The organism is Rhodobacter sp. SY28-1, from assembly GCF_005222785.1.
In the GTDB taxonomy this organism is placed as follows: Bacteria; Pseudomonadota; Alphaproteobacteria; order Rhodobacterales; family Rhodobacteraceae; genus Tabrizicola.
The window spans coordinates 55,081-98,487 of record NZ_STGH01000006.1 but is presented as its reverse complement, the minus strand read 5'-3'; the positions used below and the strand labels follow the sequence as shown (position 1 = coordinate 98,487).

The 43,407-nt window shown below is 64.6% G+C and carries 33 protein-coding genes and 2 pseudogenes; 21 read left to right on the top strand and 14 right to left on the bottom strand.

Going from position 1 to position 43,407, the window contains the following annotated elements; all coding sequences use genetic code 11:
* Both E8M84_RS21010 and E8M84_RS21005 read right to left on the bottom strand, forming a co-directional pair.
* Positions 1–341, bottom strand: a pseudogene (locus tag E8M84_RS21010) (sugar phosphate isomerase/epimerase); the annotation flags it as partial.
* Between the two features lie 22 nt (positions 342–363).
* Positions 364–1,398 carry a LacI family transcriptional regulator gene (locus tag E8M84_RS21005; protein WP_137113214.1) on the bottom strand — a complete coding sequence of 345 codons (1,035 nt, stop codon included), beginning with the start codon at positions 1,396–1,398 and terminating at the stop codon, positions 364–366.
* Between the two features lie 322 nt (positions 1,399–1,720).
* Between E8M84_RS21005 and E8M84_RS21000 the strand changes: the two genes are divergently transcribed.
* From E8M84_RS21000 to E8M84_RS20955, 10 genes are all read left to right on the top strand, one after another.
* On the top strand, positions 1,721–2,944 hold the full coding sequence (locus E8M84_RS21000) for an ABC transporter substrate-binding protein (protein ID WP_137113213.1): 1,224 nt from the start codon (positions 1,721–1,723) through the stop codon (positions 2,942–2,944).
* Between the two features lie 80 nt (positions 2,945–3,024).
* A complete protein-coding gene (locus E8M84_RS20995; protein ID WP_137113212.1) occupies positions 3,025–3,957 on the top strand; it encodes a carbohydrate ABC transporter permease in 933 nt (310 codons plus the stop codon).
* On the top strand, positions 3,950–4,858 hold the full coding sequence (locus E8M84_RS20990; RefSeq protein WP_137113211.1) for a carbohydrate ABC transporter permease: 909 nt from the start codon (positions 3,950–3,952) through the stop codon (positions 4,856–4,858). The genes E8M84_RS20995 and E8M84_RS20990 overlap by 8 nt, the downstream gene beginning before the upstream one ends.
* A gap of 3 nt (positions 4,859–4,861) precedes the next feature.
* Positions 4,862–5,941, top strand: a complete 1,080-nt coding sequence (locus tag E8M84_RS20985) for an ABC transporter ATP-binding protein (protein WP_137113210.1) — start codon at positions 4,862–4,864, stop codon at positions 5,939–5,941.
* A gap of 2 nt (positions 5,942–5,943) precedes the next feature.
* The gene (locus tag E8M84_RS20980; protein ID WP_137113209.1) at positions 5,944–8,319 is read left to right on the top strand and encodes a glycoside hydrolase family 2 protein; all 2,376 of its coding nucleotides are present in this window, start codon (positions 5,944–5,946) and stop codon (positions 8,317–8,319) included.
* Positions 8,320–8,333: 14 nt separating this feature from the next.
* The gene (locus E8M84_RS20975) at positions 8,334–9,083 is read left to right on the top strand and encodes a sugar phosphate isomerase/epimerase (protein WP_137113208.1); all 750 of its coding nucleotides are present in this window, start codon (positions 8,334–8,336) and stop codon (positions 9,081–9,083) included.
* A 12-nt stretch (positions 9,084–9,095) separates the two neighbouring features.
* The gene (locus E8M84_RS20970) at positions 9,096–10,229 is read left to right on the top strand and encodes a Gfo/Idh/MocA family protein (RefSeq protein WP_137113207.1); all 1,134 of its coding nucleotides are present in this window, start codon (positions 9,096–9,098) and stop codon (positions 10,227–10,229) included.
* Between the two features lie 95 nt (positions 10,230–10,324).
* Positions 10,325–11,899 (top strand): glycoside hydrolase family 43 protein, encoded by a 1,575-nt coding sequence (locus tag E8M84_RS20965; protein WP_137113206.1) that lies wholly within the window; start codon positions 10,325–10,327, stop codon positions 11,897–11,899.
* Positions 11,900–11,980: 81 nt separating this feature from the next.
* The gene (locus tag E8M84_RS20960) at positions 11,981–12,637 is read left to right on the top strand and encodes a GntR family transcriptional regulator (RefSeq protein WP_137113205.1); all 657 of its coding nucleotides are present in this window, start codon (positions 11,981–11,983) and stop codon (positions 12,635–12,637) included.
* Positions 12,638–12,866: 229 nt separating this feature from the next.
* Positions 12,867–14,261, top strand: coding sequence for an aspartate aminotransferase family protein (locus E8M84_RS20955; RefSeq protein ID WP_137113204.1), 1,395 nt, complete (start codon positions 12,867–12,869; stop codon positions 14,259–14,261).
* Positions 14,262–14,428: 167 nt separating this feature from the next.
* Here the strand turns inward: E8M84_RS20955 and E8M84_RS20950 are convergent, their stop codons facing one another.
* The 7 genes from E8M84_RS20950 to E8M84_RS20920 form a co-directional block, all read right to left on the bottom strand.
* A complete protein-coding gene (locus E8M84_RS20950) occupies positions 14,429–14,842 on the bottom strand; it encodes a DUF1127 domain-containing protein (RefSeq protein ID WP_137113203.1) in 414 nt (137 codons plus the stop codon).
* A 110-nt stretch (positions 14,843–14,952) separates the two neighbouring features.
* Positions 14,953–15,669 (bottom strand): Crp/Fnr family transcriptional regulator, encoded by a 717-nt coding sequence (locus tag E8M84_RS20945; protein WP_137113202.1) that lies wholly within the window; start codon positions 15,667–15,669, stop codon positions 14,953–14,955.
* 88 nt (positions 15,670–15,757) lie between these two features.
* A complete protein-coding gene (locus E8M84_RS20940) occupies positions 15,758–19,138 on the bottom strand; it encodes an adenylate/guanylate cyclase domain-containing protein (RefSeq protein WP_137113201.1) in 3,381 nt (1,126 codons plus the stop codon).
* A 12-nt stretch (positions 19,139–19,150) separates the two neighbouring features.
* A complete protein-coding gene (locus E8M84_RS20935; RefSeq protein WP_170972025.1) occupies positions 19,151–20,734 on the bottom strand; it encodes an FAD-binding oxidoreductase in 1,584 nt (527 codons plus the stop codon).
* An 871-nt stretch (positions 20,735–21,605) separates the two neighbouring features.
* Positions 21,606–23,483 (bottom strand): bifunctional sugar phosphate isomerase/epimerase/4-hydroxyphenylpyruvate dioxygenase family protein, encoded by a 1,878-nt coding sequence (locus tag E8M84_RS20930; RefSeq protein WP_137113199.1) that lies wholly within the window; start codon positions 23,481–23,483, stop codon positions 21,606–21,608.
* 18 nt (positions 23,484–23,501) lie between these two features.
* Complete coding sequence (locus E8M84_RS20925; RefSeq protein ID WP_170972024.1) at positions 23,502–24,416, bottom strand: AEC family transporter; 915 nt, start codon at positions 24,414–24,416, stop codon at positions 23,502–23,504.
* A gap of 13 nt (positions 24,417–24,429) precedes the next feature.
* Positions 24,430–25,194 (bottom strand): aldolase/citrate lyase family protein, encoded by a 765-nt coding sequence (locus tag E8M84_RS20920; protein WP_137113197.1) that lies wholly within the window; start codon positions 25,192–25,194, stop codon positions 24,430–24,432.
* 222 nt (positions 25,195–25,416) lie between these two features.
* Here E8M84_RS20920 and dctP (E8M84_RS20915) point away from each other — a divergent pair, with 222 nt between their 5' ends.
* Genes dctP (E8M84_RS20915) through E8M84_RS20900 form a run of 4 tightly spaced genes read left to right on the top strand, consistent with a single transcriptional unit; the run spans position 25,417 to position 29,103 of the window.
* On the top strand, positions 25,417–26,415 hold the full coding sequence (gene dctP / locus E8M84_RS20915; protein ID WP_137113196.1) for a TRAP transporter substrate-binding protein DctP: 999 nt from the start codon (positions 25,417–25,419) through the stop codon (positions 26,413–26,415).
* Positions 26,416–26,424: 9 nt separating this feature from the next.
* Entirely contained in the window at positions 26,425–26,946 is a 522-nt protein-coding gene (locus E8M84_RS20910) for a TRAP transporter small permease (RefSeq protein WP_137113195.1), read from the top strand.
* Positions 26,943–28,238, top strand: coding sequence for a TRAP transporter large permease (locus E8M84_RS20905; protein ID WP_137113194.1), 1,296 nt, complete (start codon positions 26,943–26,945; stop codon positions 28,236–28,238). The genes E8M84_RS20910 and E8M84_RS20905 overlap by 4 nt, the downstream gene beginning before the upstream one ends.
* On the top strand, positions 28,228–29,103 hold the full coding sequence (locus E8M84_RS20900; RefSeq protein ID WP_137113193.1) for a shikimate dehydrogenase: 876 nt from the start codon (positions 28,228–28,230) through the stop codon (positions 29,101–29,103). Before E8M84_RS20905 ends, E8M84_RS20900 begins: the two co-directional genes overlap by 11 nt.
* Here the strand turns inward: E8M84_RS20900 and E8M84_RS20895 are convergent.
* Positions 29,100–29,765, bottom strand: coding sequence for a GntR family transcriptional regulator (locus tag E8M84_RS20895; RefSeq protein ID WP_137113192.1), 666 nt, complete (start codon positions 29,763–29,765; stop codon positions 29,100–29,102). The two genes, E8M84_RS20900 and E8M84_RS20895, sit on opposite strands and share 4 nt — an antisense overlap.
* A gap of 145 nt (positions 29,766–29,910) precedes the next feature.
* Here E8M84_RS20895 and E8M84_RS20890 point away from each other — a divergent pair, with 145 nt between their 5' ends.
* Together E8M84_RS20890 and E8M84_RS21985 are read left to right on the top strand one after the other, a co-directional pair.
* Complete coding sequence (locus E8M84_RS20890) at positions 29,911–30,576, top strand: GntR family transcriptional regulator (protein WP_137113191.1); 666 nt, start codon at positions 29,911–29,913, stop codon at positions 30,574–30,576.
* Between the two features lie 147 nt (positions 30,577–30,723).
* A complete protein-coding gene (locus E8M84_RS21985) occupies positions 30,724–31,155 on the top strand; it encodes a transposase (protein WP_137113190.1) in 432 nt (143 codons plus the stop codon).
* Between the two features lie 270 nt (positions 31,156–31,425).
* On the opposite strand, the gene E8M84_RS20880 is transcribed toward E8M84_RS21985, so the two are convergent.
* From E8M84_RS20880 to E8M84_RS20865, 4 genes are all read right to left on the bottom strand, one after another.
* Entirely contained in the window at positions 31,426–33,921 is a 2,496-nt protein-coding gene (locus E8M84_RS20880; RefSeq protein WP_137113189.1) for a cation:proton antiporter, read from the bottom strand.
* A gap of 115 nt (positions 33,922–34,036) precedes the next feature.
* Positions 34,037–35,506, bottom strand: a complete 1,470-nt coding sequence (locus E8M84_RS20875; RefSeq protein WP_137113188.1) for an FGGY family carbohydrate kinase — start codon at positions 35,504–35,506, stop codon at positions 34,037–34,039.
* Positions 35,503–36,711 (bottom strand): NAD(P)/FAD-dependent oxidoreductase, encoded by a 1,209-nt coding sequence (locus E8M84_RS20870; RefSeq protein ID WP_137113187.1) that lies wholly within the window; start codon positions 36,709–36,711, stop codon positions 35,503–35,505. Before E8M84_RS20870 ends, E8M84_RS20875 begins: the two co-directional genes overlap by 4 nt.
* Entirely contained in the window at positions 36,704–38,104 is a 1,401-nt protein-coding gene (locus tag E8M84_RS20865; RefSeq protein WP_240790480.1) for an NAD(P)/FAD-dependent oxidoreductase, read from the bottom strand. Before E8M84_RS20865 ends, E8M84_RS20870 begins: the two co-directional genes overlap by 8 nt.
* 142 nt (positions 38,105–38,246) lie before the next feature.
* Between E8M84_RS20865 and E8M84_RS20860 the strand changes: the two genes are divergently transcribed.
* The 5 genes and pseudogenes from E8M84_RS20860 to E8M84_RS20840 form a co-directional block, all read left to right on the top strand.
* The gene (locus E8M84_RS20860) at positions 38,247–39,005 is read left to right on the top strand and encodes a DeoR/GlpR family DNA-binding transcription regulator (RefSeq protein WP_137113186.1); all 759 of its coding nucleotides are present in this window, start codon (positions 38,247–38,249) and stop codon (positions 39,003–39,005) included.
* A 19-nt stretch (positions 39,006–39,024) separates the two neighbouring features.
* Positions 39,025–39,534: a TRAP transporter small permease subunit gene (locus E8M84_RS20855; RefSeq protein WP_170972023.1), complete on the top strand. Its 510-nt coding sequence runs from the start codon at positions 39,025–39,027 to the stop codon at positions 39,532–39,534.
* The gene (locus tag E8M84_RS20850) at positions 39,535–40,872 is read left to right on the top strand and encodes a TRAP transporter large permease subunit (RefSeq protein ID WP_137113184.1); all 1,338 of its coding nucleotides are present in this window, start codon (positions 39,535–39,537) and stop codon (positions 40,870–40,872) included.
* Positions 40,873–40,923: 51 nt separating this feature from the next.
* Positions 40,924–42,012 (top strand): TRAP transporter substrate-binding protein DctP, encoded by a 1,089-nt coding sequence (dctP, locus tag E8M84_RS20845; RefSeq protein ID WP_137113183.1) that lies wholly within the window; start codon positions 40,924–40,926, stop codon positions 42,010–42,012.
* A gap of 324 nt (positions 42,013–42,336) precedes the next feature.
* Positions 42,337–42,603, top strand: a pseudogene (locus E8M84_RS20840) (transposase); the annotation flags it as partial.
* Between the last annotated feature and the right edge of the window lie 804 nt (positions 42,604–43,407).

The following is a 43,407-nucleotide window of genomic DNA, read 5'->3' as shown; positions in this document are numbered from 1 at the left end:
TCGGCGCGGGCCTTCGGATTGCCGCGCACGGCAGGGGCCGCGAAGCCGTCAAACGCCGTGTCATAGGCCGGATGGACCGCGACCAACTGGCCCTGCAGGTGGGTCGACAGCTCCGTCACCTCGATCCCGTTCTCGGCCGCCTGCCCCTTGAACTCATCGCACCAGGTCTTTGAGGACGCGGCCTTGTCCAGGTCAAACAGCCGCCCGTCCCAGGACGGCACCTGCACCCCGACATAGCCGCAATCCGCCGCCCACTTGGTGATCGACCCCCACGAGTTGAACGGCGCCGCATCCCCCGCAAACTGCGCCAGAAACAACGCAGGACCCTTCATCGTCTTCATCTCAATCCCTCCCCTTCGGGCCCTAGCCGCCCGTTTCAACCCTGACCGGGACTTCCAATCCCTGCCGTTCGGCCCAGTCGCGTTTGTCGATCGCGGCCACCAGCGCCCGTGCGAGGAATTCCCCTGCGCGGCCAACATCTTCCCGGATGATCAGGATTTCCTGCCGGAAGCGCCGCAGCATCGGGACGGCCTCTTTCGCGACGACGTCGAAGTCGCGACCGAGGACAAGGTGCGAGCGTTCCGCCCCGGCGATGGCGGCCATCGCGGCGGTCGTCGACCCGAGGAGCAGACCGTCGGGCGGATCGGGCGCAGCAAAGCGGGCGGCGATGGCGGCCTCGATCGGATCGCCCCCGGCGTCCGAGGTGACGCGGTCGGAAATCTCGAAGCGGACACCGAGCAGGGCTGCCTCATCGGAGAAGCCGGTGATCATGTGGCGGGCGTACATATGGGCGCGGGGCGGGGCGACGAGGAAAAGCCGCTTCCGGCCACGCTCGACCAGCGCGCGGGCGGCAAGGCGGCCGAAGCTTTCATTGTCGAAGTCGAAATAGAGGTGATCGATCCCCATGTTGCTGCGGCCGTGTGCGGCGAAGGGGAAGCCGTGGTCGTGCATGTAGCGGATGCGGGGGTCGTCTTCCTTGGTCTGGTTCAGGATGATGCCGTCGGCACTTTCGGTCTCAACCAGGTAGCGGATCGGCTCCATCGGGTCCTGGTCGGGGAAGAAGGGCATCACGACCAGGTGGTAGGCGGTGCCGCGCAGGGCGGCGGCGATGGAATAGATCAGCCGCGAGGTGTGGTTCATGATGTCGGTTTCGGTCGACAGCACGAGCGCGATCACATTGGTCTTGCCGGTGCGCAGGCGCACACCCGCGCGGTTCGGGCGGTAGCCGAGGAGGGCGGCGGTTTCGCGGACGCGGCGCTTGGTGTCCTCGCCGATGTCGGGGGCATCCTTCAGCGCGCGGGAGACAGTGGCGATGGCAAGGCCGGTGGCGGCGGCGATCGTCTTCAGCGTCGGGCGGACGTCCGAATCAGGGGGCGGCGGATCAGAGAGAGCAGCCATTGCAGCCTCCGTCTCTTCTTCGCCCGGCAGAGCGATCGCGGCGAATCCCGTCAGGTGATTCGCTGCGAAGGGCCCGTTGTGCAGCCGCAGCAGTGACTGCAGGACCGGGGCAAGGAAGCGCCCGTCCGGCAAGGGGTTTCACGCTGTTTCGGCACTGCGGCATTGGCCCTGATCACGCATGGATTTCCGCGCGGATTGGCGCAGATCATCCCTCCATGAAAACTTCTGTGAGGGGCTGCTACAAGCGAAAAGATTAGTTGATTGGCAAAACTATAACGTTATAGGCTATTTCTATAACGTTTTAGAAACCGGGAGGAACGGTATGAAACTTTCGAAGATGACGGCGCTTCTTGCGATGTCCGTGGCGATGCCCGCCATGGCAACCGAGCTGGAGGTCACCCACTGGTGGACCTCGGGCGGGGAAGCCGCAGCGGTCGCTGAACTCGCCAAAGCGTTCGACGCTTCGGGCGACAAATGGGTCGACGGCGCGATCGCTGGCGGCGGTGGCACCGCGCGTCCGATCATGATCAGCCGGATCACCGGCGGCGACCCGATGGGCGCCACCCAGTTCAACCACGGCCAGCAGGCGCTGGAACTGGTCGAGGCTGGCCTCATGCTGGACCTGACCGACGTGGCCGAGGCCAACAACTGGAAAGGGATCGTCAATCCGCCGTCGCTGCTGGACGCCTGCACTGTCGACGGCAAGATCTACTGCGCCCCGGTGAACATCCACTCGCCGGAATGGCTGTGGATCTCGAACAAGGTCTATGAGGACCTGGGCATTCCGGTTCCGACCAACTGGAACGAGTTCGTCGAGTCCGCGCCGAAGGTCCGCGAAGCAGGCAAGCTGCCGCTGGCCTTGGGTGACCAGCCCTGGCAGTCGAACCTGGCCTTCGGCGCGATGCAGATCGCGGTGGCCGGGCTTGATGCCTGGAAGGCCGTGAACGTCGACAAGAACATGGACGTGGCCGCAGGCGAAGAATACGCCAAGGTCTTTGCCGCCGCTGCCGAAGCGCGTGAACTGGCCAAGGGTTCGGCCGTGCAGGACTGGAACCAGGCGACCAACCTTGTCATCACCGACCAGGCCGCGGGCCAGATCATGGGTGACTGGGCGCAGGGTGAATTCCAGGTTGCGGGCGAAGTGGCTGGCAAGGATTACACCTGCCTGCTGGGCCTTGGCCTGAACGAGTACATCTCGACTGGCGGGGACGCGTTCTACTTCCCGAAACTGGATGATCCGGAAAAGGAAGCCGCGCAGAAGCGTCTTGCGGCTCTCCTCGTCAGCCCGGAAGTTCAGGTCGCCTTCAACCTGAAGAAGGGCTCGCTGCCGATCCGTGGCGACATCGACATGGGCGCTGCCAACGACTGCATGAAGAAGGGCCTCGAAGTGCTGGCCGGTGGCAACATCGTTCCCTCGGGCGACATGAACTGGTCGCCGGACGTCCAGAAGCTGAACGAAGACCTGATGGTTGAGTTCTGGAAATCCGACATGCCGGCGGCTGATGCCCATGCCAAGTGGGTGGAAAACCTGAAATCGGGTCTCTGAGACTGTCTTGACGACGGGGGGCTGCCCACACCGGGCGGCCCCTTTTCGCACCTGAAAGTCAACTAGGGGGGCAGGGGCCGATGTCAGTAGCAAGCGAGGCGGACGCAATCCGCACAAGTTCCGTGGCCAAGCCACGACCGCGGTGGAGCCGCAACGTCAGTTCCAAGATCGCGGCAATCCCGATGATCCTGACCGCGCTGGTGGTTTTCCTCGGCGGCACGATCTGGACGGTAGTCTATTCCTTCACCAACTCGAAGCTGCTGCCCAGAGCGAATTTCGTGGGCTTCGACCAGTACGAGCGGCTGTGGTCGCAGAACCGCTGGTTGGTTTCGATCGAGAACCTTCTGTATTACGGCGTGATGTCGCTGGTCTTCACGGTGGTCATGGGCTTCATCCTGGCCGTGCTGATGGACCAGAAGATCCGGTTCGAGGACACGTTCCGGACGATCATGCTGTACCCCTTCGCGCTATCGTTCATCGTGACGGGCCTTGTCTGGCAATGGATCCTGAACCCGGAGTTCGGCATCCAGGGTGTCGTGCGCGACCTGGGCTGGACGAGCTTCACCTTCGACCCGCTGAACAACCCCGACACGGTGCTGTTCGGGCTCTTGATCGCGGGGCTGTGGCAGGGGACTGGCTTTGTGATGTGCCTGATGCTGGCGGGCTTGCGCGGAATCGACGAGGACATCTGGAAGGCCGCGCGCGTTGACGGCATCCCGACCTGGAAGACCTATGTCATGGTCATCATCCCGATGATGCGCCCGGTGTTCATCACCACGCTGGTGATCGTGGCCTCCGGCATCATCCGGCTTTACGACCTGGTCGTCGCCATGACCAGCGGCGGGCCGGGGGGCAACGCATCCCAGGTTCCCGCGATGTATGTCTACGACTACATGTTCCAGGCGCAGAACCTTGGGCAGGGCTTCGCGGCGTCGACCATGATGCTTCTGTCCGTGCTGATCGTGCTGATCCCCTGGGCCTATCTGGAATTCGGAGGGAAGAAGCATGGCTGACCTGTCGATGAGTTCGGCCATGACCGGCCCGCGCGGCGCGAAGCCGAAAAAGGCGATGAGCCCGCGCAACATCATGCTGTACGGCATCCTGATCGTGGTCTGCGTCTATTACCTTCTGCCCCTCTGGGTCATGGTGATGACCAGCCTGAAGGGGATGCCCGAAGTCCGGATCGGAAACATCTTCGCCCCGCCGGTCGAGGTGACCTTCCAACCCTGGGTCAAGGCCTGGGCCGAGGCTTGCACCGGCCTGAACTGCGACGGTCTGAGCCGGGGCTTCTGGAATTCGGTCCTGATCACCGTGCCGTCGGTCATCGTGTCGATCGCGATTGCATCCGTGAACGGCTATGCGTTGATCAACTGGAAGTTCAAGGGATCGGACATCTTCTTCACGATCCTGATCTTCGGATCCTTCATCCCCTATCAGATCATGCTGTATCCCATCGTGATCCTGCTGCGCGAGGCCGGAATCTACGGGACGCTGTGGGGCCTGATCGTCGTGCACACGATCTTTGGCATGCCGATCCTGACGCTTCTGTTCCGAAACTACTTCAGTTCGATCCCGGAGGAGCTGTTCAAGGCCGCGCGCGTCGACGGGGCCGGGTTCTGGGGCATCTACTTCCGCATCATGCTGCCGATGTCGCTGCCGATCTTCGTGGTGGCGTTGATCCTGCAGGTGACAGGGATCTGGAACGACTTCCTGTTCGGGGTCGTCTTCACCAAGCCCGATCTCTACCCGATGACCGTGCAGCTGAACAACATCGTCAACTCGGTCCAGGGGGTGAAGGAGTACAACGTCAACATGGCCGCGACCGTGCTGACGGGCCTTGTGCCGCTGATTGTCTACTTCGTCTCTGGCAAACTCTTCGTGCGCGGTATCGCCGCCGGTGCCGTGAAAGGCTGACACATGGGAAATTCGATTGAAGTCAAGGACCTGACGCTGAACTTCGGCTCGGTTTCGGTTCTGAAGAACATGAACCTTGATGTGGCGGAGGGGGAGTTCGTCGTCCTTCTTGGCCCGTCGGGCTGCGGGAAGTCGACGCTGCTCAACTGCCTTGCAGGCCTGTTGGACATCACCGACGGGCAGATCTGGATCAAGGGGAAGAACGTCACCTGGGCGGAGCCGTCGGACCGGGGCATCGGGATGGTGTTCCAGAGCTATGCTTTGTATCCCCAGATGACGGTGCGGGGGAACCTTTCGTTCGGGCTGAAGAACGCCAAGGTCCCGCAAGCCGAGATCGACAAGCGGATCGCGCGGGCAGCCGAAATCCTGCAGATCCAGCCGTTGCTGGACCGCAAACCGGCGGCCCTGTCGGGCGGGCAGCGGCAGCGGGTGGCCATTGGCCGCGCGCTGGTGCGGGACGTGGACGTGTTCCTGTTCGACGAGCCGCTCTCGAACCTGGACGCCAAGCTGCGGTCCGAACTGCGGGTGGAGATCAAGCGCCTGCACAACCAGCTTGGCAACACGATGGTCTATGTGACCCACGACCAGATCGAGGCGCTGACCCTGGCTGACCGCATCGCGGTGATGAAGGGCGGGGTGATCCAGCAGCTGGCCGCGCCGCTGGAAATCTACAATCGCCCATCGAACCTGTTCGTGGCGGGGTTCCTGGGCAGTCCGTCGATGAACTTCCTGAAGGGACGGACGGTGGACAATGGCCGCGCGTTCCAGTTCGGCGCCACGAAGATCGACCTGACGGGCTATGAGGGCGGGGCGGTGCTGGAGCGCGACGATGCGATCCTGGGCGTCCGGCCGGAGCATATCACCGTCTCGACGACGCCTTTGGCCGGGCCGTCGATCCCGGCGGAGGTGGAGATCGACGAGAACCTGGGGGCCGACAGCCTTTTGTGGCTGAAAGCCGAAGGGACTAACATGAGCGTGCGGGTGCCGGTCGAGGGCCGGGTGCCGGCGGGAACGAAGGTGCATCTGGGGCTTGATATCCCCAAGGCCTCGCTCTTTGACGCGAAGACGGAGCAGAGGATCTAATCATGCTCGATCTGGCGGGGTGCTGGACGCTTTCGGATGAAAGCGGCGCCCATGTCATTGCCTTCGACCTGCCGGGGGATGGTGTCTCGGCGCTGGCGAAGGCGGGGGTGATCCCGGACCCGTACTGGGGCCGGAACGAGTATGACTGCCGCTGGGTGTCCGAGCGCGACTGGGTGGCGCGGCGGGTGTTTTCCCATGACGGATCAGCGGCTTGGCTGGTGGTCGAGGGGCTGGATACGGTCGCCGAAGTGCGGCTGAACGGGGATCTGGTCCTGTCGGCGGCGAACGTCCATCGGCGCTGGCGGGTGGATGTGTCGCAGGCGCTGCGGTCGGGGGAGAATACGGTCGAGATCCTCTTCCGCTCGCCCGTCCGCGAGGCCCTGGCGCGGGCGGCGCGGATGCCGTTTCCGATCCCCTATCAGCAGGTCAACGGGGCGATTGCCTTCAACAACATGCTGCGCAAACAGCAGTGCGATTTCGGCTGGGACTGGAACATCGCCCTTGGCATCTTCGGCGTCTCGGGCGGGGTACGGCTGGAGCCGGTGGGGCCCCGGATCGGCGACATCGTGGTAACGCAGGCGCATCGGCCCGGGGTGGCCGAGGTGTCACTGGCGGTTCATGCCGAGGGTGTGGGCGTGGTCACGGCAAGCCTGTGTGGCGTCTCGGGCACGACCGAAGTGCGGAACGGGGTGGCGCGGCTGACACTGACGATCCCGGACCCTCAGCTCTGGTTGCCAGCGGGGCAGGGCGCGCAGGTGCTGCATGATCTGGTGGTGACCGGCGATGGGGCGCAGGTGCTGAAGCGGATCGGGCTGCGCGAGATGCGGTTGGTCAGCGAGCCGGACGCGGCGGGGCGGTCGTTTGGCGTGCAGGTCAACGGCCGGAAGGTCTTTGCCAAGGGGGCGAACTGGATCCCGGCGGATGCTCTGTTTGGGCGGATCACGGTCGAGGGCGTGCGGGGGCTGCTGCAGTCCGCCGTCGACGCCAACATGAACATGATCCGCATCTGGGGCGGCGGGCGGTACGAGCCGGACTGGTTCTACGACCTTTGCGACGAGATGGGGCTGATGGTCTGGCAGGACTTCATGTTCGCCTGCCATCTGTATCCCTCGACCCCCGAATTCCTGGCCGAAGTCGATGCCGAGGTGCGCGATGTGGTGGGCCGGATCAATCACCACGCCTGCCTCGCGGTCTGGTGTGGCGACAACGAGCTGATCGGGGCGCTGACCTGGTTCCCCGAAAGCCGCAAGGACCGCGACCGCTATCTGGTGAACTACGACCGGCTGAATCGCACGGTGGAGGCGGCGCTGCATTCGGTGCTGCCGGGGGCGAACTGGTGGCCCTCGTCGCCGTCGCCCGGGCCGCTGGCGTTCGGGGATGCGTGGCACGACGATTCCAGTGGCGACATGCACTTCTGGAGCGTGTGGCACGAGGGGAAGGATTTCGATCACTATCGCGATGTAAGCCCCCGGTTCTGTTCTGAATTCGGATTTCAGTCCTATCCTTCGTTGTCGGCGATCCGGGCTTTTGCGGATGAGGCGGACTGGAACATCGCCGCGCCGGTGATGGAGAGCCATCAGAAGAACCCCGGCGGCAACGCGCGGATCGCGGAAACGATGTTCCGCTATTTCCGCTTTCCGGTGGACTTCCCGAACTTCGTCTATGTCAGCCAGGTCCAGCAGGCCTTGGCGATCAAGACGGCGGTCACGCATTGGCGGAGCCTGAAGCCGCATTGTCAGGGGACGCTGTACTGGCAGCTGAACGACACCTGGCCGGTGTGTTCCTGGGCGAGCCTCGATCATGGCGGGAACTGGAAGCTGCTGCATCACATGGCGGCGCGGTTCTATGCGCCGGTGATGGTGACGGCGGTGCCGAAGGACGGGAGCATCGAGCTGCGGGCGGTGAATGACCGGCCCGAAGCGGTGACGATCACGGTCACGGCCAATGCGGCGGCGATGGATGGGACAACGCGGGCAGTGGGTCAGGCGACGGTGACGGTGTTCCCGGACGCGGCGCTGCCAGTGCTGACCGTGGCCGCCGATGCGCTGCGCGCGGATGAGGTTCTGGCCTTCGTCTGGAGCGGCGATGCTCAGGGCGGGGACGTCCATGCACCGAAACCCTGGAAGGCCTATGACCTGCAGCCCTCGGGCCTGACGGCGGACATCAAGCGCGAGGGTGACGTCTGGAAATTGACGTTGCAAGTCAAGGCACTCGCCCCGTTTGTTGCAGTGGAATCTGAAGTTCCGGGGCGCTTTTCGGCGAACGCTGTCACGATGTTCCCGGGCCATCCGGCCACGATCACCTTCACCCCCGAGGACCCCTCGGCGGTGCCGACCTTCACGTTCCGAGATCTCCATTCCGCCACCTACGGCGGCTGACGAAAGGACCCCTCATGTTCAGCTATCAACTCTATTCCTCGCGCAACTTCCCGCCCATGTCGCGGACCTTCGAGATGGTCTCGAAAGCGGGCTACACCGGCGTCGAAGGCTACGGCGCGCTTTATGCCGACGACGCGGCAGTCGCGGCGACCAAGGCCGGGTTGGAAGCCACCGGCCTTGCGATGCCGACCGGGCACTTCGGGCTGGCGCAGCTGGAGAATGACGTCGACAAGGTCCTCGACATCGCCAAGGCGCTGAAGATGGAGCGGCTCTATTGCCCCTATGTCATGCCGGACGACCGCCCGACCGATGCGGCGGGGTGGACGGCGTTTGGCGCGCGGTTGCAGAAGGCGGGTGCGCCCTACAAGGCGGCGGGCTATGGCTTTGGCTGGCACAACCACGATTTCGAGTTCAAGGCGCTGGCCGACGGGTCCATGCCGCAGGACCGCATCTTCGAGGGCGGGCCGGGGCTGGAGTGGGAAATGGACGTGGCCTGGGTGATCCGCGGCGGCGCCGATCCGCTGGCATGGATCGAGAAATACAAGGACCGGATCACGGCGGCGCACGTCAAGGACATCGCCCCTGCCGGGGAGAACAAGGACGAGGACGGCTGGTCGGACGTGGGTCACGGCACGGTGGACTGGAAGTCCATCATGGCCGCGCTGCGCAAGATCGGGGTCAAGCACTTCGTCATGGAACACGACAACCCGAAGGACGATGCGCGGTTCGCAACGCGTTCGATCGCTTCGGCAAAAGCCTTCTGAGGAATAGAGAAAATGGCAAATCTTGGTATCGGGATCATCGGGGCGGGCAACATCTCCAGCGCGTATCTGCGGCTGGCGCCCCTGTTCAAGGGGCTGGAGGTCCGGGCCGTCGCCGACGTGAACATGGAGGCCGCGAAGCTGCGGGCCGAGGAGTTCAACGTCAAGGCGCAGTCGGTGGATGACCTTCTGGCGAACAAGGACGTGGATGTGGTCATCAACCTGACCATCCCGGACGCGCATTACGCGGTGACGAAGCGGATTCTGGAGGCGGGCAAGCACGCCTATTCCGAAAAGCCGCTGGTCCTGACGCTGGACGAGGGCAAGACCCTGCGCGACCTCGCGGCGTCGAAGGGATTGGCCGTGGGTTGTGCGCCCGACACGTTCCTTGGGGGTGCGCACCAGCAGGCGCGGGCGCTGCTGGATGAGGGGCGGATCGGCACGATCACCACGGCGGTCGCTTGCGTGCAGAACCATGGGCCGGAAGGCTGGCACCCGAACCCGGAGTTCTTCTTCCTGCCGGGCGCGGGGCCGATGCTGGATCTGGGGCCGTATTATGTGGCGAATCTGATCAACTTCCTGGGGCCGGTGAAGCGGGTGGGGGCGATCACGTCCTCGGCCACGCCGACGCGGACCATCGGGTCCGGCGCGCGGGCGGGGCAGGAGATCCCGGTCAAGACGCCGACCAACATTCATGCACTGCTGGAGTTCCACAACGGGGCGGTGGTGAACCTGACGACCTCGTGGGACGTCTGGCATCACAAGCGCAACCACTTCGAGTTCTACGGGACCGAGGGGACGATGTATGTGCCGGACCCGAACTTCTTTGGCGGCACGGTCGAGGTGGCGGACAAGGCAGGCACGCTGACCGAGGTCGCCCCGTGGGATCACCCGTTCGGCGTGCCGAACCAGGAGCATCCCAAGCACGGCGCGCTGGCGAACTACCGGACAGCAGGGCTGGCCGACATGGTTGCAGCACTGCAAGGCGGTCGCGATGCGCGCTGTTCGCTGGAGCGGACGCTACATGGGGTCGACGTGATGACCGCCTGCCTGACCTCGGGCGAGACGGGGGGCTTTGTCACGCTGACGACCACCTGCACGCGGCCTGCCGCGCTGTCGCCGGACGAGGCGCGGGCGCTGATGCGCTGAGAATGGCCTGACCTGGCACCTCCCTGTCGGGTCGGCCGCGTGGGCGGAAGGATTGAGGGATCCTTCCGCCCACGATCTGTGAAAAGAGGGCTGACATGCTGGAAAACCCCGTGATCCGTGGCTTCAACGCCGATCCGTCCTTCTGCCGGGTGGGCGAGGATTATTACATCGCGACCTCGACCTTCGAGTGGTATCCGGGGGTGCAGATCCACCACTCGCGCGATCTGGTGAACTGGCGGCTGGTCTCGCGGCCGTTACGGCGGGCCAGTCAGCTGGACATGCGGGGGAACCCGGACAGCTGCGGGATCTGGGCGCCCTGTCTGTCCTGGGCGGACGGGAAGTTCTGGCTGGTCTATACGGACGTGAAGCGGCTGGATGGGGCGTTCAAGGACGCGCACAACTACATTGTCACCTGCGAGACGGTGGATGGGGAGTGGTCGGACCCGACTTATGTGACCTCATCGGGGTTTGACCCGTCCCTGTTCCATGACCGGGACGGGCGGAAGTGGTTCGTCAACATGCGCTGGAACCATCGGGGCAAGGGCACCGGGCTGAACCCGGTCAACGACCGGTTCGACGGGATCGAGTTGCAGGAGTGGCACCCGGAGAAGGGGCTCTTGGGCGATGTGACGACGATCTACCTTGGGACCGACCTTGGGTTGACCGAGGCGCCGCATTTGTTCTGGCATGACGGGTATTATTACCTGACGACGGCCGAAGGGGGCACGGGCTATGACCATGCGGTCACCTTGGCGCGGTCGCGGGACATCCGGGGGCCGTACGAGACGCATCCGGCCAAGCATGTGATTACCGCCCGGTTTTCGCCGGAGAACCCGATCCAGCGGATGGGGCATGGGCAGTATGTCGAGGGGCATGACGGGCGGTTCTGGCACTCGTACCTGTGCGGGCGGCCGCAAAAGGGGCCTCGGGGGCTGTTCTGTGCGACGGGGCGCGAGACCGGGCTGGCCGAGGTCGTCTGGCGCGACGGTTGGTTGTGGCTGAAGGACGGGGGGATGTTGCCGCCCACGACAGTCGATCTGCCGGTGGAGCGGGTGGTGCCGGGGGAGGTGGAGTATGACTTCTCCGGTTCGGAACTGCCGGATGACTTCCAGTGGCTGCGGACGCCGGAGCCGGAGCGGATTTTCCAGATGACCGGGAGTGCGTTGCGGCTGATCGGGCGGGAGAGCCTGGGGTCCTGGTTCGAGCAAAGCCTCGTCGCGCGGCGGCAGGATGAGCCTTCCTATGCGGCGGAGTGTGATGTCGTAGCCGATCCGCCAAACTGGCAGCGGGCGGCGGGGCTGATCACCTATTACAACCGGCACAAGTTCCATGCGGCGCTGGTGACCCGCGAGGGCGGAGAGCGGGTGGTCACGCTGGTGTCGTGCCTTGGCGACTGGCCGGGCGAGGCGCTGACCTTTCACGGGCGGTTCCCGGTGGCCGAGGGCAAGGTGACGCTGGGCGTGACGGTTGACCGGGCGGTGCAGCGGTTCAGCGTGAACGGGGTCGCGGTGGGACCGGAGCTGGATGCCTCGGTCGTGTCGGACGAAGGCGGGCGGGGGGAGCATGCGTCGTTCACCGGGGCCTTCGTCGGTGTCGTGGCGCATGACCTGACGGGGCAGGGCTGGACCGCGGATGTGACAAGGTTCCGCTATACGCCCAAAGCGGATTGAGGATTTGATCAGACGGATTTGATCAACTCTTGATTGCCGGAGAGATGCCGTCATAAAGGGCTTTAGCCGAAGGGAGCCCCGATGGACGCCGACAGCCGCAAGATCCCCAGCCACGAGGTCACCTACGCGCGCCTGCGCGACATGATCCTGTTCGGGCATCTGGCGCCGGGAGCTCCGGTCACGATCCAGGGTCTGATCGCCGATCTGGGCGCGGGCATGACCCCGGTGCGCGAGGCGATCCGGCGGCTGACGGCGGAAGGGGCGTTGTTGCCGCAGGGGAACCGCCGGGTGGCGGTGCCGGAGCTGTCGGCGGACCTTCTGGAGCAGGTGGCCTTTGCGCGCCTTGCGATCGAGCCGAAGCTGGCGGAACTGGCCGCGCCGAAGCTGACGGCGACGCAGATCGACCGGCTGGAGGCGATCGACGGGGCGGTGAACCGAGCCATCGAGGCGGGGAACCTGCCGGATTATCTGGCGGCAAACCATGCGTTTCACTTTGCGCTGTACGAGGCGGCGGAGGCCCCGGTCCTTCTGGACCTCGCCCGGTCCCTTTGGCTGCGGGCGGGGCCAAGCTTGCGGGCGGTGATCGACCGATATGGGCGCGAGGCGGCACCCGACCTGCACCGCGAGGCGCTGGCGGCAATGCGGGCAGGGGATGCCAAGGCGCTGGCGCGGGCCATCGAAGAGGACATCCAGCAGGGTGTGGATCACGTCCGGCAGGCCTTGGCCGAAGGCCACTGACGGTTTTCGAATTGAGCGCTGACGCGCGAGGCTTTTGTCTCGTCGTCGGGCTTCGCCTCCTCCTCGGGTGATTGGGGCGCTGCCTCCAAACCCCCGGAGTATTTGGAAAAAGAGCAAGAGAGCGGGCTGGGAAATAATTTGATCAAATTTCTTGAACGGCGGCGCGTTTGATCATATCCTGTGAGCCAGACGGGGCACGCGGCCCTGCCGATTCCGTGAGGGTACGCCGATGAACATGATCACCAACCACCTGCCAACCGCCGAGCTGCAGCGCCTGGACGCGGCGCACCATTTCCATCCCTTTACCGACAAGGCAGGGCTGGCGGCCAAGGGCGCGCGGGTCATCACCCGGGGTGAGGGCGTCTGGCTGACCGACAGCGAGGGCAACCGGATCATCGACGGGATGGCGGGGCTTTGGTGTGTGAACATCGGCTATGGCCGGAAGGAACTGGCCCAGGTCGCGGCGCGGCAGATGGAGGAACTGGCCTATTACAACACCTTCTTCCAGACGACCCATGTGCCGGCCATCGCGCTGGCGGCGGAGATCGCGAAGCTGGCCCCCGGTGACCTGAACCACGTCTTCTTCGCGGGGTCTGGGTCGGAAGCGAACGATACCAACATCCGTCTGGTGCGGCGGTATTGGGACGTGAAGGGGATGCCCTGGCGCAAGACGATTATCGCGCGGTGGAATGGGTATCACGGCTCGACGATGGGCGGCGGCAGCTTGGGGGGCATGAAGCCGATCCATGCGCATGGCGGCAAGATCGACGGGATCGAGCATATCGACCAGCCCTACTGGTGGGGCGAGGGCGGGGACATGTCCGAGGACGAATTCGGCCTGGCCCGGGCGCGGCAGCTGGAAGCGAAGATCCTGGAACTGGGGCCCGACAACGTGGCGGCCTTCATCGGTGAACCGGTGCAGGGCGCGGGGGGCGTGATCATTCCGCCGAAAACCTACTGGCCGGAAATCCAGCGCATCTGCGACAAGTATGGCATCCTCTTGATCGCCGACGAGGTCATCACCGGCTTTGGCCGCACCGGGAACTGGTTCGGGTCCGAGACCTTTGGCATCAAGCCGCATATCATGACCATCGCGAAGGGCCTGTCCTCGGGCTATCAGCCGATCGGCGGGTCCATCGTCTGTGACGAGGTGGCCGAAGTTGTCGGTGGGGCTGGGGAGTTCTTCCACGGCTACACCTATTCGGGTCATCCGGTTGCGGCGGCTGTGGCGCTGGAGAACCTGCGGATCATGCAGGACGAGCATATCGTCGAACATGTGCGGGACGTGGCCTCTCCCTATCTGCGAGAACGCTGGGAGAAGCTGGCCGACCATCCGATGGTGGGCGAGGCGAAGCTGGTCGGCCTGATGGGGTCCATCGCGCTGACCCCGAACAAGGCGAAGCGGGGGAAGTTTGCCAGCGAGGCCGGGACAGTCGGCTTCAAGACGCGCGAGCGGTGCTTTGCCAACAACCTGATCATGCGGCATGTCGGCGACCGGATGATCATCGCCCCGCCGCTGGTCATTACTCCGGCCGAGATCGACGTGCTGATCGAGCGCGCGAAGACGTCGCTGGACGAGGCCTACAAAATCGTCAAGGACGAAGGCCTCTGGGTCGAGGCCTGAGGACTGCCCACGCGGGTTGGGGGTGCGGTGAAGCGGCCCCTGACCAAAGCTGTGCAGCGCCCGCTGACGCGGGCGCTGGCTGGGCGGATCGCAAGAGATGAAAACCGGACAGCAGCGGGTGCCGAGGGTCCTTAATGAGGAGCCGCGGACACCCGCTGCTGTCCGGCTTATCCTGCCGCGAGTGCAGGGGTCTGCCGGAGGGGAATCGGCGGACGTGCGGGCAGGAGGGGGGAGTTGGCCAGCCGCCAGGCGCGGATGGCCTCAAGGTCGTCGGTGTACACGATGTAATCTGCGGCATCCTCTTTCTCGACGCCGATATCGTCGAGGAGGTGGGGGGAAAGGCTTTCCAGGCGGCTGATCTGGGCCTGAAGGTCGCGGGCCGACTGGTAGGCTGCGGCGCGTGCCAGCACGGGGGCCGGGATCGGCGATTTCAGCCAGGCGGTCAGCCGGCGCTTGTGCCGCTGGCGCAGGGCGCGGGCCCGGGCGCGGAACAGCTCGTCTTCGGTCTGGGCGGTGCCTTCGGTCGAGGCGGAGGTTTCGACGAAGGCCTGGTACAGCGTGACGATCGGCAGAGAGGTCATGGTTCGTCTCCTTGAGTTCGTCGGTGGCCGGGCCGCCGATCTGATGAACCCAATATGACCGATGCGCTGCGTTCCGGATGTGTCGCAGAGCACACCCTGATCCGGGGTGGCTATTCTTCGACCAGCGCGCGAAGGGCGGCGACGTCGCAGCGCCAGACGGGGCCGTCCTGTTCGAGAATCCGGCGTTCCCGGAAGTCCTGCAGGACACGGTTCACCTTGGACCGGGTCGCCCCGATCATCAGTCCGATGTCGGTCTGGCTCAGATTCGGGGTCAGGGTGGCGCTGTTGCCCGGATCGGGGCCATGCAGGCTGTGCAGGGTGAACAGCAGGAAACGCGCGACGCGCACTTCGACCGGATGCAGGGCGACCGCTTCAAGCCGGTCGTTCGTGCTGCGCAAGAGACCTGCCAGATGCGCGATGGCGGCCTCGTGCAGGTCGGGATGTCGCGCGGCGACGTCGCGCAGATCCTCGCGCCGGATGACCAGCGCGTCGACTTCGGTCATCGCGGTGGCGTCGGTGCTGCGCTCGCCCCCGTCCAGACAGGCGATCTCGCCCACCAGATCGCCCGGTTCGGCGACGCGGATCAGCAGTTCGCGCCCGCCGCCCGACAGGATCGACATCTTGATCCGGCCATCGGTCAGGGCGAGGAGCGTGTTGCCGGGGTCGCCCTTGCGGAACAGGGTCTGCCCGGCGGGAAAATGGCGGCGCGTGGCGCGGGTGGCGAGTTCGGCGAGGGTCTCGGGATCGGCGGCGGCGAAGATGGGAAAGGAGCGCCAGACCGCCAGATCCCGGGGGGCGAGAGGGGGAATGGTCGAGGGCTGCGTCATGGATCACCATTGGTCTGGGACGGGGCCGACGGGAAGGCCAACCGGCCGGCTGTCGCGTTTCCGTGATCCCACCCTCCTCGCCGCGGCATCAAGATGCCCCGGCGGTGAGCGTGCCCGGGAAGCCGGGCAGAGGGGCGAGGCGTGTGATCGCCTGTTCCAGGATGTCCTGCCCGCGCAGCCAGTCGGGGCCGGTACGGAACTCTGTGACCTGATCGAGAGCGTTGCGCAGGGCTTCGAGGGCCCCGGTCTGCAACTGGGCCTGGTCGGTCAGGATCCGGACCCGGTCGGTGCAGGCGCGCAGGTGGAACAGCCAGGCGCCCTGACGGCGCGACGTGGCAATGGAGGTCTCCAGCCGGGCCAGGGCCTCGTCCGGCGCGCCGGTCTGTTCATGAATCAGGGCATCGAGGCGCTGGAGTTCGGACAGGACCAGATATTCGCGGTTCATCATGGCATGGGCGATCCCGTCATCGACGACGAGCCGTGCCAGGTCCGTCCTTCCGAAGTGCATCGCGCAGTCGGCAAGGTAGGCCGAGAAGGTCGGGACGTAGAGCGTGGCGCCGGTCGCCTTCCAGTCGTCGATCCCGGTCTTTGCAACGTCGAGACTGTCCATGTCATTGAGGGTGAAGACGCGGCCGATGCCAGTCATCAGCTTGCTGTGTGCGTGCCAGCGGACAAAGCCGTGTTCGTGCGTAACCGAGGCTTCCTCTTCCGCCGCTTGCAGGCTGTTGGTGTAGTCGCGGCGCATGAAGGCGATGATCGAGCGGATGGCTTCGGATTGCGCCACCGAGATCGGGGGATCGCCACTGCGTGCGAGCTCGCCTGCCTTTTGCGAGACGTCCCAGGCGCTTGCAAGCCTGCCCGCGAAGGCGAAGACCTGTGCCAGCATGATCCGCGCCGAAATCGCGGGGTTCTCGCCGTAGATCGCGATGCCGCGTCGTGATTCGATCCGGTCGGCGATCTCGATCGAGCCTTCGTAGGCGCGCTGTGCCTCGGCGAAGCGGTCCATCGACAGGTTGGTCGAGCCATGCGCCCGCAGCGCAATCGACTTGACCAGACCGCCACCAAGTTCGTCGGCAAGGCTCATGAGAGTTGCGGTCAGTTCCAGGCAGGTGTCGAACTTTCCATGATCGTAGTTGTGGCTCCACAGTCCGCGCAGCGCGTCGAACAACTGCGCGCGGGCGCCGATCCGTTCGCAAAGATCGCGCGCCCGGGCATAGGTCTGCCCCACGGCTTCGGCGGCATTGCCGCGACTGGCGATGATCGGGGCGCCCATCGCGATCAGACAGCGGAGCTCAGCGGCGTCGCGCGCCGGGCTTTCGGGCAGGGTCCGGACGCAGCGCAAGGCGTTGCCATAGGCGCTGATCGCTTCGGCGTTGGCCGAGCGGCGGGTGGCGTCGGCACCGGCCTGTTCGTAGTTCGCGATGGCCGTTTCCATCGCGCCCGCAAGTTCGGCGTGCTGGGCGATGAGGTCGGGCAGCGGTTCGGCCCGGGCTTGAAGATGCTGCACGATCCGGCCGTGGATCGTCCGCCGGGAGCTGTGCAGAAGGCTGTCATAGGCGGCGTCGCGGATCAGGGCGTGCTTGAACACCCAAGCGTCGCGGCCCCGGAAGATCAGTTCGGCCGATTCCAGCCGAGCGAGCGCTTGCTGCAGTTCTGGTTCCGGGCGGTCGGCGATGGCCGCGAGGAGGCCGGGTTCGAATTCGCGGCCGATGCAGCTTGCCGTCTGCGCGATGGCCTTGACGTCCCGCATGTGGTCAAGCCGCGCCATCAGCATTTCCTGCAGCGTCTCGGGCACCGTGACCTCGTCGGCGGCGTCGCCGTCCTGGTGCAGGGCGCGCCTTGCGATCACCGCCTTGATCAGTTCCTCGATGAACAGCGGGTTTCCGTCGCTACGCGACAGGATGGCCTGGAAGACGCTGTCGGGCAGGGTCGAGACGTCGATCCCGGCGGCGTCGAACAGTCCGACGGCGATCTGTCGGCTTGCCTCGGATCCCAAGGGGCGCAGGTCGATCCGGGCCGCGCCGTCGGGCAGGGTGAGCGGTGGCGTGGTGGCGGGCCGCGAGGTGAGGACAGTGAGGCTGCGCGAGTCGGGTGCGGCCTTGAGCATCATCTCGACCAGTTGCAGCGTCGTGGGGTCGGCCCAGTGGATGTCCTCGATCTCGAAGAAGATCGGCCGGTCGGCCGAGACTGCGCGCCACCGGGCAACCAGCGCTTCGAGCGTGCGCTGACGCACCTGCTGGGCGCTGAGGGTCGAAAGCAGACGCTCTTGCCCGGCATCGAGGCCAAGGAGCTGGGCGAAGAGGGCCACGGTTTCGGCGTCGCCGCCGTCAGCGCCGCCAAAGCAGGTCGACAGGTAGGCGGCCCGGGCGTCCGGGTCGGTCAATCCGGCGAGGTGCTCGGGGTCAAGCAGCCGACGCAGATACTGGACGACGGGCCAGAGCGCCCGATCCGAAAAGACCGGCGAGCATTGCAGCTGCATCGGCAGAAGCTGGACCCCGGCCAGACGGTCGAGGACAGCGCGGACCAGACGTGACTTGCCGATCCCCGCTTCGGCCACGATCAGGGCGGCGGTGCCGCGCCCGGCCTGGACCTGGGTCCAGCAGTCGAGGAGGGTTGCAATCTCGTCATCGCGGCCGAGGATCGGGCGGATGATCCCCCGGGAACGGGCGTCGTAGCGTGAGCCGTGGTCGCGTTCGCCGACGACCTCCCAGGCGGTTGCGGCATCGTCGAAGCCCTTGAGGCTTGCCTCGCCAAGCTGTTGCAGGTGGAAGGTGTTTGCGACCAGGCGAGCGGTGGCGTCGCTGATCGCCACCCGGTTGCGCCCGGCGGCCTTTTCCAGCCGGGCGGCAAGGTTCGGGGTTTCGCCCGTCGCTGTGCGTTCACGGGCCTCGTCTGATCCGACGATGTCGCCGACGACCACAAGGCCGGTCGCGATGCCGACCCGGCAGGCCATGGCGCCGACGCCACGGGCGGACAGCTTGCCGACCTCCTCGACCGCGGCAAGCCCGGCGCGGATCGCCTGCTGGACATCGTCTTCGCGCGCGATGGGCCAGCCGAAATAGGCCTGCACCCCGTCGCCCATGAACTTGGCCACATAGCCGTTGAAGCGGGCAATCACGCCCGCGACGGCGTTCTGGTAGGCGCGCAGAAGCTCGGCCATCTCTTCGGGGTCGATCTCGCGCGAGATGCGGGTGGAGTCGACCAGATCGACGAACATGATCGACATGTGCCGCCGTTCCGCCAGGCTTTCGGGCGGGGACGGGGCGATAGGTGCCGCACCCAGGGCCCGCCGCAGGCGTTTGCGGTCGCCAAGCGAGATGCCGAGCTCGCGGAAGTCCTCGTCGGAGAGGTCAGCCAGCAGGTCGGTCGAGACGTCGGCAGCGGACAGGGCCTGATGCAGGTGCCCAAGACCGTGGCTGGCAAGCCAGTCGTTCAGGTCCTGAAACCGGCTTTCCCCCTGGCCTGTCATCCCGCGACGCCATCAGCCCCCTGTGGAGCCGAAGATCGACGGCTTTGTCGATACGGTCAGGCCGGTCGTGTCGGTGGGAATGGGTGTGATCGCCTGCGGGAACAGGAAAGCCCCATGCTTGTCCCAGTGCTGCTTGACCTCCAGGAGGGTCGGGAAGGCGTCGCCCCAGTAGTTCCAGCGATAGTCCGCAAGATCGACATGCGGATAGTTCTGGTAGATGTGGCCGTTCCAGAACGGCTGGATGAAGTCGACGAATTTCTGCAGGAAGGCCTCGACCGCAGGGCGCTGGTCGTCGGTCCACCAGAAGCCGTCCATCACAATGTCCATCGCGGGTGTGCGGTGGATGAAGGCGTTGTCCTGCAGCGTGGCCTTGGCGATCTGGCCGCCATAGGGTTCGATCACCAGGCAGTACTGGTCGCCGCCGGGGGCCTCGTTGGCGATGAGTTCGAGAAGCCTGGTCCAGTCCGCAGGTGCCAGGGGTTTTTCAACATAGCGGGCGTGCTTGTCCTCGAACGGCATCGTCGTGCCTGCCGGGAACTGCGGGATGTCCGACGGTTCGGCCAGAAGCTTGTAGTTCAGCCGGTTGTAGGTGTCCCAGAGCGCGTATTGCAGCTCTCCCCCCGTGGCGAGGAAGGGCGCCAGCACATCGGCATCCGGCTGGTCGAGTGGAGGCACGGCCATGCCGCGGAGCAGGAGATAGGGCTTGGAATCGGACAGGTCGGGCTTGTCGGCCTGGTTGCAGCCCACCACCATGTAGCCAACCCGCGGGTTTGTTTGCCCGGCCATGTAGTCACTTTGCATCAGCATCAGAGCCTCGACCGCCTTTGCCCGGCCCGCCGGGGTGTCCAGCGGCCAGCGGATCGCGAAACCGAAGATGAGGGGCAGGCCGGAGTCCTTGGCCTCGATCCGGTGCAGGTTGTAGGTGATTTCGGTCAGGATCCCGAAATTGTTGCCGGTGCCGCCGCGCACGGCCCAGTAGAGCTTCCAATTGGTCTGGGCATCGGCGACGACGACCTTGCCGTCGGCCGTCACCATCCGCACGGCCAGGACGTTGTCGCAGTTCATGCCGAAGATGCGCGAGGTGAATCCGTAGCCGCCGCCCTGCATGTAGCCCGCGGGGCAGACGTCGGGGCAGCCGCCCCCCGGGACGTGCAGGTTGTAAAGGTCGAGCGTGTCGTTCAGCATCCCGAAGGCGCATCCCGGGCCCACTTTCGCAACGGGCGCGGCCGGGTCGGAGGTATCGACATGGCAGCCCTGAAGGCCCGAGGTGTCGATGATGATCCCGGGACCTGCAGAGAACCCCGCCGTCGAATGGCCGCCCGACCGTGTGCGGATGTTCAGCCCCATATCCCGCGCCGCAAGCACGGTGGCCTGCACGTCTGCTTCGGTCTTGCAGTAGACAATCAACTGCGGGTCGCTTTGGAACAGCGGGTTCGACAGCTGGCGGTCGGCGGCATAGTCGGGATAAGAGGGCAGGACGATCCGACCCACCAGCTTGTCCTGCAGAGCGATCAGCTTCGCGCGGTCGATCCCCGCCTCGGCCAACGCGCGATCCGGAAGCGCGGGGGCAGGGACAACCCGAGGCTGTGCGGCCATGCGCTTTCGACTGTAGGACAGTGGCATCCGATTCCCCCCCGGGCTTCATGAAAGACGCGGGTCGACCGCGTGTCAGTCCTGCAGAGGATCACTTTGTTTTTCCTGCATATCAAGTGTTTTGCCGTGTCCCTGCAGCCAAAGCGGGACAAGGCCATCGGACCAGGATGGGAGGTCTGGGCGAGGGGATCGGGCCGAGAGCAGTCTTGTGCCGTGACCCCGGCGGGCAAGGTCCTGAACGGTGGTTGCGGCGTCAACCGCTGCCACGATGTCCTTAGGGATGGTCCGAGCGGGAGTGCAGTCCGGTCCGACCTCACTGGCAGGGATCAGAGGAATATGGCGGAGGGATGGGCCTAACATCCAACCGTCCCCGAGTCCTAAGCCATTGAAATTATGAATTCGACACAGTTTTCGGACTGACATCCGCAACAGGCGCGACTGATGCCTAACCATGCGAATTGAAGCCGGGTCAGCCTTCTCCGGAACAGGTCGGACCCATCCGCCGCCAAACTGTAGACCTCGACCGTTCTTCGCCAGGTCCACGCTGACGATGCTTAACTCTCTCATGGATGCCCTCTCCTGCAGATTGTGCTTCGACATCCCGGGCTTGGCACATCGCGATGCCGTGAGGGGAGAGCGGCATCCACCCATTTCCAACCAAGTTGGACAATAAGCGGCGGAAGAGGTGCACCACGATCACAGGGGTAGCTTGACCACCGGCTTTGCGCCGGATGGGTGCCCTTGGCCAGGCTAGTAATGCAGGGGCCCGTTCCAATGCGCAGCAGGGCGGCAGACCGTCGTGCAGTTTCACCCGGACAGAAGGGCGTTGCATCGAGGCGCGGTCAATGCTCCACCGCAATGCCCGCGTCACCGCCTACATGCTTGGAAGGCCAGCGGGGCGCGTGGTGCGCTTTTGCGCGGCGATGCGGAAGGGAGCGTTGGGGGCGCCGTACCCCTGGTAGTTGCCCTGTCGCTGGACGATCTCGAAGAAGAAGCCACCCGCGCGGGGGGCAGAGTAGAGCTGGAAGAATTGCCCGCCTGCGTCTTCGTCGTAGAGCACATTCGCCACACGCATCCGGTCCACCAGCGCAGGGTCAAGGCCGAAGCGGGCAGCGACATCGTCATAGTAGTTCGCGCCGATCTGCAGCGTCGGGAAGCCGTTCCTATCCAGGGCGGCTGCGGTGGCGAAAATGTCGGCGGTGGCAAAGGCGACGTGCTGGACTGCCGCCCCGAAAGTCTCTTCCACAAAGCGTCCGGCAAGGGTGCGCCGCGCCTCGGCCCCGTTCAGGGTGACCCGCAGACCGCCCGATTGCATCGCCTGGCTGCGGACCAGACCGTCGGGGTCCGCCACATCCACCATCGGCGCTTTGGTTGCGCCGAAGATCGCGCCGTAGAACAGCGCCCAGCTTAGCATCTCGTCATAGGCCATGGTCTGGCCGATGTGGTCGATGCCGGTCAGACCCGCACCAACCGGCGCCGGGGTGCTGCGGAAATCCACGTCCCAGATGCGCGACAGCTGCGGGCCATGGTCCAGCAGGCGGATCAGGCTGCCGCCGACACCCCGGATCGCGGGTATGTTCAGTTCGCCCGATGCTGTGGGCTGGTCATGCGGTTGCGCCAGCAGGGCGGTGGCGCGGGCATAGGAGGCACGGGCGTCGGGCACCAGCAGCGCGACTTCGGACACGGTCGTGCCATGCGCGACATAGGACGTGTTGGAGAACCCGCCCTGATCGAAGTTCACAAGAATGTTCACGCCGCCCTGCCGCCAATGGGTGACGGGCTTTGAAACATGCTCTCCGGCCTTGGCAAAGCCTGCCGCTGCGAGGAAAGCCTGAAGGGCCGTAGCTTCGTCCGGGGCCGTGGCGAATTCCAGATACTCGATCCGGTCCACCGGGGTGGCGGCGGGAAAGGCGGGCAGGTCGACGGTAATCGAGGGTTCGGCGCGGCGGACCTGATCCATCAGAGCGATCAGACTTCGGTGGCCGTCGCCCGCGACCAGGCGGGGCGAGCCCGCGCGGAACTGGTCGTTGAAGATCTCCAGCGACAGGGGCCCGGAATAGCCGGTGGCCATGACCGCGCGCATGAAGCCGGTGACATCCAGATCACCCTCGCCCGGCATGTTGCGGAAGTGGCGCGACCAGTAGAGGAGGTCCATCTGGATGGCCGGGGCATCGGCAAGCTGGACGAAGAAGATCCTGTCACCGGGGATGCGGCGAATGGTGTCGGGGTCGATCTTGCGGCCCAGCGTGTGAAAGCTGTCAAGGATCAGCCCGACCTGCGGGTGATCGGCGCGGCGCACCACTTCCCAGGCGTCACGATGGTCGTTCACATGGCGACCCCAGGCCAGCGCCTCGTATCCCACACGAACCCCATGCGCGCGGGCCAGGTCGCCCAGATCGTGGAAATCCTGCGCCATGCGGTCGATGCCGCCCATTGCCGCCGGATGGACCGAAGAGCAAACCAGAACGAGGTCGGTGCCCAGCTGGTTCATCAGGTCGAACTTGCGCGCCGCGCGGGCAAAGGCGCGGCTGCGGTGTGGTTCCGGTAGGCCCTCGAAGTCGCGGAAGGGCTGGAACAGGGTGATCGACAGGCCTTGATCGGCGACCATTCGCCCCACCTCGGCCGGGGTGAAGTCAGAGGCGAGGAAGTCCTGCTCGAAGATCTCGATCCCGTCGAACCCGGCTGCGGCGATGGCGTCGAGCTTCTCGGCGAAGGTGCCCGAGATCGAGACCGTGGCGATGGATGTCTTCATGCGAACCTCCCATATGGGTCAGGTGGGGTGCAGCCAGAGCAGGGCAGAGACCGAGAAGAAGGACAGCGCGGTGGCCAGAAGCAGGGCCGAGGCAGCCATGCTTTCCGCGCCCCAGCGTTCGCCGAACAGGGCGTAGATCGACATCATCGGTACAGCGGCGAACAGGATGCCTGCCAGCGCAAGATCGGCGGGCAGGCTGCCCGCGACGGCAAAGGCGGCTGCGACGGCCAAGGGATGCAGGATCAACTTGCCCGCGACCACCGCGCCCACATCGGCACGCAGCGGCGCAAAGGACAGGGCGGCGATGCTGCCGCCGACGGCCATCAGGGCCACCGGGGGGCCGACGGGGGCGACCATCTCCAGCGCGCGGAACAGGGGCTGGGGAAGGGGCACGGACATCAGCGACAAGGCCAGCGCCGCTGCAACCGCGATCAAGAGGGGGTTGGTCAGCATCGGGCGCAGCACGCCAGTCCACAACCCGCCTCGACCGCCATCGGCAAGCAGCATGGCCAGCGGGATCATCAGGATGTTCTCGACGATCAGCGCCATGGAAAAGGCCTGCAGCGCGACATCGCCCAGGACGAGGGCGACGATGGGAAAGCCCATGAAGCCGCTGTTCGAGGATGAGGAGCCAAGGCCGGAAAGAACAGAAGCCTGCCGGGTGCGGCCCAGGGCCAGACGGGCAAAGGCGATGCCTGCGGCAAAGACCGACAGCGACCCCAGGGCATAGGCAAGCAGGAAATCCCAGCGGACGGCCTGGCCGGCGGGCACCTTGAGGATGGCCACGAACAGGGTGGCCGGGATGCACAGCCGCAGGACGACCCGGCCCAGGGCGCGCATATCCTCGGTCTTCACATAGCCCGCCTTCACCGCCGCAAAGCCCACAGCGATGATCAGGTAGACGGGCAGCGTGACCCCAAGGAAGGCCCACATCGGCGCGGCCTTTTCAGTGTTTCCAGTCTTGTGCGATGGCCCGGGCGCCGCGCAGAAGGATGGCCTGGTCGACATCCACGGCGGTAAAGAGGGAACCGGCGGCAGCCGCATCCTTCAGAAGGGCGGGATCAAGGCTGAGGATCCCTGCAGGCTTTCCGGCCGCGCGGATGCGGGCGATGGCATCCAGGATCGCCGCCTTGACCTCGGGCGCCGAGGGGTTGCCGGGATAGCCCATGCTGGTGGCAAGGTCGGCCGGGCCGATGAAGATGCCATCGACGCCGTCGACTGCCGCTATGGCCTCGATGTTCTGCAGGGCCTCGGCCGTTTCTACCTGCACCAGAAGACAGATCTCGCTGTCGGCATTGGCGGTGTAACCCTCGACCAGCCCATAGCGCGTGGCACGGGTGATGCCCGCCACGCCGCGCATACCGGCGGGCGGATAGCGGACGGCGGCGACGGCGCGGGCGGCCTCGGCGGCGTTCTGGACGTAGGGCACAAGGATGGTCTGCGCGCCGGCGTCGAGGATGCGCTTGATCTCGACCGCGTCGTTCCAGCCGGGGCGGACGGCGGCGCTGACCGGATAGGGGGCCATCGCCTGCAGCATGGACTTGACCGTATCAAGCCCGACTGTGGAGTGTTCGGTGTCGATCAGAAGCCAGTCGAACCCGCAGCCTGCCAGCGCCTCGGCATTGTCAGAGCCGGGGATCGTGACCCACAGGCCAATCTGCGTCCTTCCTTCGGCCAGCGCGGCCTTGAAGGCGTTCTTCGGCAGTTTCATGGCGTTCTCCCCCCTCGCCGCTGTGTCTTGTCCATATAAGCGCATCACCAGACGAAGGGAAAGAAAAACGATTATTGGAGGATCATAAATTCTGGTAGGAACGCTCGACGATGTGGTGTTAGATAAAAGCAACGACGGTCAGAACGGGTGATTCCCGCATCCGTCGTGGTCGCCCCGGGGAGGGGGCGGAACCCAAGGAACCAAGTCAAACGGGAGGAAGATATGACCTTCACCACCACACGCCGTGCCCTTATGTCCGCTGTTGCGGCAGGCGCGTTGCTGCTGTCAGCCGGAGCCAGCCTTGCTCAGGACAAGATCACCCTGCGCCTGTCCTCGGTCAACACCGAAACGGACAGCCGCGCCATCGGCCTGATCGAGAAGTTCGGCCCCGGTGTTGCCGAGTTCGCCAATTTTGAGCCGCACTGGAACGGAACGCTGTTCAAGCAGGGCACGGAACTGGAAGCCATCGCCCGTGGCAACCTGGAAATGTCGATCGCATCGGCACAGGAGTTTTCCAGCTTTTTCCCGGAATTCACCATTCTGACGGCGGGCTATGTCCACCAGTCGGCCGAGCATCAGATCGCAGTCTTCAATGACCCGATCATGGACCCGTTGAAAGCCAAGGTCGAAGCCGAGCTGGGCGTCAAGCTGCTGACGGTAATGTATCTGGGCAAGCGCCAGATCAACCTGAAGGGCGACAAGGAAATCAAGACCCCCGCCGATATGGCCGGGATCAAGCTGCGGATGCCGGGGACGGATGCGTGGCAATTCCTTGGGTCGGCGCTGGGTGCGTCGCCGGTGCCGGTGGCCTTCCCCGAGCTTTACACCGCGCTTCAGACCGGGGCAGTCGACGGGCAGGACAACCCGCTGCCGTCGGTGATCGACAGCAAGTTCTACGAAGTGACCAACCAGGTCGTGCTGACCTCGCACCTTGTCGACCTGAACTACCTGACGATCTCGAAAGCGGCCTGGGACGCGATGACGCCGGAACAGCAGGCGGCCACGCAGGCGGCGGCCGATGCGGCGGCGGAACATGCGCGGCAGATGCAGCTGCAGAAGGAAGCCGATGCTGTGGCCTTCCTGGAAAGCCAGGGCCTGAAGGTCTATGAGCCCGATGTCGCTGCGTTCCGCGATGCGGTGCAGGCGGCCTATCTGGCATCCGACTATGCCAAGGACTGGCCGGCGGGGATGCTGGAGCGGATCAACGAACTGGCCAAGTAAGGCATCGCGATGGACCGCATCCTGAAGGGGTTGCGGCACGCGGCGGATGCGGTGGCGGCGGGGATGCTCGCCGCCATGTTCGCCATCTTCCTCGTGCAGATCGCAGCACGCTACGTCTTCAGCTTTTCGCTTGGCTGGACCGTCGAACTGAGCCTGTCGCTATGGCTTTGGATCGTGTTCTGGGGCTCGGCCTTTTGCCTGCGCCCGGCGGATCATATCCGGTTCGACGTGCTGTATCTGTCCGTGCAGCGCCCGGTGCAGCGCGTGTTTTCGGTGATCTGTGCGGTGGCCATCGTGATCGCCTTCGTCGCGGCTTACCTGCCGACCTGGGACTACGTGGATTTCTACAAGATCAAGCGCAGCTCGACACTGCGCATACCCTTGAACTACGTCTTCATCATCTACATGGCCTTCATGACCATGATCATCCTGCGCTATTCCCGCATGATCGTGGACTTCCTGCGCGGCAAGCACGACCTCGAAGGGAAGATCACCTCGTATGACCTGATCGACACGGAGACCGGAAGATGAGCCTGGCCTTCTCTGTCTGCCTGGTCGTGCTGTGCGCCGCGGCGGCCATGGGCATGCCCATCGCGCTGGCGATGATCGTGTCGGCCGTCGCCTATCTGGCCATCTCGGGGCAGGACCTTGCGCTGGCATCGGAGCAGCTGATCCAGTCGGTCTACGACAGCTTTGTGTTGCTGGCTGTCCCGTTGTTCATCGTTGCGGCGAACATCATGAACGCGGGGGCGATCAGCGACCGGCTGCTCGACTTCTGCAAGGCCATGGTGGGACGCTTCAAGGGGGGGCTTGCACAGGTCGATATCCTTGTCAGCCTGATATTCTCGGGCATGTCGGGTTCGGCGGTGGCTGACGCGGCGGGCGTCGGCAAGATCTCGATCGCGATGATGCTGAAGACCGGGCACTATACGCCGGGCTTTGCCGGAGCGGTGGTGGCGGCGTCGGCAACGATCGGCCCGATCATTCCGCCGTCTATCCCGATGGTTCTTTACGCGCTCGTGTCCGACGCCTCCATCGGCTATCTCTTTCTGGGCGGGGTGATCCCGGGCGTTCTGATGACGCTGGTGCTGATGGTGATGAACAGTGTCATTGCGCATCGCCGCAACATCCCGGCCGAAGAAGCTGTGCCCCTGCGCCGCCTGCCGGGGATCACGCTGCGCGCCATGCCCGCACTGATGATGCCGGTGATCTTGCTGGCGGGCATCTACGGAGGTGCCACGACCCCGACCGAGGCGGCAGCTGTGGCGGCGCTGTACGCGCTGCTTGTGTCGGGCCTGTTCTACCGATCGCTCAGCCTGCGCGCGCTGTACGACATCTTCCTGGACTCGTCGCGTTCGTCAGCCTCGGTCGGGCTGGTCATCGGGTCTGCGCTGATCTTCAATTACATCGTGGCGACCGAGAACATCCCGACGGCGATTTCCGGCGCGCTGGTGGAGATGGACCTGTCGCGGATGGAGTTCCTGCTGCTGGTCAACGTGATGTTCCTGCTGCTGGGCTGCGTGCTGGACGCCTCGACCATCATCCTGGTCATCATTCCGCTGTTCCTGCCCACCGCAGCGGCGCTGGGGGTGGACCCGATCCATTTCGGGGTGATGTCGGTCGTCAACTGCATGATCGGCCTGATCACGCCGCCCTACGGGATGCTGTTGTTCGTGATCAACGGAGTCACGGGCATTGCGATCAAGGACATGGTGAAGGAGGGAATGCCTTTCCTATTTGCTCTGCTCACCGCTCTTGTCGCTCTCACGCTGGTCCCGGACCTGATCCTCTTCCTGCCCAGGATGTTCGGCTATGAAGGCTGATCAAATCTCGCCCCTTACCACTTCTCGCACCTGGCGCCTGGGCTTGATCGGCGGGAATATCGCTGCCTCCCGCTCGCCGGTTCTGCATACGGTGTCAGCCCTCTCGGTGGGGGGCAACGCGAGCTATGACCTCATCATCCCGGCGGAACGGGGCAAGGGTTTTGCCACGCTTCTGAAGGAATGCGCGGCGCAGGGTTTTGACGGCGTCAACGTCACCTATCCCCACAAGGAAGAGGCGGCGGCCCTGGTGCCAGCGGGCGATCCGGTGGTGGCGGCGATGGGGTCGTCGAACACCGTCCGCTTTACCGCCCAGGGTCCACGCGCCTTCAACACCGACTACACGGGCTTTGTCGCCGCATTTCGTGCGCGCTTTGCCGAGGCCGCTCCGGGGCGGGTGCTTGTGCTGGGGACGGGTGGTGTCGGGCGGGCCGTGGCTTTTGGTCTGGCCACCCTCGGTGCTGCCGGGATCGTGCTGCACGATGCGGATCTGTCGAAGGTCGTGTCGCTGGCCCGCGCGATTGGCCTGCAGTTTCCGGGGTTGCCGGTACAGGCGGCAGAGCCGGGGCAGACGGCCGATCTGGCGGGTTTCGACGGCGTGGTGAACTGCACGCCGCTGGGCATGGTCGGCCGGCCAGGCTCTCCCTTGCCGGACGGGGTGAAGGGCGCTCCGGTCTGGGCCTTCGATGCAGTCTATACCCCCGAGCAGACCACGTTCCGGGCCCAGGTCGAAGGCCTGGGGGCGGCCTTCCTGTCGGGCTACGATCTTTATTTCCATCAGGGCGTGCAGGCCTTCGAGATCTTCAGCGGACAGAAACCCGATGCGACCTGGGTCCGCGGCATCCTGACCCACGCCATGACGGGCTAGGGAGTTGCCGCGACGGGTTCCTGTGCGCGCAGGGCGTGTTCGACGCCCCCATCAATATGCCGTTCCAGCACAGCACGGGCTGCGGGAAAATCCCGTGCAAGCGCCGCTTCCTTCAGGGCGCGATGCTCGTCAGCAGCGATCTGGCCCCGGAACGTCAGAAAGATCATCTGGTAGCGCAGATACTTGTCGAACACCGCCCGATGCAACGCCAGGAGTTCGCGCGACCCGCAAGCGCCGATGAGGGTCTGGTGAAATCCGAAGTCACAACGCTTCCATTCCAGGCGATCTGCCGCTTCCCCTGCCATGAGGCGATCCTCGATCCGGGCCAGGCGGTAATGGGAAGCCACCACTTCGGCTTCCCAGTCGACGTCGCCGTGCTGGAACGAAAGTTCAAGCGCGTGAAATTCGATCAGTTTCCGCAGGCTGGCCAATTCATGCAGGTTCTCGACTGAGATCGGGGCAACGGTGAAACCCTTCTGGTCCTCTGCCACGACAAGGGCCTCGGAGGTCAGGCGGTTCAGAACCTCACGCAACGTCGGCACCGAGGCGCCGTACCGCGCTTGCAGGTCATCAAGCTTCAGGCGCTGGCCGGGGGCAAGCATTCCGAAAATGATGTCGCTGCGCAAGGCTGCATGGGTGGATTGGGCAAGCGAGAGTGACATGGCGACTGTCTGGTATCCGTTGGTTTCATGCACGATCCACTCAACGCTATGCAATCGCAAGTTCTTTCGCGCATAATCGATGATTCTGGATTGACATTATGGTTCTGTGCTCCATCCCTAGCTTGAAGCAGAAGGACCCGATCCGATGACCGCGCCCGCTCGAAAGGAGACCATTTCCAGCCGTGTGCTGGCCGATCTGCGCAGTGCCATCCTGCGGAACGAGCTGCCGCCGGGCGCCAAGATCAACCTCGACCATCTGCGCGAACGGTTCGATACCTCGATCAGCCCGCTTCGCGAAGCCTTGGCCAGGCTGACGGCCGACGGGCTGGTGCTTTTCGAGGATCAGCGCGGATTCCGGGTGTCGCCTGTTTCTGCCGCCGAGCTGGACGACATCCTGGAAATGCGTGCAATTCTGGAGGTCGCAGCGTTGTGTGAGGCCGTGCGCCACGGCACCATGGACTGGGAAAGCAACATCATCCGCGCCCTGCACCGATTGGGACGCACGTCCCCGACCAATGACGCGGACCAATGGCTGACGTCGCATGACGCATTCCACAACGCCCTGATCGCGGGGACGCCCCGGATGATGCTGCGCCGGACCTGCGCCGGCCTGATCGATCTGTCGCGTCGCTATCGGGTGCTGACCGGCCTGGTTGGTGATGGCGGAGACGGGGCGGACGTTCATGAGGGCATTGCGATGGCCGCTGTCCGCCGTGACGCCGAAGAGGCAGCGCAACGGCTGGCCAGTCATCTTGCGGCGGAGCGAACCTTGCTTACTCGCTCCTTCGCCCGGCTCTCGAATGATCGCTAGATTGCGCCCCTTCCCTAAACGCGGCTTCAGGCGCCCTTCAAATGCAGTGCCGATCTGAGAGTGATCGTCACAGGGCGCTGTCCAGCAATGAGTTGTCCCCAGATTTGTAGACGCCTTGACCCCTGACTTTCAGGCTGGGAGGCCGAGATGGGGACGAGCAACTACAGCGACGAGTTCAAGCGTGATGTGGTGCAGAAGATCACGGTTCGGGGATACCCGGTTTGCGAGGTTTCCCGACGTTTGGGTGTGAGTTCGCATTCATTGTACAAGTGGCTGAAGCTATTCGGAGAGCCGGCGGTCAAGTCGGTCGGGACGGACCATGAAGCTGAGAACCGACGACTGAAGCGCGAGCTGGCGCGAGTGACTGAGGAGCGAGATATCCTAAAAAAGCAACAGCTTAATTTGCGCGCGAGTCCCAATGAAGTACGTCTCTATCCGGGCGCATCAGGCCGAGTTCAGAATGAGCCATGTGCAGGGTGTTTCGGGTCCATTTCGGTTCGCGGACCTTCGGCTTCTACGCAAGGCTTAAGGAACCGTAAGGCTGCCGTGCGCGGGACGATGTCCGCCAGACCGAACTGATCCGGCAGGCCTGGTCCGACAGCGCAGCAAGTAACTGAACGAGGCAGGTGACCAAGAAGCCGGGGGCACCTCACTTGTCGTTCAGTCGCGTCCAAAGCCAGCATGCCCGGATCGACCTGGCTGCTGTTCCCTTCCTCGGGGACATTTGCCACGGACATGAACATGCCTCAGGTGATAGCGGGAAGCCGGAACAAGGCGAACGGCGCATCGCTTAGCCGGTCCTGTATATCTACCTTGGCTACACATCGCGCCTATTCCGATTCCGGTGGATCAAAGCTGAAGTGCGGCTACATCAAGGCCGCGTCTCCTGGCGCTTTCGATCACTGCGGCGCGCAGCTTGTCGTTGCGCTTGAGAAGGCGGCGGAAGCGGATCTCGTCGAGAACAAGCAGTGTCGTGTGACTTATCGCCGTCGCCTGTGTCCTGCGCATCTGGCGGCTCAGCAGGGAAAGCTGTCCGAACATCTCTCCGCGACCCAGTCTGAATTTCTGCCCAGCCGTTTCGAACTCAACTGCGCCCGAGGCGATGAAACAGACCTCGCGCGGCGTATCGCCCTTGCGCATCAGGATCTCGCCCGGCTGGACGTAGCGCGTCCGCAGGGTGCTGGCGAGTTGCTGGCGACCGGCGTCGTCCATCTCGGCGAAGAGCGGAAACTGCCGAACAAGCTCGGTCTTCTGGACGGCAAGATCGAGCGGCGGCCGTTCCTCGACAGACCTGCGCTTGAAGGCCAGTTCCTGCTTCAGGGTGGTATGGAGTTCCATTCCGATGATTCCGTCGGCAAAGAGGACGTCATACTCACGTTCCTCCAGTCTGAGGGAGGTTCGTCGGAGGTAGCGACGCTCGATCTCCTCGGCGTAGCCGGGATACTGTAGCCGCAGTCCTTCCAGCGCCACCTGCGTCTCGGTTTCCCGGCGCTTCACCAGCTCGTGCAAGAGATCGGCGACACGGCGCCCATGGATGCGGCGGATCTTGGTATCGATGTAGCCGTGCAGGTCACGCAGGATCAGCCGGAGGTTCAGGAGGATCTCGAAGCGGTCTGCCGTCAGGCTCTCAAGCAGTCCAGAGAGGCGCATGCGGTTGTGCAGCAAATTGGCAAAGCGATACTCCCGGCCCTGCGCCAGGCTCATGCGGCCCGCTGCCCGGTACTCTTCGCGGCCCCCGGTCCGCGTGCGTTCGATCAGGCGATCAGCGTCCGCCAGCATTTGTTCCGCCAGACGCGCGGAAATGAGCTGCTCGTGGAAAGCCTCGAGGATCATGTCGCGCTCACGACCGGCAAGGGCCACTAGCCCGAGCGTGATCCGGTCTCGGTCGGGAATGTCGTCGGCGATCTCCGCCTTCTGCATGGCGCTGTCCAGTCGTTCGGCAAAGCGCTTCGCCTCGGAACGGACGATGTCACGGGTCAGATCATGGTTCTTCGCGGTCTCGGCCACCTCTTCACGCACGTTCTGCAGTGCCACGGCAATGACCTGGTTCGACAGCGCACGGTCTATGGGGGCGAGTTTGTCGAGGCCGAGAAGCGAGATGACCCACCTCAGGGTGGTCCCCTGGACCAGCAGGGTGAAGAGCGTGAAGCCGGTCGCCAGTATGCCGACGTCCCGCTTGACATCTGCAGGCACGCGGAAGTTCTCGGACACCGCGAGCGCCAACGCCAGGGTAACCGCGCCACGCAAGCCGCCCCACATGATGGCCACGCGGTAGGGTCGATCGACCCTGGGAGACAGACGCAGCGCGGTCAGCAGGGGAAGGACAAGATAAAGCATGAACAGGCGCGCAACGGTTGCCGCGACGACCACCACCCCTATCAGCAGGAGATCGTAGAGCCGCACGTCACCCAGAAGCCGCGGAACCAGCAACGCCGCGAGAAGGAAGATCAGCGCACCCGCCCAATGAGCCAGAACGTCCCAGACCTCGCGCAGATTGGTCCAGTTGGTCGGTGCAAGACGTCCGGGCCCGAGGTAGTTCAGGGTCATTCCTGCCATGACCACGGCGATGACACCCGACACGCCCAGTCCCTGATCAGCGACAAGGTAGGTGACATAGGGCAAGGCCACGCTCAGGGATATCTGCGCCAGCGGAAAGCGCCCGAGCCAGGAAAGGACCCCAAGGCAGATACGCCCGAAGAACCAGCCGGTTGCGGCGCCGCCGAAGATCAGGGTCGGAAACCCCACAAGTGCATCCTGAAGCGTCGGGTTGGGCACACCCAGCATGACAAAGCTCAGGAAGAACCCGAAGAGCGCGATCGCTGCGGCGTCGTTCAGAAGGCTCTCGCCCTCGACAATGCGTGCAAGACGCTGCGGCGCCGCGATGTTGCGGAAGATCGACACCACCGCAGAGGGGTCTGTCGTTGCGACAATGGCGCCGAGCATGAGGCAGGCGACGAGGGACAAGGCCGTGAAGGGCTGTAACGCCAGGCCTATGGCAAAGGTCGCCAGCACGACCGCGACGACCGCCATCACAAGAATTGGCACCCAGTCCTCTGCCATGCGGCGCAGGTTCAGGCCAAGGGCCACCTGAAACAGCAGAGTTGGCAGCAGGACGTACATGAACACGTTCGCACGGATGCTGAACTCGAAGATCTCCACAGCCGGCGCGAGTTCAGTAACCGACTGGCCATACTGGGCCAGATAGGCCGCGCCTGTACCGATCAGGGTCCCAATGATCGCGAGAACCACTGTGTAGGGCAGTTGCGACCACTCGGCCAACGGCTCGCTGAGGCTGATCACGATGAAGAGTGCGGCGACTATGCCGACGAGGTTGACTACATCCATGCCAACCCATTTACCGCACCAGCGGTTTCGCCGTACCCTCTTTCCGCATTCCCGCGGCTATTTTGCGCGAATTTACGACGTGGTACGAAAGGAGGGACCGATCCTCGCCTGAACGCTACGGCACGATGTCCGATCCTGAGGAACGGTTGTTCACAGCCCTATTGCTTCCGTTGAAACTGTTGGAGAAGTCCTCGACCGCTTTTCTTGCAGCTGCAAAGGCGCCCATTCGAGAGATCCGGAATGCACTGTCCGCTTTGACCAGGTGCCCTGGTCTGCTTTCCGGTCGCGTCATCCCAAAGCTTTCGGCTGCCATCCAGGCAAGACCCATCGCCGTCTGTTCGGTATCCTCGGCAAGAAACAGGTCATTCCCGGCCACTTCGGAGAGAAACCTCACGAAGTAACCGTTCCGCGAAAGTCCGCCGTCGATCGAGATCGGTCGGGCAAAGCGACAAAGCGCCTGCATTGCAGACAGCACCTCGCCCGTGCGCAACGCAATCCCTTCCAGAAGCGCCTGCATCATGTCCGATTTTCCATCGGAAAGGCTCAGGCCTAGCCACGCACCGCGCGCCGTGCGGTTCCAGTGCGGACACCCCAACCCCACGAGGGCGGGCACAAAGGCGACGCCACGGTCGATGCAGGGGACTGCGTCGAAGGCAGAAATCCCGGCGAAATCGTCGAAGAGGCCAAGCTCCCTGGCCCAGTTGACGGCGGAGGCCGCCGCATAGACCCCGCCGTCCAGCGCATAGGTGACGGGCTCGCCTGCCTTTTGCCAGGCCACCGTCGGCAGCGGGCCTGGGCGGTCCGGCCGCACGAGGACCCCGGTCAGGCACTGGACGAAGGCCCCGGTGCCGAAGGTAACCTTTCCTGCGCCGGGCCTGTCGCAGCCATGGCCGTATAGCGCCGCCTGTTGGTCGACGATGGATACCACAAGGCGCGCGCCACCCGGCAGTTGCCCCAGATCGCCCGAGGTCGGGCCGATGGCGGGCAGGCACTCGACCGGCACACCGAAGAGCGCGCAAAGGTCCGCGTCCCAGCGCCCGGTTTCCAGGGCCATCAGCGAGGTGCGCGAGGCGGTGGCGATATCGGTCTCGAACCGCCCTGTCAGTCGGTCGCGGAAGAAGGCGTCGGTGGTGCCCAGACGCAGGTGGCCCTGAGCGGCAAGCTCGGCGGCCTTCGGCACATGGCGCATGATCCAGCCAATTTTGGAGGCCGAGAAATAGGGGTCAAGCGGCAGACCGGCCCGCGTCATGACCAAGGGGCCGGCGCCGTCGCGCGCCAGCGCGGCGGTGACATCGGCGGTGCGGTCGTCCTGCCACGAGATCACGGGACAAATCGGGCGGCCGTCCCGCGCGTCCCATGCCAGGCAGCTTTCGCCCTGGTTTGCCAGGCCCACGGCGTGGGGTGCGACAGCTTCGAGGCAGCGGAGAATGTTGGCCAACAACTCCTCGCCGTCCTGTTCGACATGGCCGGGGGCCGGGTAGGTCTGAGCATGGGGCAAGGCGAGGACGGGCTTCAGCGTCCCATCGGGCCCAAGCAGCATAGCGCGGGTGCTGGTCGTACCCTGGTCGATGGCGGCGATCCTCATGGTCGGTCCTCGATGGTCAGGGTAAGGGGGCCGGGGCCGGGGGCCGTTGGCAGGGGCAAGGACAGTCGGCGCTCGGGCAGGCTGTCAATCCGGGCCGAGGCGACGATCCTTCCGCCCTGCGACAGAGTGAGGTGGCCCCTGGCGGGGGCGGCGAGGCGGACCTGAAGGCGATCGTGCGTCGCGCTGCCGGGGCCAATGATCTGCGGGACGGCCAGGCGCAGGCCGGGGTGGGCAAGGTCCAGGCGAGTGCCGCCCTGGGCGGGAAGCTTGCCCTCAAGCGCCGCGAGGATGGCCCGCGCCGTGCGGCGTCCTTCCGACCAGCACCAACCCGCCGTCTCGACCCCGCGCAGAAGGTTTCCGGCGGCAAAGAAGGCAGGGTCTGACAGCCGGCCCCAGCGGTCGATGACCGATCCGCCCGAGGCCGCGTCGACCTGAAGGTGGCTGCCGCGAAGCAGCGCCGCGTCGGGGCGGAAGCCGCCGGTCACGATCACGCCGTCGGTCGAAAGGTCCGTGGGACCGGTGGGCGTGGCGAGGGTGACGCTTTCGACTCGCGTGCGGCCGTGGATGGCAGTGATCTCGCTCTGCAGCCGAACCGTCACGCCCATCAGCCGGGCCAGCCATATCGCCGGACTGCGGGCAGTGATCCGTGGCTCGGGTTCGATCATCGCCAGTGGGGTGATCCCGGCGTGGCGGCAGGTGAGAAGGGCCGAGAAGGCCACCAGCTCGGTCCCGAGGATCACCGGGTGCTGAAACGGGCGTTGGTTGTTGAGATAGACGAGGCCCTGCAGCGCGCCGGTGGAGAGGACGCCCCCGGGCTTTTCCCCGCCGATCAGCCGGGCCGCGCGGCTGGTCTCGCGGACGCCGGTGGCCAGGAGGACGGCGCGGGCGGACAGGGTGGCGGGGCCGCTGTCGTCGGTGATTTCGACTGTGCCGCCGGGAAGAAGCGCGGTGACGGTGGTGCGGGTCCGGATCGTAACACCTGCGGCAAGGGCCGTGGCGCGCAAGCGCGCGGCATAGTCCGGGCCGCGCAGGAGCCGGTGGAATTCACGCATGCCAAATGGGTAGTGGCCGCAATGGCGCGGGATGCCGCCGGCTTCGGCTTCGCGGTCCAGCACCGTGACCCGGCGACCGGCGCGGGCCAGTTCGGTTGCCGCCGCAAGGCCTGCGGGGCCGCTACCGACGACTATGACTTCGGAATCAGCCATGGCCGGGGTCCAGCATCGGTTGCGCCAGACGGCCTTCGGTCAGGCGGGCCAGTTCTGCAGAGCAGTAGAAGCCCTGGCAGCGCCCCATCGTTACCCGGGTGCGCCGTTTCAGTCCCGCAAGGCTGGCTGCGGGCATCGGGCCAGAGAGCGCCGCCTCGACCTCGCGCCGGGTGACGAGTTCGCAGTGGCAGACGATTCCGCCGTGCCCCGCGCATTGCCAGTCGCGCGGCCCGTTGACCGAGATGTTCGGCATCTGCGGCCAGACTGGATCGGCCAGCGGGATGTCGTCGCGCGCGGCCAGCCGCACCACATGCGCCGCGATCCCCAAAGCCGCCGACAGGCCGGTGGAGCGGATGCCACCGACGCAGATATACCCAGGCGCGAGGTCGGTGCGGATGCGGTATTGCTTTTCTTCGGTCGCGGGGCGCAGGCCTGCATAGACCGCCGTCACTTCGTGATTGGCCAGCGCGGGGAGGATTTCAGAGCCGCGTTTCATCAGGGCCTGGAGGGTGTCCCGCTCGACGGTGGCATGTTCGCGGTCCTCCTGTTCCTCGGCGGTCGGGCCGACCAACAGGTTGCCGAAGGCCGTGCGGCAGACGACGATGCCCTTGGTGATCGTCGTCGGCACGGGCAGAAGGATATGGCCCGCGAGCGCGGCGGCGGTCTTGTCGTAGACGACGAACTGGCCTTTCCGCGGCTTGATGGTGAACCAGCTTTCACCCGTCACGCGTCGGTCGACCTCATCGCCCCAGAGACCGGCCGCGTTGATGACCAACTCTGCCGTCACCGCCCCGGCGGTCGTCGCCAGGTGCCAGGCGCCGCCGGTGTGGCGGCCAGTCAGCACCTCGGCCTGCCGCATCAGCACAGCGCCGTTGGCCAGCGCCTGCATCAGATAGCCATGCGCTGCGGACCAGGGGTCGACCAGATGCTCACCCGGGACCCGGAATCCGGCCTGGATGCGGTCGGAGAGGGCGGGCTCCAGCCTCCGCGCTTCGGCCCCGGTCAGCGGCGCGATGTCAGTCACCCCGTTCGCCACGGCCTGCGCCATCAGGGCGGGCAGGCCCGCGACCTCTTCCTCGGTCCAGGCCAGGACCATCGCGCCTGCCCGCACCAGTGGGAGGCCAAGCTGGTCGTGGACCTCGTGATAAAGCGCATAGCCCTCTCGGATGCAGGCGAGTTCCAGACTGCCCTCTGGCGCGTCGAATCCGGTGTGCAGGATCGCGCTGTTGGCCTTGGATGCACCGTCCAGCACCTCGACGGCTTTCTCCAGCACCACGACCCGCGCGCCCGCCAGCGTGAAGGCCCGCGCCAGCGCGCAGCCAACGACACCCGCGCCGATCACCGCCACGTCATAACCCGCGGGCCGGTCTGCTGGATCGGAGGCTTGCATCATTCACCTTGTGGTTTTCAACATGAATTGACTACTCGGTCATTCCTGTCAACATGGCTTGCGGGCGGCGATCAAATTTACCGTCCGGTCAAGAAACTTGTTGACCTGCGGCGTTCCGTGAGGTCGGCTGCTGTCGGGGAAGCACATGAAGCCGCACGAGCGACAGCCTCAGATCGAGGCGATCATCCGGCGCGAAGGGGAAGTTTCGGTCGAGATGCTGGCACAGAGGTTCGACGTGTCGTCCGAGACGATCCGGCGCGATCTGGGTGTCCTGGCGGAGATCGGCAGGATCCAGAAGGTGCATGGCGGCGCGCGGCGGCCGAAGCTGATCCGCGAGCCGAGCCATGACGAACGTGCAACCGCCGCGACCGCAGCCAAGGCCGCCATCGGGCGCCGTCTTGCCGATGCGGTCGAGCCTGGAGAGACGCTGTTCATAGACACCGGGTCCACCACGCTTGCCGCCGCCGAGCCGCTGGCAGTGATCCCGGGCCTGACGGTCATCACCAATTCCTGCCGCCTGGCCGAACGTCTGGCGCGGGCGGGCTCGGATGCCGCGATCCATCTCTTGGGCGGGCGCTACGGGCTGGACAATGCCCAGACCACGGGGATCGCTGTGATCGAGCAGCTGCAGGCCTTCCGTGCCGACCGCGCTGTTCTGACCGTGGCGGCGCTGGACCCGGCAGAGGGCGCGATGGACGCCAGCCTCGACGAGGCACAGATCGCCCGCGCCATGGTCAGGAATGCCCGTTCGGTGACCATTCTGGCGGATTCGACGAAGTTCGGCCGCCACGCGGCCTTTGCGGTCTGTGCGACGCAGGACATCGACTTCGTCATCAGCGATGACAGTCTGGACAAGGCGCACAGAGAGGCGCTGCGCGACAGGAGAGTGGAACTTTGGACGTGAAATGCAAGGCGGTGCTGACATGCCGCATCTGATCCGGGCCTATGTGCGGATCGTCGACAGGGTCTCGGACTATGTCGGCTATCTGGCCGCGTCGCTGATCTTCTTCATGGGGGCAACACTTCTTCTGGACGCGGTGACGCGGAACGTTCTGAACGTCCCGGTCCATTGGGCCATCGAGCTGACCCAGTTCACTCTGGCCGCCTATTACTTCATGGGCGGGCCGATCACGATGAAGAACAACGAACACGTCCGGATGGACCTATGGTATGCGAACCTGTCCGACCGCGGCAAGGCGAAGCTGGATCTTGTCACCGTGTGGTGCATGATCTTCTACTTGGGCGTCATGCTGACAGGCTCGATCTCGTCGCTGCAGTACGCCATCGCGACCAATGAGAAGCGGTTCTCGATGTGGAATCCCTCGGTCATTCCAATCAAGGCGCTGTTGACCGTCTGCCTTGTCCTCATGCTGCTCCAGGCCTTCGCGCTGGTGTTCAAGCACATCGCCAAGTTGCGCGGAAAGCCTCTGTAAATGTCCTACGAACTGATCGCGCTGCTGATGTTCGCCACAATGGCGCTGCTCTTGGTCACGGGACAGCGGGTGTTCGCCGCCATCGGCTTTGTCGCCGCCGGGGCAGCGCTTCTTCTGTACGGCAACGGCGCTGTAGAATTGCCCTACAACCAGGTCTTCAAGCTGTTCAACTGGTACGCCATGCTGACGCTGCCCATGTTCATCTACATGGGCTACATCCTGGCCGAATCCGGGATCGCCGAAGACCTGTACAAGATGATGCATGTCTGGTTCGGCCGACTTCCCGGCGGGCTGGCCGTCGGCACGATCCTGGTGATGGTCATCATCTCGGCGATGAACGGGCTGTCCGTCGCGGGCATGGCCATCGGTGCCACCATCGCCCTGCCCGAGATGCTCCGTCGCGGCTATGACAAGGTGCTGATTTCCGGCGTGGTGCAGGGCGGCTCATCTCTGGGCATCCTGATCCCGCCGTCGGTCGTGCTGGTGCTTTACGGCATGATCGCCCGCCAGCCGGTGTCGAAGCTGTGGTTCGCCGGTCTGGTGCCGGGACTTCTGATGGCGGCGATGTTCATCACCTACATCATGATCCGCGCCAAGCTGAACCCGAAACTTGCCCCCCCGGTCCCACCGGAAGAACTGAACATGAGCTTCGGCCAGAAGCTTGCCCTTGCCCGCGCCGGGATCATCCCGTTCCTGATCTTCTTCTTCATGACCGGGCTGTTTGTGTCGGGCTACACGAGCCTTGTCGAAAGCTCTGCCGTGGGCGCAACCTCGGCCACTCTCGCCGCTCTGGCCAAGGGGCGCTTTTCGTGGCGGCTGATCCGCGAGACCTCGATGAAGACGCTGGCCGTCTCCTGCATGTTCCTCTGGCTCATCCTGGCCGCACTGGCCTTCGGCGCGGTGTTCGATGGGCTGGGTGCGGTGAAGGCAATCGAGAACCTGTTTATCGGCCAGTGGCATATGGGCCCCTGGGCCATCATCATCATGATGCAGCTAAGCTTCCTGCTGCTGGGAATGTTCCTCGACGACACCGCGATGCTGGTGATCGTGGCGCCGCTTTACATCCCGCTGGTTGCAAGCCTTGACCTTGGCTTCGACAACCAACTGATCTGGTACGGCGTCCTTTACACCATCACCTGCCAGATCGCCTACATCACGCCGCCTTTCGGCTACAACCTGTTCCTGATGCGCTCGCTCGCGCCGAAGGAAATCGCCCTTCCCGACATCTACCGCTCCATCTGGCCCTTCGCGGCGATGATGGCGCTGACCATCGTGCTGTTGATGATTTTCCCGCAGATCGCGCTCTGGCTGCCCGAGCAGATCAACGTGCGGGGTTAACCTGACGACCACTTGGGGCCGAAGAAGCCCAGCAACAACAAGGAGACGACGATGACCGAGAAGAAAACGCAAAGCCCGTCCGAGGCGATCCTTGCCTCTCGGCGCAACTTCCTGCGCCAGTCCGTCCTGGGGGCGGGTGCCGTGGCTGGGGCGACCCTTGCCGCACCTGCCGTCATTGCCCAGACCGGCCCGATCAAGTGGCGGCTGCAGACCTATTCCGGCGCGCCGCTGGGGGCCCATGTTATCAAGCCGCAGATCGAGGCCTTCAACGCCGCTGCCAATGGCGAGATGGAGATCGAGCTGTATTACGCTGACCAGCTGGTCCCCACCGCCGACCTGTTCCGCGCGCTGCAGAGCGGCACCCTTGACGCCGTGCAGTCGGATGAGGCGACGATGGCCTCGCCGGTCGATATCTCGGTCTTCGGCGGCTACTTTCCCTTCGCCACCCGCTACAGCCTCGATGTACCAGCGCTGTTCCAGTACTACGGGCTGAAGGAAATTTGGGAAGAGGCCTATTCGGAAGTCGAGGGCGTCACCTGGCTGTCCGCCGGGGCCTGGGACCCGCTGCACATCTTCACCACCGAAAAGCCGATCCGCAGCCTGGCCGACATGGCGGGCCTGCGCGTCTTTGGTGTGCCGACGGCGGGGCGGTTCCTTGCCAAATATGGCATGATCCCGGTGACGATCCCGTGGGACAACGTCGAGGTCGCGATGCAGACCGGCGAGATCGACGGCGTGGCCTGGTGCGGCTTCACCGAGGCCTATGAGGTGGGCTGGGCGGATGTCTGCAAATACGCGCTAACCAACTCTGTCACCGGGGCGTGGTTCGGCAGCTACTTCGCCAACACCGCCAGCTGGGAGAAAGTCCCGCCGCACCTGCAGCAACTGTTCAGAAGCACCATCGACCAGTCGCACTACTACCGTCAGGTTTGGTACTGGGGCGGCGAGGCCAAGCTGCGGGTCGAGGGCGAGAAGATGGAACTGACCGCGTTGCCGGATGCAGAATGGGCGCAGGTGGTCGAGGATTCCAAGGTCTTCTGGGACGAGGTTGCAGCCTCATCCCCACGCTCGGCCAAAGTGGTGGAGGCATTCAAGAAGTACGCCGAGACCATGGACAAGGCGGGATATCCCTACCGCTGATTTCAAGGATCGTGCTTTCGGCTCTTGCGCAGCTGGCCAGCTGCGCAAGGGCTGGATTTTGCGGATCTCCATGATCTCTGGGACAGTCTCGGGGCGCAGCCTTGCCGACCAAAGGGGGCGCCTCCATAGTCTGCCCAAATCCGAAGGATCAGCAGAAGATCTTGGATTCCGGTGCCGGGCTCACTCCGACAGTGAAGCCCGGCATCCTCGGTGTTGAAAGGGGTGAGTCACCGTTTGGGAGCACGGAGGAGCCGCTGGATTTTTGTACGCATTGACCCCTGACTCTGAGGTTACGAGGCCAACACAGGGACAAGCAATTACAGCGACGAGTTCAAGCGGGACGCGGTGCATCAGATCGCGGTGCGAGGGTATCCTGCTGGGGAGGTGTCTGGTCGTTTGGGCGTCAGCAAGCATTCGCTCTACCAGTGGATCAACCTGTTCGGCGATCCTGAGCCGAAGAAGCCCGGCGTGGATCATGCGGCCGAGAACTGTCGGTTGAAGTGCGAGTTGGTACGGGTGATCGAGGACCGTGACATTGTGGAAAAGGCGGCCGCGTACGTCGCGCCGGATGCAAGATCAAGCACGCTTTAATCCGGGCCGACCCACTTCGGTGTTTGCGCGTTTCACGGCACGCAACGGTGTGGCACGCGCGCTCGCCTCAGACCCTGCGCTGCGCGCTTGCACGATGTGCCGCTGGGTTGTGATGCGGATCCGGGTCTAACTGTCCTTGCTGCATCGCGCCTGACGAGCTTGGGGCCGCCGGAACCGGGCGAGCCGAGGCGCGAGACCCTCTGCGAACCTCCACTTTACTGTCGCCTCATTCCTGAGAACCTTAAAAGGCGAGGGGGTTCAGATGGGGGATGCGTTAAAGCATCATCCCACTAGTCTATGAAATATCAATAGCTTATCGGGATTGAGTGGCGGAGGGGATGGGCCTGACATCCAACCTTCTCCAGTGCCCAAATCATTGTTTCTATTGCAAACTCTCACTGTTTGGAACTCCGTTGAAGCGCGCGCGGCTGTAATCACCCCGAAGTCAGGTCAGAGTTCATGCTTTCCAAGCCAGCCCTGCCGACAGCATTTGGAAGGAGCATGAGCCGCGTGTGTGTCCTGAACCGAGCAAGTAGCCCGCGCCGCGTCTGGCGCAGCCAGCTATGTTTGAACGGCAAGATTGGTGAGGTTCGCCGGCTCTCCAGCGGTGTCTTTGGGATGGAGAGTGCTTTCGGGCAGGGATTTGGCAGTACTGATCGGAAATTGCGGCGGACCTCTTGTGTAGAGCTCAATTCGCTTATTGAAAGGTCCGCCCTCCGAGGATGGCTGCAGTTGGATCGTTGCTGGTACAGCGTCAGTGTCCCACTGCGCTGTTCACCGAGCGATGCCAACCGAACAGGGCAA

What these genes read in the sequence shown, in the direction of transcription:
- E8M84_RS21005 (WP_137113214.1), bottom strand. Translation starts at nt 1,398, where the DNA reads ATGGCTGCTCTCTCTGATCCGCCGCCCCCTGATTCGGACGTCCGCCCG.
- E8M84_RS21000 (WP_137113213.1), top strand. Translation starts at nt 1,721, where the DNA reads ATGAAACTTTCGAAGATGACGGCGCTTCTTGCGATGTCCGTGGCGATG.
- E8M84_RS20995 (WP_137113212.1), top strand. Translation starts at nt 3,025, where the DNA reads ATGTCAGTAGCAAGCGAGGCGGACGCAATCCGCACAAGTTCCGTGGCC.
- E8M84_RS20990 (WP_137113211.1), top strand. Translation starts at nt 3,950, where the DNA reads ATGGCTGACCTGTCGATGAGTTCGGCCATGACCGGCCCGCGCGGCGCG.
- E8M84_RS20985 (WP_137113210.1), top strand. Translation starts at nt 4,862, where the DNA reads ATGGGAAATTCGATTGAAGTCAAGGACCTGACGCTGAACTTCGGCTCG.
- E8M84_RS20980 (WP_137113209.1), top strand. Translation starts at nt 5,944, where the DNA reads ATGCTCGATCTGGCGGGGTGCTGGACGCTTTCGGATGAAAGCGGCGCC.
- E8M84_RS20975 (WP_137113208.1), top strand. Translation starts at nt 8,334, where the DNA reads ATGTTCAGCTATCAACTCTATTCCTCGCGCAACTTCCCGCCCATGTCG.
- E8M84_RS20970 (WP_137113207.1), top strand. Translation starts at nt 9,096, where the DNA reads ATGGCAAATCTTGGTATCGGGATCATCGGGGCGGGCAACATCTCCAGC.
- E8M84_RS20965 (WP_137113206.1), top strand. Translation starts at nt 10,325, where the DNA reads ATGCTGGAAAACCCCGTGATCCGTGGCTTCAACGCCGATCCGTCCTTC.
- E8M84_RS20960 (WP_137113205.1), top strand. Translation starts at nt 11,981, where the DNA reads ATGGACGCCGACAGCCGCAAGATCCCCAGCCACGAGGTCACCTACGCG.
- E8M84_RS20955 (WP_137113204.1), top strand. Translation starts at nt 12,867, where the DNA reads ATGAACATGATCACCAACCACCTGCCAACCGCCGAGCTGCAGCGCCTG.
- E8M84_RS20950 (WP_137113203.1), bottom strand. Translation starts at nt 14,842, where the DNA reads ATGACCTCTCTGCCGATCGTCACGCTGTACCAGGCCTTCGTCGAAACC.
- E8M84_RS20945 (WP_137113202.1), bottom strand. Translation starts at nt 15,669, where the DNA reads ATGACGCAGCCCTCGACCATTCCCCCTCTCGCCCCCCGGGATCTGGCG.
- E8M84_RS20940 (WP_137113201.1), bottom strand. Translation starts at nt 19,138, where the DNA reads ATGACAGGCCAGGGGGAAAGCCGGTTTCAGGACCTGAACGACTGGCTT.
- E8M84_RS20935 (WP_170972025.1), bottom strand. Translation starts at nt 20,734, where the DNA reads ATGGCCGCACAGCCTCGGGTTGTCCCTGCCCCCGCGCTTCCGGATCGC.
- E8M84_RS20930 (WP_137113199.1), bottom strand. Translation starts at nt 23,483, where the DNA reads ATGAAGACATCCATCGCCACGGTCTCGATCTCGGGCACCTTCGCCGAG.
- E8M84_RS20925 (WP_170972024.1), bottom strand. Translation starts at nt 24,416, where the DNA reads ATGTGGGCCTTCCTTGGGGTCACGCTGCCCGTCTACCTGATCATCGCT.
- E8M84_RS20920 (WP_137113197.1), bottom strand. Translation starts at nt 25,194, where the DNA reads ATGAAACTGCCGAAGAACGCCTTCAAGGCCGCGCTGGCCGAAGGAAGG.
- dctP (WP_137113196.1), top strand. Translation starts at nt 25,417, where the DNA reads ATGACCTTCACCACCACACGCCGTGCCCTTATGTCCGCTGTTGCGGCA.
- E8M84_RS20910 (WP_137113195.1), top strand. Translation starts at nt 26,425, where the DNA reads ATGGACCGCATCCTGAAGGGGTTGCGGCACGCGGCGGATGCGGTGGCG.
- E8M84_RS20905 (WP_137113194.1), top strand. Translation starts at nt 26,943, where the DNA reads ATGAGCCTGGCCTTCTCTGTCTGCCTGGTCGTGCTGTGCGCCGCGGCG.
- E8M84_RS20900 (WP_137113193.1), top strand. Translation starts at nt 28,228, where the DNA reads ATGAAGGCTGATCAAATCTCGCCCCTTACCACTTCTCGCACCTGGCGC.
- E8M84_RS20895 (WP_137113192.1), bottom strand. Translation starts at nt 29,765, where the DNA reads ATGTCACTCTCGCTTGCCCAATCCACCCATGCAGCCTTGCGCAGCGAC.
- E8M84_RS20890 (WP_137113191.1), top strand. Translation starts at nt 29,911, where the DNA reads ATGACCGCGCCCGCTCGAAAGGAGACCATTTCCAGCCGTGTGCTGGCC.
- E8M84_RS21985 (WP_137113190.1), top strand. Translation starts at nt 30,724, where the DNA reads ATGGGGACGAGCAACTACAGCGACGAGTTCAAGCGTGATGTGGTGCAG.
- E8M84_RS20880 (WP_137113189.1), bottom strand. Translation starts at nt 33,921, where the DNA reads ATGGATGTAGTCAACCTCGTCGGCATAGTCGCCGCACTCTTCATCGTG.
- E8M84_RS20875 (WP_137113188.1), bottom strand. Translation starts at nt 35,506, where the DNA reads ATGAGGATCGCCGCCATCGACCAGGGTACGACCAGCACCCGCGCTATG.
- E8M84_RS20870 (WP_137113187.1), bottom strand. Translation starts at nt 36,711, where the DNA reads ATGGCTGATTCCGAAGTCATAGTCGTCGGTAGCGGCCCCGCAGGCCTT.
- E8M84_RS20865 (WP_240790480.1), bottom strand. Translation starts at nt 38,104, where the DNA reads ATGATGCAAGCCTCCGATCCAGCAGACCGGCCCGCGGGTTATGACGTG.
- E8M84_RS20860 (WP_137113186.1), top strand. Translation starts at nt 38,247, where the DNA reads ATGAAGCCGCACGAGCGACAGCCTCAGATCGAGGCGATCATCCGGCGC.
- E8M84_RS20855 (WP_170972023.1), top strand. Translation starts at nt 39,025, where the DNA reads ATGCCGCATCTGATCCGGGCCTATGTGCGGATCGTCGACAGGGTCTCG.
- E8M84_RS20850 (WP_137113184.1), top strand. Translation starts at nt 39,535, where the DNA reads ATGTCCTACGAACTGATCGCGCTGCTGATGTTCGCCACAATGGCGCTG.
- dctP (WP_137113183.1), top strand. Translation starts at nt 40,924, where the DNA reads ATGACCGAGAAGAAAACGCAAAGCCCGTCCGAGGCGATCCTTGCCTCT.